We start from the raw sequence: 57,493 nt of genomic DNA on the forward strand, positions 1-57,493 counted from the left end.
TCGTCGCCGAGGACGTGGAAGGCGAAGCCCTGGCCACGCTGGTGGTCAACAATATGCGTGGCATCGTCAAGGTCGCTGCCGTCAAGGCTCCAGGCTTCGGTGATCGCCGCAAGGCCATGCTGCAGGATATCGCTATCCTGACCGGCGGCACTGTCATTTCCGAAGAAGTCGGCCTGTCCCTGGAAACCGCTACCCTGGAGCACCTGGGTAATGCCAAGCGCGTGGTCCTGAACAAGGAAAACACCACCATCATCGACGGCGCCGGTTCCCAGATCGACATCGAAGCCCGCGTTTCCCAGATCCGCGTGCAGATCGAAGAAACTTCGTCCGACTACGACAAGGAAAAACTGCAAGAGCGTCTGGCCAAGCTGGCTGGCGGTGTTGCCGTGATCAAGGTCGGTGCGGCTACTGAAGTCGAAATGAAAGAGAAAAAAGCCCGCGTCGAAGATGCTCTGCACGCTACCCGTGCGGCAGTGGAAGAGGGCGTGGTTCCTGGCGGTGGTGTAGCTCTGGTGCGCGCACTGCAAGCTATCGCCAATCTGAAGGGCGACAATGAAGACCAGGACGTTGGTATCGCGCTGCTGCGCCGTGCCGTCGAATCTCCGCTGCGTCAGATCGTGGCCAACTCCGGCGACGAACCAAGCGTAGTGGTCGACAAGGTCAAGGGTGGCCAGGGCAACTACGGCTTCAATGCTGCCACCGGTGAGTACGGCGATATGATCGAGATGGGTATCCTCGATCCCGCCAAGGTGACCCGCTCCGCGCTGCAGGCTGCGGCCTCCATCGGCGGTTTGATGGTTACCACCGAAGCCATGGTTGGCGAGATTCCGGAAGACAAGCCTGCTGGTGGCATGCCGGACATGGGTGGTATGGGTGGAATGGGCGGCATGATGTAAGCCGGTTCATTCTCCGAGATGAAAAAAGCCCCGTTCGCGGGGCTTTTTTTTCGAGCGCTTGCCAGCCGTTGGTGCATGCCTGCAGAGTAAGTCAGCTCGGTGGTCCAAAAGGCATTTCGGTCGCATTCCCCGCTCGGCCTAAATAAAAAATCAAGTAATGCAGATGCTTAAGTTCATCTGAAGGCAAGCTGTCCTGCGTAGGTGAGCACAGGAGGAAAATATGCGAATTCTTCTCGTTGAGGATAACAAAGATATCCTTGCCAATCTCGTCGACTATCTGGAGCTCAAGGGTTACACGGTGGATTGTGCGCAGGATGGTTTGAATGGGCTGCATCTGGCAGCGACCCAGCATTTTGACTTGATCGTCCTGGATGTGATGTTGCCTGGCCTGGATGGCTACAGCCTATGCCAGCGTTTGCGCGAAGAGGCGCGCAAGGACACACCGATCATCATGCTGACAGCGCGCGATGCCCTGGATGATCGCTTGCTCGGCTTCAAATCGGGGGCGGACGATTACCTGCTCAAGCCATTCGCCCTCTCGGAGCTGGCTGCCCGTATTGAGGCTATTATTCGTCGCTCTCAAGGAGGCGGCAAACGTCTGCTTTCGGTGGCCGATTTGACCTACGATCTGGAGACCCTGGAAGTTACCCGTGCCGGCCGCGCCCTGAAAATCAACCCCATCGGTCTGAAACTGCTGGCACTGCTCATGCAAAAAAGCCCACATCTGGTACGGCGCGAAGTACTCGAAGAGGCATTATGGGGTGATGATTGCCCTGACAGTGACAGTCTGCGTAGTCATGTTCATCAGTTGCGTCAGGTAGTGGATAAACCCTTTCCGAGTGTTTTATTGCATACGGTGCACGGTCTCGGATACCGGTTGGCAGAGCAGTGACAGAATATAAGTCGAGCCTGGCACAACGGATCGTCATCGCTTTCGTGGTGATGGCTGTTCTTGTGGCCGGGGCTTTCGCCGTGGGGATCGTAACTGCTGTCCATTTGGTCGAGGAACGGCTGATTTCTGCAGAATTGGAAAGCGATCTGGATCTGTTGCTGAAGGCCAGGGACCCCAAGGAGTTGCATCTGGCAACCCGTGCCAATCAGTTCTTTTATTTCTCCGGGGGAGAAGGAAGATTTGCGATTCCCGACGATCTCGCAGAGCTGGGCGAGGGTTTTCATGAGGTGCTGCGGGAGCCTTTTTTCTACCATGTCATGGTGAAGAAGGTCGGTGATCGTCGTTATGTCCTGATTCAGGATCAGAGCGATTTCGAGCGGCGTGAGCAAGTCATGTACGCCATCGTTCTGATCGGCTTTTTATTGTGCGTATTGCTGGCGACTATGCTGGGCTGGCTATTGGGCCGCAAGGTTCTGGAGCCGGTGGCGCGACTGGCGCGACAGGTGCGCCATCGTGATCAGTTGCTGGCCCTGGCACCACCCCTGGCACTCGATTATGCGCCGGACGAGGTTGGTCAACTGGCTGCTGCCTTCGACGAAACCTTGACTCAGTTGCGTCAGGCGCTACAGCGCGAGCAATTGTTCACCAGCGATGTCAGCCATGAGCTGCGAACGCCTTTGATGGTGCTGGCCAGTTCCTGCGAGTTGTTACTGGTCAATCCGATACTGGATGAGCGTGCCCGCAAGCAAGTGGAACGTATCTCCCGGGCCAGCGCCAATATGCAGAAACTGGTCGAAACCTTCCTCCAGCTGGCACGCGCCGAAAGCGGACAAACCAATGGCGTGTCGAAGGTTTCCTTGCAGGAAGTCGCCGACGAACTGGTGCTGGAATGGCGCGCGGCCATCGAAGCCAAAGGGCTGTGCCTGGAATATATTTCCAGCGACTATACGTCGGGTTTGTATAACGGGTCGTTTCTCCGCTCGATTCTCGGCAATCTCCTACGCAATGCCCTGCATTACTGTGACAGCGGCTATATCCGCCTGACCCTGCAGGCAGACGGTTTTGTCGTGGAGGATAGTGGTGCCGGCATTCCGCAGGATTTGCACGAGACGGTATTCGACTCTTTTGTGCGCGGCAATCGTGAGCGTGGCGATGGGCTGGGACTGGGCTTGTCGCTGGTGCGGCGGATTTGCCTACATGAAGGCTGGCATATCCAGCTGACGCCGGTTGTGCCGCATGGTTGCCGGTTCGCAGTCGATTTGCACGGCAAGCGTGCGGCTCGCTCCTGAGTGGCGTTGGCTGTTCCGGTTTACTCTGCATTCATTGACGGATTCTTCACACAGGCTTGACCGGTGTATCACAATCGCTGTGCTCGAATCAGCCCATTGATGGATTCAGGCCGCCGCAGCTGTTTTGTGCCGTTACGGGGCGCTCAATCTCGCGTATACGGCGATAGAATGAACGTTTTGCGAATCCCTCTTATAGCAAAGAGGGTCCCTCTACTGCGCAAGGTACGAGTAATGGGCAAGGCACCAACGACTGCTGGTCAACTCCTGCACATCAGCCCTTTCGATCAATGGTTGACGATTCCTGGAGAATGGGTCGAGCCGCCGAACGTGAAACGTGGCGGCGTGAGCGGTGTGCAGCGGCTGCACTGTAGCGATGGGCGTTTGCTGTATTCCAAGCAACAGACCAATTATTGCTATCGAAGTCTGCGTCACCCGCTGGGTGAACCGACCATTCTGCGTGAAAACCGGGCGCTGCTGGCTTTTGCCGCACTGGGTATCGGTGTTCCCCAGGTCGTTTACTGCGGCGTTCGCTTGATCGAGAAACACCGGGATGCCTTGCTGATCACTGTGGCCCTGGAGGGATTCGACAGTTTGAAAGCCTGTTACGAGCGGGGCGATCAACTGCAGTGGAGCGCGGCTCTGAAGGAGCATATCTTTCGCCAGCTTGGCCGAATGCTGTCCCGTTTGCATCGGGCGCGCTGGCAACATGGCGCCTTGTACGACAACCATGTTTTTCTGCGGGTTCGCCCTGACCAAAGCATAGAGCTGGCGCTGCTCGACCTGGAAAAAAGTCGCCGTCGCTTGTCACGTCGTCTTGCCGAGCGACATGACATGAGCAAGTTGCGGCGGCATTCCGCCTGGGGTGAAGATGAATGGCGCTGGTTGTGGCAGGGCTACCGGGAAACCGTTACTGCGGAACTGGAAACAAGAGAGCGGACAACATGCGCACCTTATTCAATATGCGAAAATTCTGCTTCGTCACACTATTCGGCTTCATCGCCATCGTCAGTGCTACCGCCGCAGAACGGCACAGTCCAGTTGTCACCGTCATTCCCGCCAGTGCATCCACCTACCGGCCACCCATCGCAAAAGCCTTATCAAAGGCAAGCGACGAAGTCGATTCACGGCGGCTGGTAACCTTGTTTCGTCTGGTGCAGAGTGTCGGCAGCCTCTGATTTGCAAGGCTGCCTATCGGTGCGCGGTCAGCCTTTGGTGGTGGCAGCGTCGGGATAGCGGCTCCGTCGTATCAGTTTGGTCATCGCTTCGGCAGACAACGGCTTGCTGTAGTAGTAACCCTGGGCTTCGTGGCAACCTTGCTGGATGAGATAACGTTCTTGCTCGATGCATTCCACGCCTTCGGCAATAACCCGCATGCCCAAGCTGGTGCCAAGCTGGATAATGGCCCGGACGATACTGGCGTTATCCTCGTCTTCCGCCAGATCGCGGACGAAGCTTGCATCGATCTTGATCTTGTCCACCGGCAGGCTTTTCAGGTAGCTAAGCGATGAATAGCCGGTGCCGAAGTCGTCGATAGCGATCAGTGCGCCACTTTCGCGCAGCTTATGAAGGATTTTCGCCGCACTGTCGATGTCTTCCATCAGGACGGTTTCGGTGACTTCCACCTCGATGCTTTCCGGCGGCAGTTCATAGCGCCGCATCAGGCTTTCGATCAGCACCGGCGTGCTGTCATGGTAGAGCTGCACGGTGGAAAGGTTGATCCCCATGCGAAAATTCCCGAATCCCCGCTCATGCCACTGATGCAACTGGCTACAGGCCTGCTCCATCACCCATTTGCCGATTTCGACGATGCTGCCGCTTTCTTCCGCCAGAGGGATGAACAGCATCGGTGAGATATATCCATGCTGCGGGTGCTGCCAGCGCAGCAAGGCTTCAGCACCGAAGATCCGTTGCCGCTGCAGGTCGATCAGCGGCTGGTAGAGCAGATGAAATTCGTGCTGCTCCAGCGCTTCACGCAAATTCTCCTGCAACTCGCGGCGCTGGCGGATCTTGCAGTCAAGGCTGGCCACGTAGAATTGGTAGCGGTTGCGTGAGCGCTGCTTGGCCAGGGTCATGGTCTGTTCGGCCTTCTGCAAGAGCTTTTCGGCATGATCGCCGTCTTCTGGGTACAGGGTAATGCCGATAGTGCCGCGTAAGCGTACGGAATGCCCGTCAAGCAGGAACGGAGCCTCCAGGTTCTGGAGAATGCGATCGGCCAGTTCGGCTGTTTCGTAGGGGTGTTGCATGTTCGTCTGGATCAAGGCGAATGCGTCGCCACTCAGTCGCGCCAGAGTGCCATGGGACGCGTCCAGGCCGCGCAGGCGCTCGGCCAAGGCTACCAGTAATTGATCACCGAGCTGGTAACCGAAACGCTCGTTGATTCCCTTGAAATCGTCCAGGCCGATACAAAGCACGGCGATGCACTGCTGTATGTGCTTGATGCCGCTCATGAGGAGTTCGAGCTGGTTCTGTAACTGCTGACGGTTCGGCAGGCCGGTCAGCATGTCGTATTGGGCCATGCGCTGTAGCGTGGTTTCGGCCTCCATGCGCAGGTTCTTGTTGTGTTCGATAGCGGCGAGCAGTCCGTTGGCAGTCTTGACCCACAGCCCCAGTTCATTCTGCTCATGGCCCTTTATCTGCGGCAGCTTATGTTCGCAGGAATGCTCCGGGTTGATACGGGCCAGGTAGTGAATCCGATTCGTCAATGGCCGGGTGAGCAGCCATTGATAGATGAGATAAAGCACGAGCGCCAGAATCAGGGCATTCGTAATATCCAGGATAAAAATTATGCTGGAGTCATCGAGGAATTCCGCACCGTACAAAGCGGTATCCAACTGAATGCTCAGGCTGCCGTAATACTCGTTCCGGGGGGGATCTCCCGCCAGCTCAATAGAGAATTCACGGGTTTGGCCAAAAAGAGCATCGGTCAGCCAACGGGGCGGCAGGTTTATCAGCGGACGTTCCCGGTGTGCCAATAGCGGCCTGTCAGGAGTGGTCAGGGTTGCTTGCTGGACCGCTTCGTGCTGAATCAGCACGCTCATGATTCGAACGCTTAGTTCCTGATCCTGGCTATCCAGGGCATGGGTGGCCAGGGTGCGAGTAGTGTGCAGGATTTGCTGCGCTTCAGTTTCGATGCGCGTCCAGGTCTGGTAGGCGTTGAAAGTGGTCTGGGTGATGCTGAGTACAAGACCGACGGCCAATGCTGTCAACAGCACAAAGCGCAACAGCTTTAGCGATAAGCGTTTTCGCAATGCTTCCTTCATTGCCGGGTAATCCTTGATCAAAGCCCTATACGCAGCTATCTATAGTAAAAAGGTAGATATTTCCTTGCTCTCGTATGGTCAAGCTTTGGTTCTGTGAAATCCCGCAAAAAAAACCAGTGATAATAAAAATGCCCACGTCATAAGACATGGGCATCGATCGATGGACGGCTCGAAAGCCGCCCGGCGAAAAGCAGGATTTCAGCCGGCGAAATTCTTCGCGGCGAAGTCCCAGTTCACCAGATTCCAGAATGCCTCGATGAATTTCGGGCGGGCATTGCGGTAGTCGATGTAGTAAGCATGCTCCCAGACATCGAGGGTGAGTAGCGGCTTGTCTTCGGTAGTCAAGGGGGTGCCGGCGTTGGAGGTGCTGGTCAGGGCAAGCTTGCCATCGGGCTTCTTGACCAGCCAGGCCCAGCCGGAACCGAAGGTGCCGATGGCGACCTTGGTGAATTCTTCCTTGAACTTGTCGAAAGAGCCAAAGGAAGCATTGATGGCATCGGCCAGCGCCCCGCTGGGCTGGCCACCGCCATTGGGCTTCAGGCTGTTCCAGAAGAAAGTGTGGTTCCAGACCTGGGCAGCGTTGTTGAACAGGCCGCCAGAGGCTGTCTTGATGATGGTTTCCAGATCCTTGCCTTCGAATTCGGTGCCTGGAACCAGGTTGTTCAGGTTGGTGACATAGGTCTGGTGATGCTTGCCATAGTGGTAATCGAGGGTCTCGGAAGAGATCTCGGGTTCAAGGGCGTTTTTTTCGTAAGGCAGCGGTGGTAGTTCGAAAGCCATGGTTATTCTCCTACTGACGAAAATCGATTCGATTGGCTTGAGCGAAGGCAATGCGCATCGTTGGAATGACTCCGATATGCGGAACGGACCGAGCAAACACTACCCGAAACCATTCGGTTTGCCTCCTAGGATTCGCGCTCGATATCTGCGCGGTTTTGGCCGTCACGGTCGGCCGGAATAGGCGGCTGGGGTTGTTCGGCCCCAGATTCGCAGCTTCTGGATCATAGCACCGGGCCTGCAGCAAAACTACGAACTGCCCTGTACGATGAGTCCAGACCTGGGTTACTCCCGGTCTTCATGCCAGAGTTACAGTTTCTGTGGACCATGCGCTGGCTGGCCCGTTCCCGGATTTGCTGCGAAGTGTTGTGCCGGTAAAAATTCGGGGCAGATCCTGCCAGGCTGCTTGGTGGTCTTCCTCCCCGGTATACTCGAAACTTTCCTCCAGCGCCGAGGGCATGCCATGCGCAACGATTCTCACGATGATCCGGAAGATGTCCCGAGCCTGACCGTCGAGCGCGACGAACCTAGCCTACCGGCTAGGTCGGACGGCATCTCTGCCCACGCTCTTCGAGAATCGGTCGAGCGCACTGAGCGCGGCTTCGGTACCGGGTTGTTATGGCTGCTGGTTCTGGCCTTGGGTGCTGGGCTCGGTTTGCTTGGCTGGTGGAGTTACACGCAGATCGATTTGCTGGAGCGCCAGTTGATTGCGACCCAGGAAAGCTTTGCACGCATCAGTGAGGATGCCGCCGGTCGCCTGCAGGATATTTCCGGCCAGTTGGTGGCCAGCGAATCCACTGTCACCACCGATAGCGAAGCGATAAAGCTGCTTTTGAAGCAGCTCGAGCGGCAAGTCGTCGACCTGGGGCGGCAGCAACAATTATCCGAAAGCCAGCAACAGGCTTTGGAAGACCGTCAGAATGGCCAGGCCAGGCGTTTCGATGAGCAGAACGGCCTGCTGGCGCAACTGGCCGGCGACCTGCAAGGGCAGCAGGAAGCCTCAGCGAAGCTGGTCGAGCGCAGTGACGTCGTCGCCGCAGAGCAGGCCAGATTCGAAGCTGCCCTGGTCGAGCAGAAGACTCAACAGGCGAGCCTCGGCAAACAGGTCGAATCACTCAAGCAGAATGACCCAAGCAAGGACATAGTCCGGCTGGAGCAGGATTTACTGATAGTACGCAGCCAGCTCGATAAACTCGACAGTCGAATCGCTCCGCGAGGCAATACGGCGGAGTTCGATGCATTCCGTAGCCAGACGAAACGAGCAATCACGGCCGTTCAGAATCAGATTGCCAATCTTCAATCGCAGATCGATAGCCGATGATTGGGTGCCCGAGGCTCGGATACTGGGTGGTCACTCCTGGCCATAGTCCGGCTATGACGCGACATCGCTCGTCAGAGCGCCGGGCATAAAAAAGCGGAGGCATATAGCCCCCGCTTTTCTACAGACAACTATACCGAATTAGCTGCTGCGGCCACCTTTATGGCTGGTCTGGCCGCCTTTACGGCCGGCTTCGGAAGCCTTTTCGCGATCGTTGGCGAAGTTGCCACCGCTGTTGTGGCCGCCTTTACGGCCCGCTTCGGAGGCTTTCTCTCGATCATTGGCGAAGTTGCCTGGGTTGTTATTTGCCATGTTTTTTCTCCTCTTTCGCTTGCGAATCTCGATGGTAGAGACGAGGGTGCTACGAACGAATTCTCATAGCCTGCGTATTTTCAGAGGACCGCTTTGTGGGCGAGTTCAGGGATATTTGCAAACAACGACGAGTGGTTTTCCCGCCTGTTCTTATTCAAGAGCCGAATCTCCGGTTGCTGCTGGTTGCAGGCTACCTGCGCCTGGAGAATGCCCGAGCTGCACGATCCTCACCTGGGCGATACTGGCCCGGTTGACAGGACCGCCTGTTCCGCCACTACCGGAATAAAGGGTATTCGACTTCAGGTAGCTCATATTGAAGTAATCGCTGAATACGAAGCGGTAGGTGCCGGCTTTCAGTTGGACGACCATTTCCGTGGATCTCCTCAAAGGATGCTCACCATTACGAGGATCGACATTCGGCATCTGCACGATGCCACGCGCTACTGCCTGGTTGCGGCCAGCCAGCACGTCGATCTGCTTCACGGCGTTGGTGACCCCGCTACTGATGTCATGCTGATGATTGTTGTAGACCAGTTCGATGGCATAGCGGCCGGGTTTGGTGATCGCGATATCGCGGACTTCCAGTGTATCGGTGGGTGCACCCCAGTCACGCAGGGTGGGTTCGGCGATGCCATCGGAGGGCGGCGTTACTGCAAGATTGCTGAGTACGCGGGCATCGGTCACGGGAATGGCCTGGACCGCTGTCTCCTCGGCGCAGAACGGTGCTGAATGATGCGAGTGGTGGCCACTACCGCTAAAGATCGCCTGTACCGCGTAGCAGGTACGGGATTCGGCAGGTGCTTTCCGGCGGTCGCTCCAACTCGTCTGAGTCAGTCGGTCGGCGACCAGTTCGCCGTCCCGGAAAATGCGATAAAACACCGTGTCACCGGAAACATCGGCATTACCACTATCTGTAAAGTTGATCCGGTACTTGCCGCTTTCTTGCACGATGGAGGTGATCTTCGGTTCGACAGGCGCAAAGACACGTGGGTCCCGATGATCGTCCGGATCGACCATTGGTACCATGGTGATGCGCGTATCGCCAGCATGCAGGGCTCCGAAATCGACTTCGATAACGTTCGCTGCGTTATTCAACTGGTCTTCCTTAATGCTGCCGGTAACGGGCGATCCGTTCAGGCGTACTTCCTTGGGCAGGTAGTAGCCGGTCCCGGATGTCGCTTCCGGCAGATTCAGTACTACATCGAGGGCATGCTCCTTGTAGTGAAGCCCGGAAAGCCGTGCGCGAGGCGAATTGCCGAACAAGTGTCGCGCTTTGGCAGTCAGGAATGGCTCGATCGTGATTCCAGACTGGTTGACCTGGTAACCGAATAGCGTTCCGATGGCCATGTTCAGATAGCCCGCAACGGACCATAGCTGGCGTCGGGAATTGATCACTGGGCCATCGTCATGGAAAGGCTTGCCGGTCAGCCACTCCAGGTTTTCCATGTTGGATAGATTCAAGGCCGCGCCCCGCACAAGGGATTGGATCGCATTGTCCGCAACCGCTGGGTTACGGACTCTGGCAGCCGCCTGTAGCTCATAAGCCGTAACAAAAGGCCATAACGCACGGTTGTGATAAACCGGTATGTCCGGTTGCTGCGGGTAATACACCGGAACCCCCAACTGGCCATGTGGATAGTTGGCCAAAACTTCCGCAGCTCGGCGCGGTGGTGCGATCCCGCTCAGGATAGCCAGGGCCGAGCCGAGCATGTCGAATTTTTCCACGGGTGCCTGATCGCCGGCGGCGCTCGTCAGGCTCGCGTACAGGCCAGCCTCCTTGATCCAGAAGTGCCGGTTGATCCGTTCCTTCAAGGCATCCCCCCACTCCGTGTAACGACGCACCAACTGTACCTCGCCATGCTCACGAGCCAGGCGTGCGGTCAGACGCAGCGCCTGGTAATGAACGACATTGGTCGACAGGGCCTTGGACTCGGCCATATGACTCAGGTTGTCGACGATCCAGCCTGCGTAGGTTTGCGTGCGCCAATCGAGATAGGATTGTTCGCCGCCATATAGGCCAAGGATTGGATCGAATGCCGCTTGGCGATCGGCTTCGACGGTACCGCGCAAGGCCGCGTAGGCGTAATCCGAGAATGTGTCGTAGGTCTCGCCGGACAGGTTGTCGAGGGTGCTTTCGGCCGCCAGTGCCCAGGTCACACGGTCCGTGCTTACCGGCCAGCTGCCGCCGGAGCCAGTATCCTGGATGATCTGCAGGGCGCTGCTGGGGAGGCCTGCAGGTGGCTGGACCCCTTCACGCATGCCGTTGGTCTTGAAGAGCAGGGAATTGGCGACGCGTGCCGGATTAAGCGAGGCCAGGCCGAGCTGGGCTGCGTAGGAGAGATCGCGCGTCCAAACATATGTCCATTTTTCGCCTGTCTGTAGGCAGTGACAGGCAATGGGGTCGCCACCGTTGTAGTTGTCGTCACGAATCTCGCTGACACTCAGCAGTTTCAAGTCGTCCAGGGCCATGGCAAACAGGCCGTCGAAGAACAGGCTGCCGCTGCGCAGCAGCGGTTGTGCGGTGTCTTCGGTGAAAACTCGTTGTTGCTGGACATCGTCGCGCAACTTCATGGTCGTGTTGAACGTATAGGTGCGCTGCTGCGCTTGCTGGTTCTCCACCGAAACGCTGACCGTTTCATCTCGACCATTGGGCTCGAGTGGATAGGGCGGGTAGGTCACCGAGTTGGGGGTTTCCTGCGCTACGCTGCGAGTGGCCTGGGAATCGGCCGCGTGGATGCTGTCAGGAAGCGATATCATGGATAAAGCCGCAATGGTGATAACGGTATCGCTCCAGGAGATCCCGAACAGGTTCCTGCGATTCGGTGGGGGAGACAGTAGCAACTGGGCAGGGGCTGGATTCGGTTTTTTCCTGACCCTGAAAATCTGGCCCGTGACGAACTTTCCTGAAAACGTGTGACGAAACATGCGAGCTTCCTATTATTGGAATTATTAATAAGCAACTTGTTCGCCTCCTTGCTGATTACGCGTTATTTCCTGTGGCTGTTTAACCCTAGACCAGCAAATGATGTTGGTATTGATAAAGATAGAAAAAGGGTCACTGCAGCGGAGATATTGACGAACCTGGGTCGTCGTTGAGCCTTGCGAGTGGCTTGGGTTGGCGTTTCTATCAGTGCTTGTTCGTCGACTCTTTGGGGGAGGGCCGCTCAAGCCTCTTCTGGTGCACAAGAATCGTCAAAAGCGGCATTCAGTGGTGATTTTCTAGCGCTTGTACTGGCCGATAAAGATCGACGGATCGATTCGTACATCATTGAGGCTGATATTCCAGTGCAGGTGCGAGCCGGTGGCGCGACCGGTGGAGCCGACCCGGCCAAGTGCATCGCCGCGCAGGATGGCGTCGCCGACCTTTACCTCGATTTTCGACAAATGACAGAACATGCTGACCAACCCTTGGCCGTGGTCGATAAATATCGTGTTGCCGTTGAAGAAATAATTACCGGTCAGCATCACACGGCCATCCGCTGGCGCCTTGACAACGGTTCCGGCCGGCACGGCAAAATCCAGACCCGAATGCGGATTGCGCTCCTGGCCATTGAAGAAGCGACGCAGGCCGAAGGGACTGGAAAGCGGGCCGTTCACCGGTTTATCGAACAGCAGATTGCTCGGCTGGCTCTCGCTGAACTGGCGATAGGCTGCAGTCTGCTCGTCCAGTTCACGCTCGATGCGCTTGAGATCCTCGGGATTGGGGTCGACCTGGCGCTGATTCTTCAGGGTGATGCGCTGCTCGCGATACTTCCTCGATGAAATCTGGAAATCCTGCGTGCGTGGCGCGCCATTACGTTCGACGGTCACCGTTTGCACACCCGGCTCTACCGTCAAGGGAATGCCGACGATGGCGATCCAGCGCTTGCCGTCTTCCTTGACCACCAGCACTGGTTTGTCTCGATACCGCACCCTGGGTGCCGGTCCTTGCATCCCCAGATCGAGTACCGCGACGCCGCCCGGTACCGGCTTGTTCAGCAGGCGAGTGATAAACCCCTCGGCTTGTGCAGGCAGGGCAAGGGCGAGCAGTAGCAACAGGATGAGGCGGTGCATGGAAACTCCGAGATGGGAAAACACGCCGGGCACTATAGCAACGCTTTCGGTCATATCAGGAGTCACGAGATGACTGTGTTTATTTCTCAATTGAAATTGATTCTCAATATGGTAGAGTGATTTCCCTAAGCGCTGCGGCAAGACTCGAGGACAACCCTCGAGTGCAGGAGAAATCCAATCGATCTGGAGCGATACACACCATGAGCGTAACCATCGTCTATGGGTCCGATGGCGGATGCACCAGAAAAATTGCGAAGCGGATCGCCAGTCAGATCGACGCCCGGCTGCTGGATATCAAGCAGGCCCGGCGTGCGGATTTGCAGCGGTGTCCGCTGCTGATCCTCGGTTGCCCAGCTCATGATGACGGCGCCCGGCAAAGCGATTGGAAACAATGCCTGGAAGTCCTGGAAGATACTGAACTCGATGGCAAGACGGTCGCCCTGTTTGGTTCCTGTGGGCGGCACAATTGTTCGGCCAACTTCCTCGATGCGCTTGGTGCGCTCTACGAAATCGTGGCAGAGAAGGGGGCCAGCGTGGTCGGTTTTACCGATACCGAAGGCTACGATTTTTCCGAACCAACTGTTGTACGTAACGGCCGCTTCGCCGACCTGGCCTCGGATGAAGATAACCAGTTCTCCGCAACCAACGCACGGATCAACGCATGGCTCAATCAACTTATCAAGTAAAGCCGCCGGCAGTCGCCTGCTTTGGCCAGTATCTCTACGAATACCGCAAGGGTGTACGCCAGTTGTTCATGCTCACCATGTCGCCGAACGAGGCGCAGGGTATGAAAAAGCGCCTGGAACGGGAATCGATCGACTGCCATATCCAGGAAATCTGCCCGACCAAGGTAAATCTGTATTTCGGTCGTACCTCCTGTGTCGAAGTGGTGCGCGCCATTGTCAACAAGCCGTTGTACGAGTTGACCTCGGAAGAGGATTTCATTCTCGGCACGTTGCTCGGCTACGACATCCAGCAGCAATGCCTGCGCTTTTTGACTCGCACTGGCCGGCAGAGCCAGGAGCGGATGGTCATTCACTGACGGGACGGCGCTCGCGATATCACCCGCACCAGGGAATGATGTGACCAAGGATGACGGTGAGAGCAGGATTGCTGCAGTAGTACTACACCGATAACCCCAGGCGAGAGAGAACTCGCCTGGTCGCGCCGGTAGGCCAGGCAGCTGGCTGCAATGAGCTGTCTGTTAGCCACCCAAGAAGCTTCATTGCTTCTGTTGAAGCTTCATTGCTTCTGTTCTGGCAGGCTTGCGAGAGGCAGCCAGATTTCCAATTTGGTATGGGCCCCGGGTCTGCGGGCGACCTTGATCGATCAAAAGCTAGCCAGTCGGTCAATACCGAACTAAGGAAACTCCGAACAAGTCTCTTTCACAAGCAAGGGAATTGCTGCAAGCCGTGTCGTCAATGGCAGCGGATTTCTTGTGATAATGAAGAATCCAACTTAACTCTCGGAATTTCCTCAATATCTATGGTTGAGCTAGCAGCTACCAGTCAGAGACAGGCTGTCCCGGAGGGCTCATGGCAGAGCTCACGTTAGGAAAAAAAATAACCAGGATTGGGCATGGAACCGTTGCGCAGGCTGTCGCTATTGGCGTGGCTGCGCTTATCGCGATTGTGTCGAGCTCTGCCCAGGCGGAGACGCTCACCGTCCCGCCCATTCCGGCACTGTCCACCCTGCCACCCTGGGCTCAAGTCCAGACTCAGCCGGTCAAGCGTGCCTTGGTTATCGGAATCCATGAATATCAATATGCTGCGAAACTCCCAACGCCCGCATTCGACGAAGAATTGGTCGTGACCGCTTTGCAGAACCTTGATCCAAATTTCGTTATAACGAGAGTGTCTCCAGAGCAAATGACTCGGGCAGGACTGCTCAAGGCCATCGAGGATTTCACCAAATCGCTGAACACCGGCGAGAGCGCTTTCGTTTTCTTCAGCGGGCACGGCTTGGAGAGTCAGGGCGTGAACTATCTGCTGGCGGCAGATGCACAGCCCGCCGAGGCAGGCCAGGAAGGAACTGCCTACATCAGCGTCCCTTACCTGATCGAGCGGATCCAGAATACCGGAGCAGCCATGACTGCCATCATCCTGGATGCCTGTCATGTCGACCCGTTCGCAAGCTACGACGCAGACAGCGACATCCTGGATGCGTCTGCTGCAGATCGTCCCGGGCAGGCCCGGCCCGACCATTCCGCCGCTGCCGGATTAAGCCGCATGACGACTCCGCAAGGCTTCCTTGTCGCATACGCTGCTGAGCCAGGCAAAGCGTCGTATAGCCTGTTTCGCGACGATTCGCCCGACCAGGGAAGTATCTTCACACGCCGTTTCGTCAGCCATCTGGCAACGCTGAACAGGCCTATTCAAACTATTCTCACGCTTACCGCAGGCGATGTCTCTTCCCTTACGGGCGGTAGACAGAAACCTTTCGTCAATGCTTCCAGCATCGGTGAAATGCGCCTGCACCGTAGCGCCAGGGTCGAGCAGGACGAGCTTGAAAGCTGGACAAGAACGGTTGCCGATTCACCAACTGACCAACAATTCTTCGGGCTGCGTGAGTTCGTCAGCCTTTATCCCGCCAGCCATTTTTCCAGCGCGGCGCGGTCGCGAATGGCGAGTCTGAAGCGCAGTAACGCTCCCTCGGTATTCGCACAAACCGACCAGGCCGAACCACTCAACGTGGGTATTCTGTTCGGAGCCTTGCAAACGCCAGGGCTGGTGAACACGCTCAGCAATGTCGCTTTTGCCGGGCACGACGTCTTTGTCCGGGAGCGGCCGTATGCCAATACCCCCAAAGTGATTGCAAGTCTGTGGCAGGGGGATGAAGTCCGGGTACTGGATGGCTCGGTTCGACCGGGATGGGCAAAGATCGTCCTGGAAAACGGCACTGTGGGGTATGTTGGCAGCGTCAACGAACAGCCGCTGCAAAAGCCTGAGACAACGTCAGTCCTTGAACTCGTTGGCGATGAAACCCTGAACGAGCTTCAGGTTCATTCCATCCGCCCATGGAATGCCATGCAGCTGGATTCAGCCACGGCACTCATCAAGGTGGGGCCGGTTGCCGACAAGGACCCGCGCAAGGCCCGCCAGACCGCCTATCTTCGGGCACTTCGCCTGCGTGCAGCACTGGTCGCTCAAGGTGTGAGCAACAAGCGCATTATCATGATCCTTGAAAAGGATAAGGATCGCAGTAGCAGTGATTCCGCAAGCGTCACGCTGCTTCACTAAAGCCGGCCATGAACATCGGATTCCACCCGCACGCTTAGCTCGCCTTCACCCAGTCGGGCCCTGAGCCGCTGGCCTGGCCTGGTCTGGTCTGCCGCGCGGATCGCCCGGCCATTTTCATCCAGCAGAATGCTGTAGCCACGGCTCAGCGTGGCCAGTGGGCTGACGACTTGCAGGGTTTGGGCAAGTGACTGCAGTTGTTGTCGCTGGCGCCTGAGATTTTCCTGCATGGCACGTGGCAAGCGGCTGCCCAGGTATTCCAGGCGCTGGCTTAACGCATTCAGGGTGCGCTCCGGATGCTGTGCCGTCAGGCGTGTATCGAGCCGGGCCAGTCGCTCCTGCCCGTTACGCAGCCGCTGCTGGATCGCACGCAACAGCCGCTGTTCCAGGTCGTCGACGCGCTGCGCCTGTTGCTGCAGTCGCTCGCCGGGATGGCGCAGGCGCTTGGTCAAGCCTTCCAGGCGCATGCCTGCACGTTGCAAGCGTTCCTGCATGCGCAGCAACAGGCGGCGCTGCAGGTTTTCCAGGCGCTGGACCAGATCGCCCGTGTGCGGCGCCAGTAGTTCGGCGGCGGCAGAAGGAGTCGGCGCGCGGACGTCGGCGACGAAATCGGCGATGGATACATCGGTTTCATGGCCGACGGCACTGACGATAGGCGTTGCACAGTTGGCCACGGCACGCGCTACAGCCTCTTCGTTGAAGCACCACAGATCCTCCAGCGAACCGCCACCCCGGGCCAGGATCAAGGCATCAAAACCCTGGGCGTCGGCCAGTTCCAGTGCTCGGACGATTTGCAGCGTCGCCTCGCGACCCTGTACGGCAGTGGGCACCAGCACCAACTCCACTTGCGGCGCGCGGCGGCCGAATACGCTGATGATGTCGCGAATCACCGCGCCGCTGGGCGAGGTGACAATGCCGATGCGGCGCGGATGCGCGGGCAGCGCCTGCTTGCGCGCGGCGGCGAACAGCCCTTCGGTGGCCAGCTTTTCCTTCAAGGCCTCGAAGGCCAGGCGCAGTGCACCGTCACCAGCTGGTTCGAGGGTTTCGAGGATCAGCTGATAATCGCCGCGTGCTTCGAATACGGAAACCCGTCCGCGTACCCGCACCGCCAGCCCGTCACGCAAGGCTTCGCGCACGCGCACGGCATTCTGGCGGAACAGCGCGCAGCGCACTTGGGCGTTCTGGTCCTTGAGGGTGAAATAGACATGCCCCGAGGCCGGGCGCGCCAGATTGGAAATCTCGCCCTCGACCCAGATGCGGGCAAACACATCCTCCAGCAGTAACCGGGCGCGGCTATTGAGCTGGGAGACGCTGAGCACCTCGCGGTCGAGATCGAGACGTTGGAAGGGATCGGTAGGCATGCCCGGCATGATAAGCCGAAATGCAGAAGGGGCGCACCGGACGGTACGCCCCGCAGTGCTCAACGCTGGATATTGCCCAGGCGCATGAAGCGGGTTTCGCCGCTGGAATCTTCGACGCCATCGTTGTCGGTGACTACGAAGAGCTGGCCGGTCTGATCCACCGCCGCGCCTTCGACCTTGTCGCGCACCCAGCCGTGAGTGGCCTTCAGGTCCGGCAGCAGGTCGCGCTCCAGGGTCTTCTGCAGAACCGGGAAAGAGCCACCTTCGGCCACCGACTGCAGGTTGGCCAGCGAGAGGCGATAGAGCTTCTTGATCTGTGCGGCCGGACCTTGCTGGTTGTCGCGCTCGATGACCAGCAACTCGCGGTCGTTGAGCGCGGTGAGTTCGGACAGGCCGACCCAGGCGCCTTGCGTCGTACTATCCAGCGGATAATGGAAAAATGCCCACTCGCCGGTGGTCGGATTGAAGACTCCGATCCGCGCATATCCTGCCGGATCGTTCTTCCATTCGCGCTGGAAGGCGACATAGACACGTTCCTGAGCGCCCTGGCCGATCACCGCAACGCCTTCGAAGCCATAGTTGCTCGCCTGGCTGGCGACTTCAGCGGGCAGTGGATATTCATGCAGCACTTCGCCCTGGGCATTGGTGCGGATCAGCAGGTTCGGCTGCTGCTTGCCGTCGCCTTCGGAGGCCAGCCAGAAATCGCCATTGACTGCCTGGGCGATGCCTTCCAGATCGTAGTCGACGGTCGTGCCGGCCTTGTGCAGTTCGATCTGCCCATCGATGATGGCGGGCGTCTGGCGGGTGTCCACCGTGAAGATGCGCGAGGCTTTGTAATAGCTATCCGGCACGGCATAGAGACGATGCGGCGCGCTGCGATCCGCCACCATGCCGCTCAGTGTCCCCCACGGAATCAAAGCCTTTTCGGTGGACTGGATTTCCGGGTAGGGCGCGTCCTTGGCGCCCAGGCGATAGATCGACAGGGTAGAGCGATAGCCTTTTTCGGCCGCATCCTCCTCGCTGCTGACCACGAACAGGTTGCGCGAAGGAATCGCCAGCAAGCCTTCCGGTCCCATGCCGGCGGGCAACAGTTGCCGCAGGCGCGGCTGCCATGGCCTGGCCACGTCATAGACGGCGACCACGTTGGCGCGCTCGCTGCCGACGAACAGGAAATTGTTGCGCCCGTACTCGGCGTAGGCGATACCTTCCGGCTCGATGCCCTTGTTCTCCGAACGGCTTTCCGGGTAGTGGCCGGCGCGGATGATGGCGTGCTCCAGGCTATTGCCCGCGTCATGCCAGACGTTGCCCAGCGGGTCGAACAGGGTGAAGCCCCGGCTACCACCTTCGACACCGTTGGCATCCTTGTAATCGCCTTCGTTGGCGGTCGCCAGCAGTGGCCCAACCCAGCCGATGGCATCCGGTTCGCGGCGGCGGTTTTCCTGCGTGTTCAGCGGCAGGATGCGACCATCTTCCTGCGTATCGACTTCCGTCAGGTTTACCATTCCGGCGCTGAAATCGGTAATGATCTTGCCCCGGCGCAGGTTCACCAGCACCACATGATTGTTCTCCTGCAGGGTCACTGCGGCGATGTCGAGGGCATTGATGCTGACGTACTCGGGTTCCGGATCTTCCGGCGCGATGGCCGACAGCCCGCTGAGCGGCACCTCCTGGACCGACCAGCGCTCCGGCTTGCCCTTGAGCGTCACCACGCTCAGATGGCCGGGTGGCAGTTGCGGGATCAGGCCGTCGTTCAGCTTCTCGTCACGCTCGTTCTCAATGGCGACGGCGGCATAATTGCCGGTCGGGCTGACCGCCACGGAATCCGGCTGGCCGTTCATGGGCAGGCTGGCCACCCGCTGCGGCTGGCCTGGATCGCGGATATCGAACACCGCCAGAACGCCGCTTGGCTGGCTGAAACTCAGAGACGTATTCACCGCCACCAGCGCGTAGTTCTCATGCACGGCCACCGAGGTGGGTTCGCCCTCCAGTGCTACGAATCCGCTCGGTTGCGGGTTGGCCGGATCACGGATATCCACCAGCCCGATGCGCTTGCCAGGGCTGTCGGTATAGATCAGCGTTTGGCCATCGCGGCTGACCGCGGTGATTTCCGCAACCGTCTGCGTGGCCGGATCTTCCGTCGTGGCCAGGTTGCGGTACACCGCAAAGGTCGCGATGCGTTCGAAGTAATTGCCGTTGCCGGCTCGGGCCGCGGTCACCACATCGGGCGCGGCGACCGCCAGTGGCAGGGCAAGGGAAAACACGGCACAGGCGAGCGGCAGCCGTTTGATGGGTTGAAACAAGGGCGTCATGAAAGCCTCCAGTCCTGCCAGGGTTCGATGAGCGAGCCCGGTAACGCTAGACGGAAGGTCTTACAAGGGTATGACGGTGCGCTTGCCTTGTTTTGCGGAACATGTCAAGAAGCTGCACAGCCACTCAAGCGGCAGAATCTCGGTGCGGTGATGAGGAACGACTGCGAGACGAGCAGCGCGTTCAGCCGTTCCAGCATCGGATTCACCTCATGCTGCACTTCAGCTCGGGACTACATACATAAGGCATGAAGGCTTGATGGCGACCCCTTTAGGTTTAGCCTGCGCGATTACACGAAGACCCGGAACCGCTTCGCGTCGTCGATAAAGGGTTTCTCGCCGAAACTGCCTTTGCTGGAGCCAAACGGCAGTTGCGCGCGCAGCGTCCAACTGGCCGGTAGATTCCATTCGGCAGCAACAGCCGCGTCGGGCAGTGGGTTGTAGTGCTGAAGGCTCGCGCCGATACCGGCATTGGCCAGTGCTGTCCATACGGCAAACTGGGCAATGCCGCTGGCCTGTTCGGACCAAATGGGGAAGTTCTTGGCATACGCAGCGAACTGTTTCTGCAAACCGTCAACGACTTCCTGGTCTTCATAAAACAAGACGGTACCTGCGCCTGCAGCGAAGCTATCGATCTTGTCTGAGGTGGTGGCAAAAGAATCGGCAGGTACGAGCTTGCGCAGTTCTTCTTTCACGAAACCCCAAAATCTGTCGCTCTGGGTCCCATACAGGATTACGGCACGCGAACTTTGGGAGTTGAATGCAGATGGCGAGAGCTTGATCGCTTCCTGGATCAACTCAGTGACATTCTGCTGCGAAAGCGGCAATTCTTTCCCCAGGGCGTACTGGCTGCGGCGGATTTTTATTGTGTCGATGAACGGATTGCTCATGCTGTTGATTCCTATGTGGAAAGCTCAGGTTTAAGCCAGGCGCTGTATCAGTGGTATGTCACGCAGTCAGCGGAACAGCTACTGCACCATGTGTTTGTGTGTGGCTATTTTTGATCCGTTTGGAAACAATCAAAATAGGAAAAAAAGAATAGTATTCTTTCCAGTTTTGAGGTTTCCCGGCTTGCGATTGGGCAGTGAGAGAGGGGGATGTCGGTGTCGGCCCTGGAGGTACGCTTGTGCTGGCGCAGGTGCTCGGTCCAGGACTTGATCTGGAACCATTCCAGCATCGACCGTCGCTACTCAGAGAATGGCGAACAGCCTTTGCCGCAAGGGGGCGAAACCGCTGGATGGCAAATCCCAGGAGCGTTCGTTCATGGTTCGTTCCCTCTTTGTCAGTCACGGGGGGCGCGATGGCGGGGGAGCCAGCCCGCGATGGCGCCGGCTCTTGGTACCGGTGGCGCTACGAACCTAGACTGCCCAGCAGGAGCAGCCCAGCGCACCGAAGAAGCCCTTCAGGTCCGAAGTCGGCACGCTCGAAGCCCAGGCCCGTGCATGGTCGTGCCCGTGCAGGCCGCAACCGCTGGCGCAACCGCAGGTGGCCGCGGCCTGCCGGCGCACGGGGGCCAGCGAATTGCGCCCCGCGCCGTCCGGCTCGCCCCAGGCGCCGTAGCCCTTGAAGGTGCGCGTCGGCGACCAGTCGGGCAGCGCCGGCGGCAGCGGGTTGTCGTCCAGCGGCGCGAACTCGCCGGCACCGTAGACGATACGGCCGCCCACTACAGTCAAATCCGAGGTGAGGAAGGAGATTTCATCCTCGGGGATGGTGAAGTAGTCCTTGTTCGGCACGATCAGATCGGCAAACTGGCTCGGCTCGATGCGTCCACGCTGGCCTTCCTCGTTGGAGAACCAGGCGACGTTCTCGGTCCACAGGCGCAGCGCCGTTTCGCGATCCAGCAGGTTGTGCGGCGGGTATAGGTTAAGGCCGCCGAGAGTCTTGCCGGTGACCATCCAGGCCAGCGACACCCAGGGGTTGTAGGAGGCCACGCGGGTGGCATCGGTACCGGCCGAGACTTTCACACCCTTTTCCAGGATGCGCTTGACCGGCGGCGTCGCCTCGGCCGCCCTGGCGCCGTAGCGCTCGACGAAGTACTCGCCCTGGTAAGCCATGCGGTGCTGCACGGCGATACCGCCGCCCAGTGCCGCGATGCGGTCGATGGACTTGTCGGAGATGGTTTCGGCGTGATCGAAGAACCAGTTGATGCCTTGCAGCGGAATGTCCTGGTTGACCTTCTCGAACACGTCCAGCGCGCGCGTGATGGTCTCGTCATAGGTCGCATGCAGGCGCCAGGGCCACTTGTTCTGCGCCAGTACGCGCACCACTTCCTCCAACTCGCCTTCCATTTGCGATGGCATGTCCGGCCGTTCGACGCGGAAATCCTCGAAGTCCGCGGCCGAGTACACCAGCATCTCGCCGGCGCCGTTGTGGCGGAAATAGTCGTTGCCCTGCTTGTACTTGACCGAGGACGTCCATTTGAGGAAGTCCTCCTTTTCCTGCTTGGGCTTCTGCGTGAACAGGTTATAGGCGATACGCACGGTGATCTGGCCGTCGTCGGCCAGTTTCTGGATCACCGCGTAGTCGTCGGGGTAGTTCTGAAAACCGCCACCGGCATCGATCACGCCGGTCACGCCCAGACGGTTGAGCTCGCGCATGAAGTGGCGCGTGGAGTTGACCTGATACTCGAATGGCAGCTTCGGTCCCTTGGCCAGGGTGGCGTAGAGAATCATTGCATTGGGCTTGGCCAGCAGCAGGCCGGTGGGGTTGCCGTTGGCGTCGCGGGTGATCTGGCCGCCCGGCGGCTCGGGCGTGTCCCTGGTGTAGCCCACGGCGCGCAGCGCGGCGCCATTGAGCAGGGCTCGGTCGTACAGATGCAGCAGGAACACCGGCGTATCGGGCGCGATGGCGTTGATCTCGGCGAGGGTCGGCAGGCGCTTCTCGACGAACTGATGTTCGGTGAAGCCACCGACCACGCGCACCCATTGCGGTGCCGGGGTGATGGCGACCTGGCGCTTGAGCATGTCCAGCGCGTCGGCCAGCGAGCGCACACCATCCCAGCGTAGTTCCAGGTTGTAGTTGAGGCCGCCGCGTACCACGTGGGTGTGATTGTCGAACAGGCCGGGTAGCACGCGCTTGCGCTGGAGATTAATAAGCTGGGTGCCGGAGCCAGCCAGGGCCAGGATCTCCGGGGCCGCGCCTACGGCCAGGAAGCGGCCATCCTTGATCGCCACGGCACTGGCGACAGGGTTGCGGCGATCCAGCGTAGTGATCTGGCCATTGTGAAAAATGATGTCGGGAGTGGAATCGGACACGGTGGATGCTCCTTTGCTGACGGCTTCGGCGGCGGTGTTGCGACCCAACAAGCTGTTCAGCGCCAGCGTAGATGCCAGCGTCGTCGCAATGCCAAGGACTGTTCGGCGGGATGTCATGGGTTTGCCCTCACATGATGGTTTCGAGTGCACCCGTCCACCCAGTTTCTGGCTCTACCACGATGTCCGGGCACCACGAATCGTCACGACGCTGTTCTCAGGTCCGTTTTGCTGCGGACGTCTGGCCTGCCGTATGCCGGCCAGCAAGCCGGCGCCCAAGGACAAGGCATGGAGTTTGATGGTTCACCTCGATTCGGAGACGGTGGTTGCGCGCCGCCTCCAGGGTCACGTCATTGACTTCGACCTTGCCTTTGGCCGGTACCAGGTAGCTATGGCGGCTGGCGTCGGCGAAGCGGTATTCCACTGTTTCTCCGACCTTGATCGCGGCGCCCAGCACCTGTGCATCGGTACGGATCGGCAGTGCCCTCCAATGCACGCGCGCCGGATCGTGGTATTCAGCGAAGGAAAAACGGTGCTTGGCGTCGAGCCAGCCGTGGTAGGCTCCGCCGAGGCTGTCGAAGGAGCGACGTTCGATCATGGCGTACTCCTTGTGAGGATCTGATTACGATGGCACCAGTCTAGGTTTCGTAATCGTCTGCGAGAATGCGAGAAACGCAATTCCATCCTTTCCGTTTTTCATGGGATCTCGGAAATACTTTTTTCGTCATCAAGCGTAAACCCTCCAGGGTGGCGCGCTTCCCGCCCGGCAAATTTCGGGTGTTCAATGATTTCCGGGTGAGGGATGTTCAGAATTTCGCCTGAAAGGTTAATTCAAGATAGCCAATATCACTGGATGGGCCAGTCTCTCGAATAAAGCGGCTGGGCAGGAACCGCGAGTGGATCGCGGCCAAGGCCGACCTGTTGCTGATCCGTTTTTGATGGGTTCTTAGTCGGGTTCCTGTGGCAAAAAGACGAAATGTCTGTCAATGATCTGTTTCGATTGTTTCCAAAATAGCCATGAAAAAACTACCAGACCTAGAAGCTTGGGCCATCTTCGCCAAAGTCGCGGAGACAGGTTCCTTTGCCCGGACCGCCGCCGAATTTTCCTTGTCGCAAGCCACTGTGTCCAAGGCCATCACACGCCTGGAAGCACGCATGAAAACCATGCTGTTCCACCGCACGTCGCGCCGCATATCGCTGACCGATAGCGGCTACGCTGCCCTGGAGCGTGCCTCGCGCATCCTCGAAGATGGCAAGGCGGTGGAGGCCGAAGTGGTGGAACAGTCCAACAGCCTGCGTGGATTGGTCCGGGTCTCGGCTCCGATGTCGTTCGGCATTGCACGTCTGGCGCCGGTCCTGCCGGATTTCATGAAGGCCCATCCCGACGTGGAACTGGACGTGCAGTTCAACGACAAGCAGGTGGACCTGGTGGCCGAGCGATTCGACCTGGCGTTGCGCATCGCCAACCTTGTCGATTCCAGCTTGCTGGCCCGCCGCTTGTGCAAAGTACGCATCCTGCTGGTCGGCTCGCCGGCCTATTTCGAGCGCCACGGCAAGCCACGTCATCCCCGTGATCTCATCAACTACAAGGCACTGCAGTACACCTACGCGCGCAACGGAACGAGCTGGCGTTTCCGGCACAAGCAGCACGGCGAATTCACCCAGGCCATGCCGGTCCACCTGCATGCCAACAATGCCGAGGCGCTGACGCCGGCCCTGTTGGCAGGGCTGGGCCTGGCGCTCCAGCCGGAGTTTCTGGTCTGGCAGGATTTGCAGTCTGGGACGCTGGAGACCGTGATGGACGATTGGGAAGTGGAGCCGATCGCACTGCACATCGTGACCCCGCCGGGCCGTAACCGGCCGGCGCGCGTTCAAGCCTTTATCGAGTACCTGGCCGGGCGCTTTGTTCATGAACCATGGGCGCATAAGGGCTGATCTTGACTGCCGGTAACTGCATCGATTCATCGTTGCCGAATGTGGCTTGAAGCGATTGATGATGGTCTTCGGCATGCCCGTCACAAAGGGTGAGCCCGACAAGAAGGATCGGAAACGCGTCAACGAGCTATGGGGTCGCTATGAAACCTATCGCTCGGGTCATGTCTCGGGCGTTCGCTATGCATTGGGTGCAGACGCCTTTACCGACTGGAATGCCCCCAGCACTACGCCCATCGCCGCCATTTCGACCAGGCCCGCGTACAAGCCCACCGCAGCGGCACCGACAGCATCCGCAAGCTGATCAGGCAAGCGGAGGATGGTCGGCGGCAATGCACCCTATGATATCTGGCGTGGCGTCGTGGCCCGTTGGCTCGCGAACATGGTCGGCGAGCCTGTTCCGGAAAATACCTGGAGCGAGACCGTCGCCTGGGCCAAGGCCAATCCCGAGCCGCTCGCCAGGCTGATCCAGCACGCCAACGGAGCCTTCCAGAACGAGCAGTGTTTTGGCTTGATCGGCTTCGATGCGCTGGACCGCACCAGCAGCGACTGGGCCAGAATGGATGGCATCGTACGCGACTTGCCCAAGGTCGTGCTCTGGTTGAAGCCTTACTCGAATCTGCATGCCAAGGCTTTTCTCCGCGAAGACCAGTCGGATCGCCGCTACGCCAGCATCTACGCCAGGCCAACTCAAGGGGGGGCATGGTCTCCCGACCTGCGAGGGGAATGTTTGATACTGACCTGAATGCTTCGGCTGCGCTATTAGGCGTTATTCAGGCCAACTATGTGATAGCGGGCACCCACTGCTTCGGCAATAACTGTTACCGTGCCGACGGTAAAGTGCGCCGCTTCATGCTGCCGATCAAATGGAATTGTTAATGCCCCTGCCTGCCCATCGACCGTGGGCCGATCCCTTTCATCTTGTACGCGGTGCAGGTATTTAACGCTGCGCTGACGTTTCCCCTATTGCTGACAGATAAACCATGCTGACGCTTAAACGCTTTTATTCGCTGGTGGCCCCGTTCTGGCTTACCACACGGGCCGCGATGTTGTGGCTGCTCCTGCTGTTGATCATGGGGCTGACTCTGTCGGTGGTGTGGATCAGCGTTCAGTACAACAGTTGGAGCAAGGAGTTCTACGATGCGCTGGCAGACTACTTTCAGCATGCCTCTGTCAGCACCATGGCGTGGCGCTACCTGGCTTATACGGCGCTGTTCGTGCTGGTTATTATCTGTGGTAACTGGCTCAAAAAACGCCTGATCATTCGTTGGCGCGATGCGATGACGTGCCAGTTCGAGCAGGACTGGCTGCGGCATCACGCCTATTACCGCCTTGACACTCAGCCGGATAACCCCGATCAACGGATTGCCGATGATGTCCGGCTGCTGGTAGAGCAAAGCCTGGAGTTGCTGCTTTCGTTGCTGAAAAACAGTGCTCGCCTGCTTTCCTTTATCGTCATTCTTTGGCAGCTCTCGGGCGTGCAGACGTTCACGCTGGCGGGCTACAACGTGACGGTGCATGGCTATCTGGTCTGGATTGCCCTTGCCTATGCGGTAGTTGCCAGTCTGGTCACGCATGTTTTGGGCCATCGCCTGCATACGCTGAACATTGAACGCCAGCGGGTGGAGGCAGATTATCGCGCCACGTTGCTGCGGGTGCGGGACAACAGTGAGCAAATCGCCTTTTATCAGGGGGCCGGTGCCGAACGGCAACGCATGCGCCAGCGCTTTCGGCCAATCGTCGACAACTGGCGACGGCTGATGGGACGAGAGTTTCGTCTGGAAAGCTTTACCACCAGCTATTTTCGCTTGAGCCTGATTATTCCGGTCTTCGCCGTACTGCCACTGTATCTGTCGCGCAGTATCACGCTGGGCGCAGTCATGCAGGCCACCGCCGCGTTCGGCTACGTGCTGGATGCTTTCGGCTGGTTCATCGATGCCTACCGTCAGTTGGTGGCCTGGTCCGCCACCATTGAACGGCTATGGGAATTTCAACACAGCCTGCGGCAACTGCCAGCTCTGAAGGTACCTCCCCGCGAAGGCGACGCCTTGCACATTACGGCGCTCACCGTGCATCACCCCGACGGCAGTCCCCTGTTTGCGCCGCTGACCGCCAACCTGAAGGCGGGTGAGTGGGCTGTCCTGTCGGCTGCAAGCGGCAGCGGAAAAACAACGCTGCTGCGTGCGCTTGCCGGGCTATGGCCTGCCGTACAGGGGCAATGGCAACTGCCGGCAGGCAAAGCGCTGTTTTTGCCGCAAAAACCCTATCTGCCGCAGGATACCTTGCGCCATGTGCTTTGCTATCCGTTGACCCAGACACCGGATACGGCCTCGCTGTGCCAAGTGCTGAAACAGGTCGGCCTGGCAGCGCTTGGCGATAGGCTGGAGGAATCGTCCAACTGGAGCCGGGAATTATCCGGCGGCGAGCAACAACGTCTGTCGCTGGCCCGTGTCTTGCTGCTGCGTCCTGCGCTTCTGTGTCTGGATGAAGCAACCAGCCAGTTGGATGATGCCGCCGCCATCCAACTGCTCGCGCAGATAAGGCAAGCATTGCCGGAGATGATTGTATTGGCCGTCAGCCATCAGCCTGCGGTCAGTGCCTGGTTTGGGCATCCGTTGCCGCTGACACCCTGCCGCCATCAGGCAGACAACGCCACCGTGACGGCGAGTCGCCCGCCCACGGACGCCATTGCCTTGCCAGAAGACAATCTCTTGTTGCCAACGCCTTAGAGCCTGTTCACGATCCGCTGCGCGTCGGCCAAACGGCGTTGAAAATGGCCTGGATCGCCAACCCGGTCGGAATGCTCATTTACTCCTTGTAAACTCGCACGCGAGCCCGGTCCGCTTCCTCAGCTATTTTCGCCTTGTCTGGCCTTAGCTCGCGAGGCTTTGAACAGGCTCTTAGTTCCCTGGTTCGGGCACCGCCGGTATCGATGGGGCGACCGCGCTGGTGCAGAGTCCGCCCTTGCGTCATGGTGTCTTATCTGATCATTTGAGAGGGGGCAGGCTCATCGGGTAGGCCATCTGGTCTCCCTGTCGCGCCGGTATGACGCTCATCCGGGCGATACACAAGCAGAGCGCTGTCCATCCCACAGCTTGTGAAGTCCGGCGGCGCGATTGTTTCCTGTATGACGAAAGAGCTTGAAACGATTCGGAGCATTCCGTGGTCGTGGATAGAGGCACACTGTCGTTCCTGCGTTTTCTGTGCGGCTCTGGGCCGCCTGTTGAAACATGAATCCGAATAACAAGGGGTATTCGCATGGCAATCAGTCTGGCCAAGAACCAAACCATTTCCCTGGAGAAAACTGCCGGTGGCGGCTTGCAGCAGGTCCGCATGGGGTTGGGTTGGGACCCCGTGAAGGCCAAGGGTTTCCTCGGGCGGCTGTTGGGCGGTAATGGCGAGGTGGATCTCGATGCTTCCTGCATTGTGCTGGATGGCGAAAAGAAGCCGCTGGAGATGGTGTGGTTCCGCCAGTTGGAGTCCGGCGACGGTTTCATCCGGCATTCCGGCGATAACCGTACCGGCGAGGGCGCTGGCGATGACGAAACGATCCAGGTGGATCTGCAGCACCTGCCTGCCGCTGCCACGTATCTGGTGTTCACCGTGAACTCCTTTACCGGGCAGAGTTTCGAATCGGTGGCCAATGCTTATTGCCGCCTCATCGACCAACCGTCCGGCAACGAGCTGGCGCGTTTCGATCTGGCGGAGAAGGGTGGGCATACCGGTGTGATCATGGCTTACCTGAGCCGCAGTGGCGGCAGCTGGGATTTCACGGCGGTCGGCACGGCCACGAATGGGCGCACTGTCGAGGATCTGATCGGCGCGGCGGCGCAGGCGGTGCGCGGATGACGACGCTGACTCCCGGGGCGAATGCGCCGGTAACTGCCGGGCAGGTGACGGTGACTGTCGCTTTCTCGCCGCTGCCGGGGGCGGAGATCGATGTGTCCGCCTTTGTGCTGGATGCGGGCGGCAAGGTGCGTGGCGATGACGATATGTGCTTCTTCGGCCAGCGCAACGTGAATGGTGGGTTGGTGCGGATGACCGAAGCGGCGGCCGGGCAGGTCGTGTTCGCGCTGGATCTGGCGCAGTTGGACAGCGTGGTCGAGAAGGTCGCCCTGACCGCCACGATCTACGAGAACCAGGCGAGCTTCGCGGCAGTCACGCAATTGGCCGTGACGCTGGATTGCGGGATCGAAGCGCCGATTGCGACAGCCGGCATGCAGGAAACGGCGTTGATCCTCGGCGAATTCTATCGTCGCCAGGGCGCGTGGAAATTCCGGTGCGTGGCGCAGGGCTTTGCCGGTGGCCTGGAGCCTTTGGCCCGGCATTTCGGTGTCGAGGTCGCGGCCAAGGCCCCGAGCCCGGTTCCGGTTCCACCGCCCGCCCCGGCGCCCGCTCCTGTGCCGGTGGCCAAGCCGATCAATCTGAACAAGATCACCCTGGACAAGAGCCGTTCGAGCATCAGCCTGGAAAAGACCGGCAGCGATTTCGGCGAGATCCGGATCAACCTGAACTGGAATCAGGGCAACGCGTCGGGTGGCGGCGGCTTGTTCGCGTCCTTCAAGAAGTCCAATGCCATCGATCTGGACGTGGGTTGCCTGTTCGAGCTGCAGAATGGCCGTAAAGGTGCGGTACAGGCGCTGGGCAAGTCGTTCGGGGCTTTCGATCAGGAGCCGTATATCCAGCTCAAGGGCGATGACCGTACCGGCGCGGTCAGCGATGGCGAATGGCTGCATATCAATGGCCGGCACTGGCAGAAGATCCGGCGGGTGCTGGTGTTTGCCTTCATCTATCGGGGGGTGCCGAACTGGAGCGCGACCGATGGCGTGGTGACGCTGTATGTTCCCGGCCAGCCGCCGATCGAGGTGCGAGTCAGCGAGGAGGGCGGTAGCAAGGGCATGTGCGCCATCGCCCTGCTGGAGAACGATAACGGCGCGGTCAAGGTGTCGCGGCGGGTCGATTTCTTCAACGGCCATCGGGAAGTGGATGAGGCTTACCGTTGGGGAATGCGCTGGACTGCCGGTTCCAAATGAGCGGGCAGCATTGCAAAACACCGGCCTTGCCCCCATTGGGGCAGGCATGCGCCTGGGGCTTCCGGGCGCGCATATTCGTTCCACCCATCACTACTGAAAAAGGAATCTGGAAATGGCTGTGAATCTGAGCAAAGGCGGTAACGTTTCCCTGTCCAAAGAAGCTCCCGGCCTCACCGAAGTGACGGTTGGCCTGGGTTGGGACGCGCGCGTCACCGACGGCGCCGATTTTGACCTCGATGCCTCCGTTTTCATCCTTGGCGAAAGCGGCAAGGTCCTGGATGACAACAGCTTTATCTTCTACAACAACAAGGTGTCCACCGACGGTAATGTCGAGCACCTGGGCGATAACCGTTCCGGCGAAGGGGCCGGTGACGACGAGCAGGTCAACGTCAAGCTGAACGCGCTGACGCCGGCGGCGAAGAAGCTGGTCTTCGCCGTGACCATCCATGAGGCCGATGCGCGCAAGCAGAGCTTCGGTCAGGTTTCCAATGCCTATATCCGCGTGCTGAACAAGGCGGATGGCAAGGAAATCGCTCGTTATGACCTGTCCGAAGATGCCTCCACCGAGACCGCGATGGTTTTCGGCGAGCTGTATCGCCACAACGACGAGTGGAAGTTCAAGGCCATCGGCCAGGGCTTCGCCGGTGGCCTGAAGCCGCTGGCCCTGGCACATGGGGTCAGCGTCGGCTGATGATTCGCCAGGCGCGCCTGAAAAGCGCCCTCTCCCCAGCCCTCTCCCATAAATGGGAGAGGGTGTGGCCGGCAGTCGTAGGGTGGATGGCGCTTTGTCCATCCACCTGCGTGGGGTTGTGCTGGACGAAAGAAAAAAGCGTCATCCACCGTATCGTCACGCAATGATATGGGCCGCCTTGGCAGCCTTGAGCCAGCCGGGGAATTCTTCCATCAACAGCTCGTATAACCGCTCTTCCGAGACATCGTCCAGGTCGTCCAGCGCGAAGAAGTTGCAGTTGTCCACCTGGCGACCGGCCATGTCGTCGAGCTTGGCGAGGATGCCGTAGTCGCGACCACCGAGGCCAACGAACTGCCAGAAGATGGGTAGCGCCGCCGCTTCGGCCATCAGTCTGGTAATGGCGCGATTTTCATGCACGCCACCGTCGCTGATGAACAGCACGTAGATGGGTGTCCGTTCGCCGGAGTCTTTATAGAAGTCGATGACCTGGCGCATCACGGCCGGTTCATTGTTGACGCGGCTGCCCACCGCCCAACGTTTCCAGCCACCCTGTTCGGTGAGGATGTAGTCCTTGTGGTTGGCCAGATCGATATCGGCCAGTTGCACGGGGCTGGAACCGAACGCCCAGCAATCCAGCGCGCCGTTGTCATCGAAATGCACGGCGAGCGGCAGCATCCGGTTCACCACTTCCTGCACCCGACCACGGCTGTACTGGGCATTCATCGAACCGGATACATCCAGCACCAGTCCGACGCGGGCCTTGACCTGACTCAGGTTGGCCTTTTCCAGGCTCACGGTGGCTTTCTTCGCCAGACTGACCAGATGGGGGGCGGCGGCGGCGATTTTCTTTTCCAGGGAAACGTTGGCCACCGGTGCGGGCGGCGCCTCCATGACCGCGCCCCCAAAGTGCTCCACCAGCGCCGCAAGGCCGGCATTGAAGCCCTGCAAGTTGGCGGCGATACGCCATTCGCCGTTTTTGCGGTACAGCTCGGCCAGCATGACAGCCTTCTCATCGGCGAAGTTCGTGCCGGAAAAGGTGCAGCGGGCAACTTCGTGGCCGTTCTCGCGGATGGCGAAGTGGCCCGTGCCAATAGCGTGCAGGCTCCCGGCTCCGTCGATGGCAGCGGTGAAGACCAGTCGGTCGATGGTTGGCGGCAAGCTGGCAAGCTCGATCCTGAATTCGCCAGCGTGCTTCAACTCGATACTGTTGCACGGTGTCGTCGGCTGATTGAAGAAGACCATGTAGCGGTCGTCGGAGAGCTTGCCCTGGGCATCCACGCCAAAGCAGGCGTAGTCGATGGTCTGGCTGGTTGAAATGTCGTTGGTGAGCGTGAATGCGGAACCTCGAACGAAGCTGGACAAGGGCGTTCGCTGGCCTTGGGTGAGTTGCATGAGTGGTCCTTGGTAATTGAATCGAATAGCGGTTTCGGCACGGCCATCGCATTGCAGGATCGCGGCCTTCCCTGTAGGTATCGTCCAGGAGCCCGGCATGGGCTCAATTGAGTTCGGTCTTTTCGCTCAGGATAAAGCTTTCGAAGACGCCGAGTTAATTCCGCTGCAGCGACTCATAGTAGCGTGCCAGATCCTCCATCTGGATGTCGTTCATACGCTGCGTGCTGTGTTGCATCAGATGGGCGTATTGCGTACCGCCGCGTTGATCGGTGCTGAACAGTTTGAGCTGCGCGGTGAGGTAGGTGGCGTACTGGCCGGCCAGATCGGGATAGAACGGATTGCGCACCGTAGCGGTCGGGCCGTGGCATTCCAGGCAGGAGGGCGTGCCTTGTTCGGGGCGTCCCTGTGCCGCCAGGGTGCGGCCGCGGGCGATGGCTTGTTCGTCCCGCGCCGCTTCGGCCGACGGCGGCAGACTGGCGTAGTGCCTGGCCAAGGCTTGCATGGTCGCCTCGTCCAGTGCGACGGCGACCGGCTGCATGATGCCGCTGTGGCGCTCGCCGCGGGCATAGGCTTGCAGGCTGGCCAGCAGGTAGGCTTCGCTCTGGCCGGCCAGTTTCGGCACCAGCGGTTCTGTGATGGCCTGATCCGGCAGGCCGGTGTTGCGGCCATTGCCGTCGCTGCCGTGACAGCGAGCGCAATCGGCCAGCACCGCCTCCTGCGGGCCGGCCATCGCCTGCAAGGGGTTGATAGCGGATTTCGCATCCGTTCCGTTGGCCAGCCAGGCATAGCTCGCCGGATCGAGCTCTGGCAGCGTGCGCAGGAATGCCACCATCGCCCAGATTTCGTCGTCGCGCTCCTGGGCTGGCCAGGCGGGCATGGCAGTGAACTTGACGCCATGCTTGACGATCCAGAACAGCTCCTCGGGCTGCCACTCCTTGATGCGCGGCGCCAGCAGGGGCGGTGGCGGGGTCATGTACTGTACCACCAGCGACTGCGCCTCTCCCGGTGCGCCGTGGCAGGCGGTGCAGGCGCTCGCGTAATGGCCGGCACCCTTGAGCACCAGGGCCGGGTCGTCCAGATCCGGCGCACTGATCCCCAGCGACTGGGTGCGCACGGCGCTGCGCATGGCGAAGTGCAGGAACCAGTCGGTGATGGGCCAGTGTCCCGAACTGGCGGCGATGGGGATGACCCCCGACCAGGCGACCAGCAGGCCACCGATGGCCAGCGCCAGGCCCAGCAGCAGCCAGCGCAAGGCGCGCAGCGGGCCGCTGGCCGGGGTGAGGAATCGCTCAACGAAGCGGGGCAGCATCCGGTTTCTCGCGCAGTAGAGTGGCCAGCAGGTAGAGGCCGCCAGCCAGATAGGTGGAACCGCCGAAGACCAGCATCAGCACACCGCCGATCTGCTGGTCCTGCAACGGAGTGAGTTCGCCACCGGCCAGTGGCGCATGCGGATACAGGGGCCGGTCGGCCAGGGCCAGCAAAACGCCGAGCAGGGTCATGTGCATCGAGGTCAGCAACAGCCCGGCAATGCCGGCGGCGCTGCGCTCGCGCATCTGCCGACGTTCACCGCCGAAGGCCGAGAACCACACCAGCAGGCCGACGGCCAGGTAGCTGGCCTGTTCGAGCAGCAGCATCGGCAGGCTGTGCCGGGCGGCGTGGTGCAGGGCCGGTGCGTGCCAGATCCACACCACCACCAGTTCGACGACCGAGGCCGGAACGGGCGCGAACAGGGCCGGCAGCCGGCGCGCCGGGTCGCAACGCCCGCCGGCCAGACCGATGGCGATCAGCGGCGCGGCAGCGGCCACCACCAGCACATGCATGCCCATATGCGCGGCGAAGGCGTGGCGGGCCAGTCGTGGCAACGGCCCGATCCAGGCCGCGGCGAGCAGCAGCAGGCCAAGGATGAGGAGCACCCGGCGTGTCACTGGCAGGTCCCGATGAAGACGACCGACAGCGCGACATAGGCCGTCGCCACGAAGCTCAATCCGCACAGCAGCAGCGTGGAAAAACCGAGGAAGCGATGACGGTCGCCGGAGCTGGCTTCGCTATGCGTCGAGGAGTCGTCGCCGAAGCTGTGCTGGCGGTAGCCGAACCAGCCGGTCAGGACGATGCCGGCCAGCGCTACCAGCGTGAGGATGCCGATGATCGACCGCAGCCCGTCCAGCGAGCCATCGCGCCCGACCACCTTGGCGCACCAGACGGCAGCGGTGCAGTAGGCGATCAGAAAATGCAGGGCCCAGATTGTCGGCCCGACGGTCAGCAACCACAGGCTGTGCCAGCGTGCCGCCGGCGCCCGGTCATCGTGTTCATGCGGTTTCGTCATGCTTATGCCACCTCAGGGAATCCGCCGATCACCGCGGCGGTGACCGCCACCGTGATCGCCAGAAAGTGCCAGTACAGCCCAACGTTCTGCATGTCGATATCGTGCTCGGCGGTCATGCGCCCGGCCAGCCGCCGCGCCAGGCAATACACCTGCATGACCAGCCCCAGGGCGAGATGCAGCGTCCCCCAGACCACCAGCACCCAGACCGTGGCCGGATAGACGTTGCTGGTCGGCTCCAGGTCACTCAGGTACGGGCCGGCCAGCAGCGCCAGGGTGCCCCCCAGGGTGAACAGGATGGCCAGGGTCAGCGCCAGGTAGAAACCGTGCGCTCGATCCTGCCGGTTGTAGCGCCTGGCCAGCAGCGTCAGGCCCCAGGCCGCGAGTACCAACGCCGCCGAAAGAACCGGCCAGAATAGCCCGGGGCCGGGTGCCGGATTGGGCGGGAAGTCTGTATGCACGGTCCAGAAAAAGAAGTAGCCAAAGACCAGACTGGCGAAGGCGGTCATGTCGGCGACCATGGTGATGAACATCGCCCACCAGCCGACCGAGGCCGAACCGGAGGCATAGAGCGGTACGCTGACGCCGAGACCAATGTCCTTGTTGGGCTTTTCCGGGATCACGGCAGTGTCGGTCCATAGCCAGATGAGAATAGTGACGAAGGCCAGGGCGGCACTGATAAGGGCCACGGTGTACCAGGCGTAGGTCGCGAAGATGAACAGGCCGCCCGTGAAGACCGCCGCCCAGAAACTCTTGAAAGTAGAATTGGGCACGCGCAGGCATTGGGCCGGTCGAGCATCGATGGTGCTGGTGATCAGCGTCTCGCGTTTGCCTTCCTCGGCATCGGGCAGGTAGCAGCGTCCCTCGTCGACATCGCGCATCAGATTGGGCTGGTCCCACAAGGGATAGCGGCTTTTGATCAAGGGAATCGAACGAACGCCCCAGGATTTGGCCGGCATCTCGCCCAACCATTCCAGCGTACCGGCGTTCCAGGGATTGCGTGGCGAATACGGCTGGTTTCTGCGGGGGCGCAGGGTATCGTAGAACAGCAAGGCCAGGCCGCTGGCGAAAATGAAGGCACCGATGCTCGACACCAGATTAAGCGTGTCGAAGCCGATTCCCGCGGCATAGGTGTAGACCCGTCGCGGCATCCCCAGCAGGCCGGTGAAATGCATGGGCAGAAAGGCGATGTTGAAACCGATGAACATTACCCAGAAAACAATGCGGCCAAGGCGCTCCGACAACTGCTTGCCGACCACCATGGGGTAGAAGTAGTAGATACCCGCCGCCACCGGAAACAGCATGCCGCCGATCAACACATAGTGCAGGTGCGCGACGATGAAATAGCTGTCGTGGGCCTGGAAATCGAAGGGAGCGATGGCCACCATCACCCCGGTCAGCCCGCCCAGGATGAAGATCGCCAGCGCGCCGGAAACGAACAGCATCGGCACCGAGGGGGCGAAGCGCCCGGCCAGGATGGTGGCGAGGAAGCAGAAAATCTGCACCCCTGTAGGAATCGCCACCGCTTCCGAAGCAGCCGAAAAGAAGGCCAGCGAGATCGCCGGCATGCCGGTGGTGAACATGTGGTGCACCCACAGGCCGAAGCTCAGAAAGCCGGTGCCGACCGCCGCCAGCACGATCCAGCCGTAGCCGACGATGGGGCGCTGGGCTGCGGTCGGGACGATCATCGCCACCAGGGCGATGGCTGGTAGGAAAATGATGTAGACCTCGGGATGGCCGAAGATCCAGAACAGATGCTGCCAAAGCAGCGGATCGCCACCGCGGGTCGAGTCGAAGAACGGCCAGTCGAAGGCTCGCTCCAGCTCGAACAGCAGATCGCCGGCGATCAGCGGCGGAAAGGCGAACAGAATCATTCCGCCCACCACCAGGATGTACCAGGCGTACAACGGCATCAGATTGATACGCATGCCCGGCGGGCGCGTCTTCAGCACCCCGACGATGAGTTCGACGGCGGCGGCGATCGAGGCAATCTCGATGAACGACAGTCCCAGCAACCAGATATCGGAGCCCAGGCCATCCTGATAAGCGGTGGTCAGCGGCGGATACATGAACCAGCCGCCCGCCGGCGCCACGCCGAAGAACAGCGACCCGCAGACGAACACGCCACCGATCAGAAAGCACCAGAAACCATAGGCGGACAGGCGCGGGAAGGGCAGGTCGCGGGCACCCAGCATCTGCGGCAGGATCAGGATCGAGAATGCCTCGAAGATCGGCACGGCGAACAGGAACATCATCACCGAGCCATGCATGGTCATGACTTGGTTGTAGGTCTGCGCCGACAGAAAATCGTTTTCTGGAACCGCCAGTTGCGTGCGCATCAGCAAGGCCAGCACGACGGCGAACAGGAAGAAGGCGAACGTCACGACGGTGTACCAGCGGCCCACCTCGGTATTGTTCACCGCCGACCAGTAGCGCCAGCCCGGCGGCGAATTCCAGATCCTGGTGAGTCTGGCTTCCTGGCCGGCGGTGATCTCGGCTCGGTTGTCTTGTACGCTATCGGTCATTCGAGTTCGCTCAGGTAGCGGGCCATCGCGGCCAACTGGTCCGCGGGAAGCATGCCGAAGGCGGGCATGCGGACATCCGGCTTGAGCTGGTCGGTATGGCCGATCCAGCGGGAAAACGTCTCGGCATTGGTGGGCAGCGTGCCAGCACCGAGGCTCAGGCGACTGCCAGCATGGGTAAGGTCCGGCCCTACCTGGCCCCTGGCCTCCGTGCCGCGGACGCTATGGCAGGCGCCACAGCCGTTGGCCAGAAACGCCTGCAAGCCTTGTTGCGCCGTCGCGTCTTGCGGTGGCTTGGCGGGCGCGGCCTGGCGTTCGAGCCATTCGGCGAAGGCTGCTTTTTCCATCACTACCACATCGAATTTCATCAGCGCATGGGCGCTGCCGCAGTATTCGGCGCAGGCGCCGAGATAGGTGCCGGGCTTGGTGGGTTCGAGGATCATCTGGGTCGTGCGGCCTGGAATCATGTCGACCTTGCCGCCCAGCGAAGGAATCCAGAAGGCATGGATCACATCCGGGCTGGACAGCTCGAAGGCGACGCGCTCGCCCACCGGCAGGCGGATTTCGTTGGCCAGCTCCACCATCGAGCCATCTTCACGCGCATACCGCACACGCCACCACCACTGCTCGCCGGAAACGGCGATCTTCAGTGTCGTGCCGGAAAAGTCCCGCAATTGCGCCATGAGGATCAGCCCGTAGACCAGCAGTGCCGCCAGCACCACGGTCGGGAAGATGATGCCGCCGCCGAGGATCAGCCAGCGGGTTCTCCGAACCGAGTGCTCCTTGTGGCGGCGAATATGGGTGGCATAGATGAAAAGCCCCATCACGACCAGCCAGATCAGAATCCCCCCGCCGGTCATCCACCAGAACAGCGCCGCGACTCGCTCGGCTTCAATGCCGGCCGGTTGCAGCGCCGATTGTGGGCCGTTGCAGCCGCTGAGCAGCGGAAACAGGAGGATGGCCGGGCGGGAACTTCGCCACATTGCACGGAGTTGGAGTAGGCGGGTCACGGGAAGGGTTGCAGTCCTCGATATAGTTAATGTCTGGACTGTTCATATGCCGAAAAAGTTGAGCCGAATTTATCCTTACTTACAAAACTTTCGAGCACTGCCTGATTAGTGCCTTACCTGACAGCAACACCCACAGTCTTGCTAACCCTGTCAAAAATTACCCATCGGATTGTTATATGCATTCAGCGCAGTGAGGAATCTGCCACGTTAACAATTAGAAATGTTAACTCGGTTGTAGATATGTATGTATATGGCATCAAATGAGATTGCATATCATTTGAATATGCAGGCTTGTCGCTTTTCGGGTGCGTATATCTGGACTGCCCTATGGGTAACGTCCAGGCCTGGTAAAGCCTTGCTATATGCCCGCTTTACAACTGGAGAGATTTATGAGCATTGGATATAAAAAGAAAATCAGCGAGAAGCCTCCATACCCAGCCTTCGCGTCAGCCATCAGCCTGGCCATGGTGTCCTGGGTTGACACGAGTCTGGCTGAAACCAGTGGCACCGACTCGAACCGGGTTCTGCTGGACAACCTGACCATCAGCGGGGAGCAGGCCCGGGGCTACAAGGTCGACCACATGTCCTCGCCCAAGCAGACCGCGCCATTGCTGGATACGCCACAAACCATCAATGTCATTCCCGAAACCCTGTACCGGGAACAGGCAGCGCGCACCCTGACCGAAGTCCTGAAGAACACCCCTGGAATCAGCTTCAATGCCGGCGAGAACGGTTTCGCTACCAGCTCCAACAACTTCCAGATGCGCGGCTTCGATACCAGCGGTAACATCTTCATCAACGGCTCGCGCGACTCCGGCAGCTACACGCGGGACGTGTTCAACGTCGAGCAGGTCGAGGTCGTCAAGGGGCCGGCCGCGGACAACGGCCGTGGCGGCGCCGGCGGCTATATCAACATGGTGACCAAGGTACCGACCCTGGACAGTTTCATCGGTGGTGTCGTCAACTACGGTTTCGATCAATACCGTTCCGAGGACCGCAAGCGCGCCACTCTGGATATCAACCAGGCACTCACCAGCCACACCGCCGCGCGCCTGAACCTGATGCTGGAAAACAGCGGGATACCCGGCCGTGAGCATACCGAGAAAAACGGCTGGGGCCTGGCGCCCTCGCTGGCTTTGGGCCTTGGTACCAAGACCCGGGCCATCTTCGCTTTCGACTACGTGGAACAGAACGACCGGCCCGACTGGGGCGTGCCCGGCGCTACGGTACGCTACATGGATCGGCATCACCCCAGCGCCGGCAGCGGTGATCGCGACGAGTTCTACGGCCTGGACTCCGACTACGACGACACCACCAGCTACTCCATCATGACCCGTTTCGAGCATGACCTGTCGGACAGCCTGAATCTCAGCAACCAGACCCGCTGGTCGCGGGTCAGTCGCGACGCCCGCTACACCATACCGACCGGTTACGTTCCGGCCACCCGCCAGGCCACCACGCAGACCCAGTTCTACGATCGGGACAACTACACCTTCAGCAACCTGACCAATCTGTCGGCGCGCTTTCTCACCGGCTCGGTGAAACACAACCTGGCCGCCGGCCTCGAATTCACCCTGGAGAAATCGGAGTCCAACGGCTATCCCACGGTGAATGGCGGCAACACGACCATCAATGAGCCTGATCGCAACCGGCCTAGCCTCGCCACGCCGCCGAAGGCCAACGACAGCAAGGTCAAGATCGACACGGTGGCGCTGTATGCCTATGACACCGCCGAATTCAACGAGCACTGGCAACTCACCGGTGGCGTGCGCCTAGAGAACTATCGGGTGAGGATCGACAGCAAGCTGGCGAACGGCACGCGCATGGATGTCGATGGCTACGACAACTCCGAATTCACCCTGGGCGGCAAACTGGGTGTTGTCTACAAGCCGGCCAAGAACGGCAGCATCTACGCCGCCTTCGGGGTTTCGCACCAGCCGCCGGGGTCCTATCTGTCCAACCCGGATATTTCCCGTCCGGATGCCAACGTATTCCCCGGTTTCGTCGAAGGCGCCGACCCGGTCGTGTCGTATAACTACGAAATCGGCACCAAATGGGATCTCTTCAAGGATCGCTTGTCCACCACGGCAGCCCTGTTCTATACGGAAAAGAAAGATGTACCGATCACCGGTCGCGACCTGGGCGAGACCCGGGATACCCAAAAGGGCGACGGCAAGCAGGTCGTCTATGGCCTCGAACTGAGTGCGACCGGCAAGGTGACCGACAACTGGAATGTCTTTGGCGGCCTCATGCTGATGCAAAGCGAGCGCCGTCACAGTGCTCGCATGGATCGGGTGCGCCGTAACGCCAACTCCGCCGATTACGGCACTCACACACGCACCGACGGCGATGACCTGGCTTTCACGCCGGAAGTCACCGCCAACCTGTGGACCACCTATCGCTTGCCTTTTGGAGTAACCATCGGCGGCGGTTTGCAGCATGTCGGCTCGTCCTACCTGGGGCGCCCGGACGACGCCAACCGCATCGTTGCCAACGGCCTGTACGGTAAGCTGCCCAGCTACACCATCTATAACCTGATGGCTTCGTACGATATCTCCCCGAATATCGGCCTACGCCTGAACATCGACAATCTGACCAACGAAGAATACCCGGCCTCCGCCAACTGGAACGGAACACGCGTGGCCTGGGGACCGCCCCGTGTCACTCAGATCAGCACCGACTTCAAGTTCTAGATCGGCCTTCGAGGCTTTCACGACAACCCGGGAGTCTTATTTCCCCGGGTTTCCGTTTCCGGTGGATTACTCTACCGAACCCTACCCATGAAGGTATTCGACAATGATGCTGGCAATTCCCGACGTCCTGTCAGCGGAGCAGGTGCGCCAATGCCGTGAAGCGCTGGAGCGGGCAACCTGGCACGATGGCCGACACACGGCCGGGCATATGGCGATTCACGTCAAGGCCAATCTACAACTGGCTCAGGACGATCCGCTGGCCACGCAACTGGGCGAATTCATCCTCGAACGTCTCAGCGCTACCCCACGCTTCCTGGCTGCGGCCCTGCCACTGAAGGTGCTGCCGCCGCGCTTCAATTGCTATACCGGAGGCGGCGCCTACGGCAACCACACCGACAATGCCATTTTCACCTTGCCGGGCACGTCCCTGCGTATTCGCAGCGACCTCTCGGCCACCCTGTTTTTCTGCGACCCGGACGCTTACGATGGCGGCGAACTGGTCATCGAGGACACCTACGGCAGCCAGCGCGTCAAACTGCCTGCCGGGCACATGGCCCTTTATCCCAGCACCAGCCTGCACCAGGTGACTCCCGTTACTCGCGGCGCCCGTCTGGCAGCCTTCTTCTGGATCCAGAGCCTGGTGCGCGAAGACCACCAGCGCGCCATGCTGCTGGAGCTGGATGATGCCATTCAGAGCCTGGCCACAGATGTGCCGGAAAACCCGGCGCTGGCCCGCCTGACCGGGGTCTACCACAACCTGTTACGGCATTGGGCCGATACCTGAGACGCGAAACCGATGACTAGCCCTCTGAGCAAATTGCAGCAAATCCCGCCGGACATCGCCGCTGTCGCCGATTACGAGCCCTTTGCCCGTCAGCGCATGAGCGAACAGGCCTGGGCCTATATGGCGGGTGGCGCCGCGGATGAATTCACCCTGCACGAAAACTGTGCCGCCTTCCAACGCTGGCGGATACGCAGCCGCGTCTTGCGGGATTTGAGCGCGGGGCATACCCGCCTGGAACTGTTCGGCCAGACTTTCGACTGCCCGATTTTCCTGGCCCCGGTGGCCTACCAGAAAATGGTCCATCCCGAAGGAGAACTGGCCAGCGTGCTGGCCGCCTCGGCGGTGCGCACCGGCATGGTGGTCAGCACCCAGGCCAGCGCGTCGCTGGAGGACATCGCCCGCCAGACCCAGGTCCCCTTGTGGTTTCAGTTGTATATCCAGCCGGATCGCGAATTCACCCGCGAACTGATCCGGCGGGCCGAGGCCGCCGGCTACCAGGCGCTGGTGGTGACGGTGGACGCGCCGGTCAACGGCGTACGCAACCGCGAGCAGCGCGCCGGCTTCGTCCTGCCGGACGGCATCGAAGCGGTCAACCTGCGCGGTATGCGGGTGCCGCCCCAGCCGGCCAGCCGGATCGGTGACAACGTATTGCTGGGCGGCCCCTTGCTGGCGGCGGCGCCCACCTGGCGGGATCTGCAATGGCTGCGCAGCCTGACCCGCCTGCCGATCCTGATCAAGGGCGTGATGCATGCCGAGGACGCCAGCCGGGCCGTGGCCGAGGGTATCAATGGAATCATCGTCTCCAACCATGGCGGCCGTACCCTGGACACCCAGCCGGCCACCATCGATGTCCTGGCGGAGATCGCCCAGGCTGTCGAAGGACGTGTACCGCTGCTGCTGGACGGCGGCATCCGCCGCGGCACGGACATCCTCAAGGCACTGGCCCTGGGCGCTGAAGCGGTCCTGGTCGGACGTCCCTACCTCTTCGGCCTGGCCACCGCCGGCGCGGTCGGCGTTGCCCACGTTATGCACCTTCTGCGCGCCGAACTGGAAGCGGCCATGGCCTTGACCGGCTGCCGCACCCTGGATGATATCGGCCCCTCGCTGGTCAGCCGCTGAGGCAGCCGGGATGTGAGTGAGGGTGAGTAACAGCCGCCAGACCATACGCTCCTTTTCGAGCAACTCGGCGAGCGCGCCTCACTGTCCTGGTAGGGAAACCCGAGGGCCGGTGTACCTTACAATCCAGATGCCCTGGTTCTTATGCGAAACGTAGGCGTAGCCGCGCCGATCGACCAGCACGTCCTCGGCTTGCAGGACCAGTTTTCCATGGGGCAGATAACCGATCCTCTCGGTTGGCTCCGGTGCCATGAAAAAGCCGACTTCACGTGGCAGGCGCGGGTTCGAGATATCGTAGGCCCTGAGTCCGGCATTGAAATGGGCGACGTAGAGAAGGTCCTGCTGCTTTTCTACATCGGGGTTGTGCTGGAGGTGGTTGATATTGTGCGGACCTCGCCAGCCGCCTTTCTCGAAGAAGTCCTTGTAAGGCGCGCCCTTCGGCGGAACGGGTTCGGGCAAGAGCCCCAGCAGCGTCGGTTTCAGCGGATTTGAAATATCCACCAGCGACGAATGGTGCAGAGGTCCCTTCTCGTACGTGACGCTTTCGGAATTCGCGTAAGCCAGCGTTTCGCCTTTGAAAGGCAGGACGCTGTGAACACCGAACTTGCTGTTGAAAGGTGGGCTGAAATCAAGCCTTCCAAGCTGCCGCGGCTTTTTGACGTTGCCGATATCCAGAATGACCAGCCCGGCCGAACCATAAGGGAGATAGGCCCTGTCGCCGACGATATAAGGAGGGCCATGCAGCGAGATGTCGGCATCCGTTGCGCACAGCCCGTGATCGTGGGGATTTTCATGGCCATGGTTCACCGGATCGGAGTCGGCGCCCAGACCCAGTGTTTCACCCCCGGCTTCATGCTGTCCTTTCACCCACCACCTGCCTGCTTCGACAGGGTTCGCCGGATCGCTGATATCCACGATGACGTAGATATTGCCTTTATACCCCGGCATTCCGGCGGCAAGGTGCATGTACCTGCCGCCGGCGTAGAAGTTGCGGTGGGTTCCGGTGCCGCCGGTTTCGAATTGCCCCAGACGCCTGGGGTTTTCCGGGTCCTGGATATCCCAGATGACCACGCCCTCCTTGAACGGCTTGCCTTCCGCTCGTGGGTCCAGAAAGTTCTTTTCGAGCGAGGTAATCAGAATGTCATTGGCCTGATCGACCTGGAGCGTGAAGGTGCTCTCATCCTCCGGCAGAAAGCGAATCGGACGAGGGTGCCAGGGATCGGTGACGTCAAGTACCGTAAGGCCAGAATGAAAAATATGGGCGGCGAAGAGGTACCAGCGCCCATTCTTTTCCTTGATCGTCATTTTGAAGGCGGGCCTGCCATCCACGTCCGTGTAGCCAACCGGTTCGAAATGTTCGGCTTGCCAGCCCGGCGGAAGAGGGCTCGATGGGGTCTCGCTAAGCCCCGGAGCAGGAATGCCGAGGAGCAGCAGCGTGACGCAGCAAAGTGAAATAAAGGGTTCTTTCATTGCCAGTGCCTCGATTCATGATGAATCCCACAAATGGCGAAGGAGGCGCTTTCTCGTGTTCACGTGCCTGCCACGAATTTCACCGTCAAGGCATGGCCGTAGTGGTGAACGATGTCTTGCAGAAAGTGGCTGTGCTGGCCGCCGCCGCCCGTATGGTTACCATAGTAGCCAACAGGAGCCAGCGGACCCTGTTTGTGCTGGATAAGTTGATTTTTTGTTTAACTTATTGATTTTAATTTGTTTTTTATGAATTGTGGCAAGCCGGCTGGCCGGCCTGCGCGGCCCGACCTGCGCGGCCCGACCAGAGTCGCTGCAGCCCTTTACGCCTCGCCGTACCAGGCGTCGAACAGCTCGCCGGTTTCGACTCGGGCGACTTCCGGGCGTTTTTCCAACCAGGCACTTACGGCCTGGCGATCTTCTTCGGTCGGGGAAGCGTAGCGTCTGGCGGTCATGATGGTGCCTTCCAGCCATTTGGCATCGATGCCGCCAATATAGTCGAGCTGGCGAGCTTCAACGGCGTCGATGAAATCTTCCAGGAAGGTCATCAGGGCTTCTTCTTCCAGGGCTTGCTTGAAATCGATCTTGAGTTCGAAGGCATGTTCCTGGAATTCGCCGAGATAGCGCTTCTTGCGCAGACGGCGTTTCATGGTGCGCAGACGTTCTTCAGTGATGGGTTTGAGCATGGGGATTCGCTTTTGGAGGGTGTAGAGAGGACACAGCCATGGCTGCGTCGTGGGGACGCATCATCCTCGTCGGTGATGATTCAGTCCACCGCGTATTTCATTGTTTAAGCTCCGCCAGGCCTTTGAGCAGGGCCGCGTGGAAGCGCTCGGGAGCCTGGATCTGCGGGGCGTGGCCGAGGTCGTCGAACTCCACCAGGGTCGCACCGGGAATGGCCTTGGCAGTGCGCTTGCCCAGCTCGGCGTAGTTGCCCAGTTGTGGACGCAGGGCTTCGGGCGCGGCGTCCTTGCCGATGGCGGTGTTGTCCTTGAGGCCGACCAGCAAAAGCGTCGGTGGCTTGAGCTGGCCGAATTCGTAGACCACCGGCTGGGTGAAGATCATGTCGTAGAGCAGCGCCGAGTTCCAGGCCACGGTTTCCTTGCCAGGGCCGTTGAACAGACCGGCGAGCATGTTCACCCAACGGTCATAGGCGGGCTGCCATTCACCGGCGTAATAGGTGCCTTGCTCGTACTTGCGAATGCTCTGGGCCGATGTTTTCAACTCGCGCTCGTACCACTGATCGATGGTCCGATAGGGCACGCCGATGGCTTTCCAATCTTCCAGGCCAATAGGGTTGACCAGCACCAGTTGTTCCACTTGCTCGGGATAGAGCAGGGTGTAGCGGGTGGCGAGCATGCCGCCGGTGGAGTGACCGAGGATGGTGGCCTGGTCCACGCCGAGGTGTTCGAGCAGCGCGTGGGTATTGCTTGCCAGTTGCTGGAAACTGTACTGGTAATGTGCGGGTTTGCTGGACTTGCAGAAGCCGATCTGGTCTGGCGCGATGACCCGGTAACCGGCCTGACCGAGTGCTTGGATGCTGGCTTCCCAGGTGCCGGCGCAGAAATTCTTGCCATGCAGCAACACCACCGTGCGGCCGTTGGGGGTTTGCGGCTGCACATCGAGATAGGCCATGTGCCGGCGTTCACGCTGAGATTCGAAGTCGAAGCGACCGACCGGATAGGGATAGTCGAAGCCTTCCAGTTCCGGGCCGTAGGTCGAAGGTTCCGCCGCCAGCAGCGGTGCGGCGACAGCCAGTAGCAGGGCAGGTAGCCAGTGTTGCAGCATGGGGAATCGCTCCTTGATGCAGTCATGTTTTTATCGTGAACAGGTTCTCAGGTGCGTTCGAGTACTTCGGGATTGGCCAGGTTCTGCGGCTGGCCGGCAAAGAAGGCTGCAACGTTGGCAAAGGCATCGCCGAAATACAGCTCGTAGCTCTGCTTTTCCACGTAACCCAGGTGCGGTGTGCAGAGCACGCGCGGATGAGTCAGTAGCGGATGGCGGGGGTCGAAGATCGGTTCTTCTTCGTACACATCCAGTGCGGCGGAGCCGGGGCGGCCGCTGTCGAGCGCCGCAAGCAGCGCGCCGGGTGCGATCAGGCCGGCACGGCTGCCGTTGACCAGCAGGGCATCCGGTTTCATCCGTTGCAGATCGCCGAGGGTGACGATGTGGCGGGTCTGGTCCGAGAAGCGCAGGTTCAGGCTGAGAATATCGGCCTCGGCGAAAAACGCCTCGCGCGATGGCGCCGCCCGATGCCCGTCCGTCGCGGCCGCTTGCCGGGATTGCGCGCTACCCCAGACCAGTACCGGCATTTCGAACGCTTTGGCGTAATGAGCCAGGCGTCGGCCGATCTTGCCGTAGCCCCAGATCCCCAGGGTCTGGCCTTGCAGGCAATGGCCCAGGTTGATCTGCCACTGGCCCCGGTGGAATGCCTCGATGGCCGGGACCAGTTGACGCCGGGCATTGATGATCAATGCCCAGATCAGTTCGGCCGGTGCCACCGGCGAGCCGCGTCCTTCGGTCACCGCAACGCCCTGGGCGGTGCAGGCGGGCAGATCCAGATGACTGGAAACCTTGCCGGTCTGGCTGATCAGCTTGAGTGTGGGCAGACGCTCCAGCAGCGCGGCATCGATGCGCGTGCGCTCGCGGGTCAGCACCAGTGCATCGGCATTGGCGAAGCGCGCGGCGAGGAGATCGAGATCCGTAGCGCTGTCGTGGTAGAGGCTGACCTGATGGCCGCTCAGGCGAGTGAAGCAGTCGAGCGACTCGATGACCTGCTGGTAGTCGTCGGGAATCACGATATGCATGGGTATTTCCTTTATCTTGTGATCGACGGACAGTTTCGTGAAGTATGAACGCGACAGTTGTGCGTTGAGCGTAAAACCCGCGGCGGCTATAATGCCGCGCTTCCTTTTTCCCGCCTGGGAGCCCCGCCATGCTGCGCATCAGCCAAGAAGCCCTGACTTTCGACGACGTTCTCCTCATCCCCGGCTATTCCGATGTATTGCCCAAGGATGTCAGCCTCAAAACCCGGCTGACTCGCGGCATCGAACTGAACATTCCGCTGCTGTCCGCCGCGATGGATACCGTTACCGAATCACGCCTGGCGATTGCCATGGCCCAGGAAGGCGGCATCGGTATCATCCACAAGAACATGACCGCCGAACAGCAGGCGTTCGAAGTGCGCAAGGTCAAGCGTCACGAAACGGCCATCGTCCACGATCCGGTAACGGTCACGCCGAATACCAAGATCATCGAACTCCTGGAGAAAGTCCGCGAGCTGGGCTTTTCCGGCTTCCCGGTGCTGGCTGACAACGAGCTGGTCGGCATCGTCACCGGCCGCGACCTGCGCGTACAGCCGAACGCCGGCGATACCGTGGCGGCGATCATGACGCCCCGGGAAAAGCTGATCACCGTCGAGGAAGGCACACCGCTGGAAGTGATCAAGGCCAGGCTCCATGAGCACCGTATCGAGAAGATGCTGGTGGTGGGCAAGGGTTTCCAGCTACGCGGCCTGGTGACTTTCCGCGATATCGAGAAGGCCAAGAGCTATCCGCTGGCCTCCAAGGACGGGCAGGGACGCCTGCGGGTCGGTGCCGCCGTGGGGACCGGTACCGATACCGAGGATCGTGTGGAAGCGTTGGTGTCGGCAGGTGTCGACGTGATTGTGGTGGACACCGCTCACGGCCATTCCAAAGGCGTGATCGACCGAGTGCGCTGGGTCAAGGAGAACTTTCCAGATGTGCAGGTGATCGGCGGCAATATCGCCACCGCCGAAGCGGCGCTGGCACTGGTGGAGGCCGGTGCGGATGCGGTCAAGGTCGGCATCGGGCCGGGATCGATCTGCACCACCCGGATCGTCGCCGGAGTCGGCGTGCCGCAGATCAGCGCCATCGCCAACGTATCCGCCGCACTGGCCGGCACCGGCGTGCCGATGATCGCTGATGGTGGCATCCGCTTCTCCGGCGATCTGTCCAAGGCCGTCGTGGCCGGGGCCAACTCGGTGATGCTGGGCTCGATGTTCGCCGGGACCGAAGAGGCGCCGGGCGAAGTCGAGCTGTTCCAGGGGCGTTCCTACAAAGCCTATCGCGGCATGGGCTCGCTGGGCGCCATGTCCCAGGCGCAAGGCTCGTCCGACCGTTACTTCCAGGACTCTTCCGCAGGTGCCGAGAAGCTAGTACCGGAAGGCATCGAAGGCCGCGTCCCCTACAAAGGCGCGCTGTCGGTGATCCTCCATCAGTTGATGGGCGGCCTGCGCGCCTCCATGGGCTACACTGGTTGCGCCACCATCGACGAGATGCGCACTAAGCCACAGTTCGTCCGCATCACCGGTGCCGGCATGGCTGAATCGCATGTGCACGATGTACAGATCACCAAGGAAGCGCCGAATTACCGGGTCGGCTAAGAGCCTGTTCACGATCTGCTGCGCGTCGGCTAAACGGCGTTGAAATCGACTTTGGAATGCTCATTTACCACTCGTAAACTCGCACGCGAGCCCGGTCCGCTTCCTCAGCCGTTTTCGCCACCGTTTAGCTCTAGCTCGCGAAATCGTGAACAGGCTCTAAGCAGCCTGCTTTATAAAAGACGCTGGAGCGGGACGCCGGAGGCCGGAAGCGATTGACTTCCGGCTTCTGCTTTCAGCTTCTGGCTTTCAGCTTCATGCTCCTTCCCAAGGAAAGCCCCATGGCTCATCACGACATCCACGCCCACCGCATCCTGATCCTGGATTTCGGCTCCCAGTACACGCAACTGATCGCCCGCCGTGTGCGCGAAATCGGCGTTTATTGCGAGTTACACCCGTTCGATATGAGCGACGAGGATATTCGCGCCTTCGCCCCGCGCGGGATCATCCTCGCGGGCGGGCCGGAATCGGTACATGCAGCCGACAGCCCGCGCGCGCCCAAGGCCGTGTTCGATCTGGGCGTGCCCCTGCTCGGTATCTGCTACGGTATGCAGACCATGGCCGAACAGCTTGGCGGCAAGGTCGAAGGCTCGCCGATCCGCGAATTCGGCTACGCCAAGGTCGATCTGGTCGGCAAGAGCCGTTTGCTCGATGGCATCGAAGATCACGTGGATGCCGATGGCGTGCTCGGCCTCGATGTCTGGATGAGCCACGGTGACAAGGTTGCCCAACTGCCGACCGGCTTTCATATCCTTGCCAGTACCGGTAGCTGCGCCATCGCCGCCATGGGTGACGAGAAGCGCCACTGGTACGGCGTGCAGTTCCACCCGGAAGTGACCCATACCAAGCAGGGCGAGCGTATTCTCGCGCGTTTTCTACGGGAGATTTGCGGCTGCGAGGCACTGTGGACGCCAACCCATATCGTCGAGGACGCCATCGCCCAGGTGCGTGCCCAGGTCGGTCGTTCCAACGTGTTGCTCGGCTTGTCCGGCGGAGTCGATTCCTCGGTGGTCGCCGCGCTGTTGCATCGGGCCATCGGCGACCAACTGACCTGTGTCTTTGTCGACAACGGCCTGCTGCGCTACCAGGAAGGCGACCAAGTGATGGCCATGTTCGCCGAAAACATGGGCGTCAAGGTCATCCGCGTCGATGCCGAGGCACAGTTTCTTACCAACCTTGAAGACGAGGCCGATCCGGAGAAGAAGCGCAAGATCATCGGTCGTACCTTCATCGATGTGTTCGACGCCGAGGCCAGCAAGCTCAAGAACATCAAATTCCTCGCCCAGGGCACCATCTACCCGGACGTGATCGAATCGGCCGGTGCCAAGACCGGCAAGGCCCACGTCATCAAGTCGCACCACAACGTCGGCGGCCTGCCGGAGGAAATGAACCTCGCCCTGATCGAGCCATTGCGCGAGCTGTTCAAGGATGAAGTGCGCAAAATCGGTCTGGAACTGGGCCTGCCCCACGATATGGTCTATCGCCATCCGTTCCCGGGGCCCGGCCTTGGCGTGCGTATCCTCGGCGAAGTGAAAAAGGAATACGCCGACCTGCTGCGCCTGGCCGACCACATCTTCATCGAAGAACTGCGCCAAGCCGACTGGTATCATAAGGTCAGCCAGGCCTTCGTGGTCTTCCAGCCGGTGAAATCCGTCGGCGTGGTCGGCGATGGCCGCCGCTACGCCTGGGTCGTCGCCTTGCGCGCGGTGGAAACCATCGACTTCATGACCGCCCGCTGGGCACACTTGCCCTACGAACTACTGGAAAAAGTCTCCAACCGCATCATCAACGAGATCGAAGGCATCTCGCGCGTCACCTACGATGTATCGAGCAAGCCGCCGGCGACGATCGAATGGGAGTGAAACCGGGTTTTCAGAGGCTATCGCCAGTACTCTAAAAATCGCCTTGAATTGCCGACTCAACGCCCGCATGGTCGACAGCACGCGCGCCATGCGCAAGAGCAGCATTGATCTCTATGCCTTGGTGGCGTGCCTGACTGGGGTGTGCTGCGACGAAATCTTGGTGGGCATTGGCCGGCAGGGGCGGCTTGCGCTGGAATTCACTCTTCGATCAGAGCTCGTCCTGAGCATCAATCGGATCATTGCAAACGCGCAGGGTTATCGGTGCGGGAGCCCCCATTTCATGCGGTTGCATCTATAGAACGCTATTACCTAAGCTGCTGGTGCGATATGCCTGCTACGGGCACATCTGACCATCACTGAACAATCTCTCGAAAGCGATCCCGCCTATTTCACTAAGGTGTTGTCAAGGGCTCGCAGATTTGTTGAGAAGTGCTGCGATGAATAGCAACGAAATGACGAAAGGACCTTCTTTATGGCCAACTCGACAGCGGAGCTCCAGGAGCTTCTCATGCAGCGGTCGTTGACCGACCCGCAGCTTCAGGCGGCGGCAGTGACGGCTGCAGACTTCCGGATTCTGCCGGACGCAACAGTGCTCAAGATCGGCGGACAGAGCGTCATCGATCGTGGCCGCGCGGCGCTCTACCCGCTGGTGGATGAGATCGTTGCCGCCCGCAAGAACCACAAGCTGCTGATTGGTACCGGCGCAGGCACCCGGGCTCGGCACCTGTACTCGATCGCGGCCAGGCTTGGTCTGCCGGCAGGCGTACTCGCGCAGCTCGGCTCCTCGGTGGCCGATCAGAACGCCGCCATGTTGGGGCAACTCCTGGCGAAGCACGGTATCCCCGTGGTCGAGGGTGCCGGTTTGTCAGCGGTGCCGCTGTCCCTCTCCCAGGTAAACGCTGTTGTCTTCAGCGGCATGCCACCCTACAAGCTGTGGATGCGCCCCGCTGCCGAAGGTGTGATCCCGCCTTACCGCACCGACGCTGGATGTTTCCTCCTTGCCGAGCAGTTCGGCTGCAAGCAGATGATCTTCGTCAAGGATGAGGACGGCCTCTACACCGCCAACCCGAAGACCTCGAAGGACGCCACCTTCATCCCGAAGATTTCGGTCGACGAAATGAAGGCGAAAGGGCTGCATGACTCGATCCTCGAGTTCCCGCTGCTCGACTTCATCCAGGCGGCTCAGCACGTCCGCCAGGTGCAGATCGTGAACGGCCTCGTCCCCGGCAATGTGACCCGCGCGCTTGCCGGCGAGCACGTCGGCACCATCATCACCGCGAACTGAGGCCCATCACCATGACTGACACCACCAACAGCATCAAGCACGTTGCCTCGCCACTCGCGCGCCAGACTCTCCAGGACGGTGATCTCACCCGTCCGGTCGCGGGCGTACGCCCGATCCGGCTGCTTCCCTGGCTGCAGATCGTCAAGATCGGCGGGCGCTCCATCATGGACCGCGGCCCCGATGCGATCCTCCCGATCGTCGAAGAGCTGCGCAAGCTGCTGCCCGAGCACCGTCTGTTGATCCTGACCGGCGCCGGCATCCGTGCCCGCCATCTCTACAGCGTCGGCCTCGACCTCGGCCTGCCGGTCGGGTCGCTGGCTCCGCTCGCCGCGAGCGAGGCGGGCCAGAACGGCCACATCCTTGCCTCGCTGCTCGCCTCGGAGGGCGTCTCCTATGTCGAGCATCCCACTATCGAAAGCCAGCTCGCCGTCCACCTTTCTGCCGCTCGCGCGGTCGTGGGGAGTGCTTTCCCGCCGTACCACCATCACGAGTTTCCGGGCTCCCGCATCCCGCCTCACCGGGCTGACACGGGCGCGTTCCTGCTCGCTGATGCGCTCGGCGCGGCGGGCCTGACGATTGTCGAGGACGTGGACGGGGTATACACCTCCGACCCCAATGGCCCCGACGGGCAGCAGGCACAGTTCCTGTCCGAGACGAGTGCCGCCGATCTCGCGAAGTTCGAAGGCACGCTGCCGTTCGACCGCGCACTCCTCGATGTCATGGCAACCGCCCGCCACATCGAGCGTGTGCAGGTGGTGAACGGGCTCGTGCCGGGTCGACTCACCGCCGCGCTGCGCGGCGAGCATGTCGGGACGATTGTCCGTACCGGCGCGGCCTGAGCGCCTGCTCCCCCAGCTCCTGACGCGCGTGCCTCAGAGTCTATTCACGCTCTGCTGCGCGTCGGCTAAACGGTGTTGAAATCGGCCTGGATCGCCAGCCCGGTCCGCTTCCTCAGCCGTTTTCGTCACTGTTTAGCTCTAGCTCGCGAAGATGAAGTTGGATCGTGAGCTGGAGCGACTGAGTGTCAATGAGAGCAAGAGTGCAGTGGCGAGTGCGTTTGGCCGCACGTTCGTCGCAGATGGCGCAACAGCCATCTGGAACTGAATAGGGTGTTGACCCTTGCCTGGTTCGATAGCCTGGGACTAGCACGACTCTCATAACCTCAATTTCTCGAACCGCCCGGTGCGGACCCGCATGCCGGGTGGTGTGGCAGGGGCGCGGCCTATGAGGGCTGCTCCCTATGCCGATGGGCTTCCACCCTGTTATCTCCTGCCAAACAAGTCTGCTGTTTGCCTTTGGATGATTGCAAGTTGCATGTGCTTTTTGCGCTCAACTTGCATAGTGCAATTAAAGAACTTTTTTATTTATCTATAACACATTGATTTAAAAGTTTAATTTTTTATTCTGGAGTTGGTGCGTGTATTGCACCCTAGTAGTCTAGGGCTGCAGCGGGTTCGATGCTGCAGATTCAAGTAAAAGAGGAGCAACACCACTATGAAAATTACCCGAACCTCCCTGACTGCCGCTGTAGTCGTTACTGCTCTAGGCCTGCCGATGGCTGGTTCCGCTCTGGCTGATACTTCTCCTGCTTTCGCGTCAGCTCCGATCATGCTGGCGGCTAACGAAAGCACCCATAACGCTGGGGAAGCCGTATCCGATACATGGATCACCACCAAGGTCAAGTCCGCCTTGCTAGCGGAAGACTCTACTCCTGGCTTGGATATCAAGGTCGAAACCAAAGACGGTGTCGTATCGCTGTCGGGTACGGTTCCAACCGAGGCGCAACGTGAAGCGGCCATTGCTGAAACCAAGAGCATCAAGGGTGTTCGCCAAGTGCTGGCTGATGGCCTCAAAACCGTCGAATAAGCCGGATTCTATTTTAGGCACGGTCCGCGGCTCAATGCGGCAGACCGTGCCTGATTTGCAAAGCAATGGTTTTTATCGATTTCCTCGCCGACTATCGACCTGCTTCAGCCTGTTTCCTTCGAAACGAAGGAAATGGTACATGCCATGCTCAGGGCCATAGATCCACTCTTCGACCCGCACTTCATACCTGAATCCATAGTTGTCCAGGGTTTCCCTGGAGCCGATTTGTAGCCGGTCGGCTGGCTCGCCACATTTTTCCAGAACTTCGTTCGTTGTGGCTTCGGAGCTGACTAGCTGGCGATTGCAACGATAAGTATCGGCTTGAGCCTGGTATGTGATTAATACCAGCACAGCACCTATTATCGGAGTCGAAATTCGATTGGGCATGTCAGCGGCCGCGGCGGGTTTCGATGTTGACCAGCCGATTACCTTCGAAGCGGAGAATGCCCAACATGCCGTTAGCTGGCCCATAAACCCATTCTTCAACCACTGTTTCATAGCGCTCGTAGCGACCCAGGGTATAACCCACCAGTTCACGGTGGGCTGGTGGGCCGCATTTCTGTTCCACCTCGAAGGCTCGATCGCCGGTACTGACGAGCTGGCTACCGCAGCGAAAGGTATCCGCCTGGACAACCAGGGTGGTGACAGAGCCAGACAAGAGCAAGCTTATTGCCAGATAGGGGCTCGTTCGGTTCATTCGCTGTTCAGGTGCAGTGCCGATGCGACGCGGCCATTATCTTCAGGTTCGACGATATTGGTGTCGATCAGGTAAATGCGCTGGTCGGCAAGTCCCCGGCTTACCAGATAATCCTTGATGGCCGCTGCTCGAGCCTGTCCCAGGCGACGCTGCAGGCCTGGATTGCTGCTCCAGGAATCAATGACTGCCTGGCGCATTTTTTCCGTGCGCACCTGCTTGTCTAGTTTTTTCCAGTCGGCAGGGGGTTGCTGTTTCAGACGAGCACGATAGATGCCTTCCAACAGCGTGGCTTTGTCTTTTTCGTTTACCTTCAATTGACTGGCCTCGGCCGGTACCTTGTCGCCGCGTCGTTGCAGGATGCGATACCAGGTATCGCGGTATTCCTGCTCCAGGCGCTGTTGAGCGAGTATCGGGCCGTCGTTTGCCGAGGCTGTTCCTTCGATTTCAAGTGTCAGGCCGGGTCGTTCCTTGAGTGCGGCTATTAGTTTATCCAGCGAGCTCCTGGCTTCGCTTTCCAGTTCTGTGGTACCGGGTGCGAAGTCAACCTGACTGAGATCCGACGATTCGCCAGAACCGAGTAATCCGCCGATCAGCTTGAAGGGGGCCTGCACTGTCTTGACCAGCAGGTTACGCAAGACTTTGCCGATGATCGGCAGGATGCTGAATTGCGGGTCGTTCAGGTTGCCTTCTACTGGAAGTTCGAGGGTGATGACTCCCTTGCTGTCTTTCAGCAGCGCTATTGCCAGGCGTATCGGAAGGTCGACGGCATTCTCGCTATCCACTTTCTCGCCCAGCTGTAGCTGATCGATGACGACCTTGTTCTCGGCGTTCAGTTGTCCTTTCTGGATTCGATAATGCAGGTCGAGATCCATGCGCCCTTTGCGGATGCGATAACCGGCAAATTTCCCTGAATAGGGGGTCAGGGTAGTCAATTCCACTTGATGAAAGCTCGTTGCAATATCCAGGCTCTGTAGCGGATCGAAGGGATTCAAGTGGCCCTTGATGGTAACCGGGGCATATTTGTTGACTTTGCCCTTGATATCGACCTTGGCGGATTGGTATCGAGCGTTGCGATTGTCGAGCGTGCCGATTTGTCCGTTCAGATTTTGGATAGCCGTGATGAAGTTAGGGCGCAGACTGAGATCGGCAAAGTCGCCGGAACCATCAACGATCTTGATCCCACCGATATGGATGCCCATCGGCTTTTCCTGCGGGGATTTTGCGGATGCCGGTACTGGAGGTGTTTTGGTTTTGCTGGCTTTCGTCACTCGCTGATTTTTATTCGAAGCGCTGTCCGGTGACGACTGAACCATCAGTTCGTTGATGTTGGTGGTCATGCCCGGATTGATGATGAAACGTGCGTAAGGACGGGTCAGGTTGATACTGGCGATGTTCAAGCTGTCCTGGTGGCGATAATCGATTCCTTCCAGTAGCAGGCTCCGCCATTTCAGGAGGTCTCGTTCCTTCTGGGTATCCAAGGTATGCAACTGGGTTACTTCAGCTCGACCGGTAACCGAGAGGGCAAGAGGCTCGGTTCCCTTCAGATCAATGTTGAGGTCGCTGCTCAGCATGCCACTCCGTAGTTCGATCTGTACGAAAGGCGTCAGGTAGGCTTGCGCGACGCGTAAGTCTATATTACGAGTGGTGACTTGTAGTTTGCCGGTGGCTGGCGTGAGCTGTAGCTGACCCTTGGCCTTGAGCTGGCCTTGCTTGCCGATGGTGCTGTCCAGTGCCAGCTGGAAGGGTGTCTTGCCCAGACTGTCGAAATTCTGGATGTCTACATTCAGCGGCCCGAGATCGAGGCTGACGGGTTCCTTATTGGTGCGGTCAGTAAGGTGAACCAGGTAGTCGCGCAGTTGTACGTTGCGCAGGATGACTTGCCATGGCGCTGTATTTGATTCACCTGAATCCTTCTTCCCGGGTTTTTTCTCTTCGCTTGCCTTGATTGCTTCAGGCTTGGCCGCCTGACCAGCAGGCTTGGGCTGGTTGGCTGGCCCGGTTTTGGCATTCGTGGCGAAAAGTTTCTGCCAGTCCAGCTCTCCATCCGCTTCCCTGGCTGCCCAGGTTTCCAGTTTGTGGCTACTCAGTTGGCCGATGACGACTTGCTGTTTGGCCAGGTCCACTGAGGATTTACTGGCTTGCAAATCAGCTAACCGGATCAGCGAGCGTCCATCATTGCTATTGATTGAAATCGAGGTCAGCTTTAAAGCGGTATCGTCGAGGTTAAGGGTAAATGCCTTGTCCATACCCATTTTATAATTCGAACTCAGGGTCAGCTTGCCTTCCTGGATCGCCAGGGGGACGGCATCGTTCACATAGGGACGGATTGCCTTGAGATCCAGTTCATCAAGTTGCAGTTGGCCATTGGAGCGAAATACCGGAGCCAACTGTAGCTGGCCCTGCCACTGTAGGCGCCCGCCGGTTTTGCTGGTGGCGACCAGTTTGGCCTGGGAGGTCTTGTCGGGTTGGGTGGAGAACTGTTGCAAGGACAGATTCAGCCCATCGTAGGCAAGATCGATAGGTTCTTTCTTGCTCTGGTCCTGGAAGCGTAGCTGGCCTTGGACTAATTGAATATCGTCGATAACGATGGGGAAAAGCCCGCTATCGGGGTCTTTCTTGTCGCTGCTTTCTGGAATGCGGAACCATTTGGTCAGATTCAGTGTGCCGTCCTTGGCCAGCCTGATTTGGGTCTGCGGTTGCTCGAGCTGAACTTTGGCCAGGTGCAGTACGCCTTGCCAGATGCTGTTCCATTCGAGATCGGCATAAAGGCGGCTCAGCGCCATTTCCTTACGCTCGCCTTCGCCGAGGCTGAAGCCATACAGCGTTAATTCCAGGGTAAAGGGATTGAGCTCGATACGCTCCAGTTTCGCCGGGACAGTGGCGTATTGCTTCAATTGTTCGTTGGCAATGTAGAGGGCGGCTTTGGGCAGGATGAGAAAGCCAAGCAGGCTGTGGATCGCCAGGGCCAGAAGGATTGCGATGAAGGTGCGCTTCAAGGGTTTTGGCATGGGAGGCCTGTCAGAACCGGTGATTGATCGCAGTATGGCATGACTGCTTTCCGTGAAATATGTAAGCCTGACGGCTTTTCCAAACAGATCGCAAAATATCCGGCCACTTTGTCAATTGGCAGGTTTTGCGTCAGCTCCATACGTCACTGGTTTTGCTGCAAGGATTTGTTGCGTATAGCCACAGTAATAAACAAGACAGCTTTGCCATTTATCGTGTTTCGACAGCCCGATTCCTGAGCAGGTTTCCAGGTAGCGCGAGCTTTTCCTCTGCCCAGGCAAGTAATGGGGCGGTTTCATCCATATAGAGAATGGCACCGGATCGCAGAGCAATCCGGTGCTGCATATTGCTCAGCCGCGGTGCCGACCGCGGAAATGATCGATCAGCCCCTGGGTCGAGGAATCCTCGGCCGGCTCTGCCTCGTAGCTGGTCAGGCGGTTGTAGACGTTCTTGCCCAGCTCCTT

General features: G+C 59.7%; 48 protein-coding genes (1 of these 48 cut by a window edge). 24 read left to right on the top strand and 24 right to left on the bottom strand.

The features are described from left to right. From groL to FHR87_RS12690, 4 genes are all read left to right on the top strand, one after another. Positions 1-896: the 3' portion of a chaperonin GroEL gene (groL, locus tag FHR87_RS12675; protein WP_183167095.1), read on the top strand. 745 nt of this gene lie to the left of the window's left edge; only the last 896 of its 1,641 coding nucleotides appear in the window; its start codon lies beyond the left edge, outside the window; its stop codon occupies positions 894-896. A 220-nt stretch (positions 897-1,116) separates the two neighbouring features. Then, the gene (locus tag FHR87_RS12680; protein WP_183167096.1) at positions 1,117-1,788 is read left to right on the top strand and encodes a response regulator transcription factor; all 672 of its coding nucleotides are present in this window, start codon (positions 1,117-1,119) and stop codon (positions 1,786-1,788) included. 50 nt (positions 1,789-1,838) lie between these two features. After that, positions 1,839-3,077, top strand: a complete 1,239-nt coding sequence (locus FHR87_RS12685; protein WP_183167143.1) for a sensor histidine kinase — start codon at positions 1,839-1,841, stop codon at positions 3,075-3,077. A gap of 231 nt (positions 3,078-3,308) precedes the next feature. Further along, positions 3,309-4,214 (top strand): lipopolysaccharide kinase InaA family protein, encoded by a 906-nt coding sequence (locus tag FHR87_RS12690; protein WP_183167097.1) that lies wholly within the window; start codon positions 3,309-3,311, stop codon positions 4,212-4,214. A 65-nt stretch (positions 4,215-4,279) separates the two neighbouring features. Here the strand turns inward: FHR87_RS12690 and FHR87_RS12695 are convergent, their stop codons facing one another. Both FHR87_RS12695 and sodB read right to left on the bottom strand, forming a co-directional pair. Then, complete coding sequence (locus FHR87_RS12695; protein WP_183167098.1) at positions 4,280-6,337, bottom strand: putative bifunctional diguanylate cyclase/phosphodiesterase; 2,058 nt, start codon at positions 6,335-6,337, stop codon at positions 4,280-4,282. 198 nt (positions 6,338-6,535) lie between these two features. Further along, the gene (gene sodB, locus FHR87_RS12700; RefSeq protein ID WP_183167099.1) at positions 6,536-7,117 is read right to left on the bottom strand and encodes a superoxide dismutase [Fe]; all 582 of its coding nucleotides are present in this window, start codon (positions 7,115-7,117) and stop codon (positions 6,536-6,538) included. A 460-nt stretch (positions 7,118-7,577) separates the two neighbouring features. On the opposite strand from sodB, the gene FHR87_RS12705 reads away from it, so the two are divergent. Beyond that, positions 7,578-8,435, top strand: coding sequence for an ATPase (locus tag FHR87_RS12705; RefSeq protein WP_183167100.1), 858 nt, complete (start codon positions 7,578-7,580; stop codon positions 8,433-8,435). Positions 8,436-8,573: 138 nt separating this feature from the next. On the opposite strand, the gene FHR87_RS12710 is transcribed toward FHR87_RS12705, so the two are convergent. Both FHR87_RS12710 and FHR87_RS12715 read right to left on the bottom strand, forming a co-directional pair. Beyond that, positions 8,574-8,744 (bottom strand): con-10 family general stress protein, encoded by a 171-nt coding sequence (locus FHR87_RS12710; RefSeq protein ID WP_183167101.1) that lies wholly within the window; start codon positions 8,742-8,744, stop codon positions 8,574-8,576. Positions 8,745-8,894: 150 nt separating this feature from the next. Next, positions 8,895-11,501, bottom strand: coding sequence for an MGH1-like glycoside hydrolase domain-containing protein (locus FHR87_RS12715; protein WP_183167102.1), 2,607 nt, complete (start codon positions 11,499-11,501; stop codon positions 8,895-8,897). Here FHR87_RS12715 and FHR87_RS12720 point away from each other — a divergent pair. Beyond that, a complete protein-coding gene (locus FHR87_RS12720) occupies positions 11,500-11,661 on the top strand; it encodes a hypothetical protein (protein ID WP_183167103.1) in 162 nt (53 codons plus the stop codon). The genes FHR87_RS12715 and FHR87_RS12720 overlap by 2 nt on opposite strands. Positions 11,662-11,963: 302 nt before the next feature. Here the strand turns inward: FHR87_RS12720 and FHR87_RS12725 are convergent, their stop codons facing one another. Next, positions 11,964-12,797, bottom strand: coding sequence for a M23 family metallopeptidase (locus FHR87_RS12725; protein WP_183167104.1), 834 nt, complete (start codon positions 12,795-12,797; stop codon positions 11,964-11,966). 200 nt (positions 12,798-12,997) lie between these two features. Between FHR87_RS12725 and FHR87_RS12730 the strand changes: the two genes are divergently transcribed. From FHR87_RS12730 to FHR87_RS12740, 3 genes are all read left to right on the top strand, one after another. Next, positions 12,998-13,483, top strand: coding sequence for a flavodoxin (locus FHR87_RS12730; protein ID WP_183167105.1), 486 nt, complete (start codon positions 12,998-13,000; stop codon positions 13,481-13,483). Beyond that, positions 13,459-13,839, top strand: a complete 381-nt coding sequence (locus FHR87_RS12735) for a DUF2023 family protein (RefSeq protein WP_183167106.1) — start codon at positions 13,459-13,461, stop codon at positions 13,837-13,839. Before FHR87_RS12730 ends, FHR87_RS12735 begins: the two co-directional genes overlap by 25 nt. Positions 13,840-14,332: 493 nt before the next feature. Next, entirely contained in the window at positions 14,333-16,036 is a 1,704-nt protein-coding gene (locus FHR87_RS12740; RefSeq protein ID WP_183167107.1) for a caspase family protein, read from the top strand. Here FHR87_RS12740 and xseA read toward each other — a convergent pair. The 5 genes from xseA to FHR87_RS12770 form a co-directional block, all read right to left on the bottom strand. Next, positions 16,033-17,394 carry an exodeoxyribonuclease VII large subunit gene (gene xseA, locus FHR87_RS12745; RefSeq protein WP_183167108.1) on the bottom strand — a complete coding sequence of 454 codons (1,362 nt, stop codon included), beginning with the start codon at positions 17,392-17,394 and terminating at the stop codon, positions 16,033-16,035. The genes FHR87_RS12740 and xseA overlap by 4 nt on opposite strands. A gap of 59 nt (positions 17,395-17,453) precedes the next feature. After that, positions 17,454-19,703, bottom strand: coding sequence for an esterase-like activity of phytase family protein (locus tag FHR87_RS12750; protein ID WP_183167109.1), 2,250 nt, complete (start codon positions 19,701-19,703; stop codon positions 17,454-17,456). Positions 19,704-19,990: 287 nt separating this feature from the next. Then, complete coding sequence (locus tag FHR87_RS12755) at positions 19,991-20,590, bottom strand: nitroreductase family protein (protein ID WP_183167110.1); 600 nt, start codon at positions 20,588-20,590, stop codon at positions 19,991-19,993. Positions 20,591-21,058: 468 nt separating this feature from the next. Next, entirely contained in the window at positions 21,059-23,071 is a 2,013-nt protein-coding gene (locus FHR87_RS12765; RefSeq protein ID WP_183167112.1) for an amidohydrolase, read from the bottom strand. 97 nt (positions 23,072-23,168) lie between these two features. Next, complete coding sequence (locus FHR87_RS12770; protein ID WP_183167113.1) at positions 23,169-23,549, bottom strand: pirin family protein; 381 nt, start codon at positions 23,547-23,549, stop codon at positions 23,169-23,171. Positions 23,550-23,968: 419 nt separating this feature from the next. On the opposite strand from FHR87_RS12770, the gene FHR87_RS12775 reads away from it, so the two are divergent. The 7 genes from FHR87_RS12775 to FHR87_RS12805 all read left to right on the top strand — a co-directional run bounded on the left by FHR87_RS12775 (position 23,969) and on the right by FHR87_RS12805 (position 30,607). Continuing rightward, positions 23,969-24,886, top strand: coding sequence for a LysR family transcriptional regulator (locus FHR87_RS12775; protein WP_183167114.1), 918 nt, complete (start codon positions 23,969-23,971; stop codon positions 24,884-24,886). A 73-nt stretch (positions 24,887-24,959) separates the two neighbouring features. After that, on the top strand, positions 24,960-25,187 hold the full coding sequence (locus FHR87_RS12780; protein ID WP_183167115.1) for a hypothetical protein: 228 nt from the start codon (positions 24,960-24,962) through the stop codon (positions 25,185-25,187). A 57-nt stretch (positions 25,188-25,244) separates the two neighbouring features. Beyond that, entirely contained in the window at positions 25,245-25,628 is a 384-nt protein-coding gene (locus FHR87_RS12785; RefSeq protein ID WP_246336025.1) for a hypothetical protein, read from the top strand. 238 nt (positions 25,629-25,866) lie between these two features. Then, positions 25,867-27,612, top strand: coding sequence for an ABC transporter ATP-binding protein/permease (locus FHR87_RS12790; RefSeq protein WP_183167116.1), 1,746 nt, complete (start codon positions 25,867-25,869; stop codon positions 27,610-27,612). Positions 27,613-28,141: 529 nt separating this feature from the next. Then, positions 28,142-28,732: a TerD family protein gene (locus tag FHR87_RS12795; protein ID WP_183167117.1), complete on the top strand. Its 591-nt coding sequence runs from the start codon at positions 28,142-28,144 to the stop codon at positions 28,730-28,732. Next, entirely contained in the window at positions 28,729-29,916 is a 1,188-nt protein-coding gene (locus FHR87_RS12800; protein ID WP_183167118.1) for a TerD family protein, read from the top strand. The genes FHR87_RS12795 and FHR87_RS12800 overlap by 4 nt, the downstream gene beginning before the upstream one ends. Positions 29,917-30,028: 112 nt before the next feature. Further along, entirely contained in the window at positions 30,029-30,607 is a 579-nt protein-coding gene (locus tag FHR87_RS12805; protein WP_183167119.1) for a TerD family protein, read from the top strand. A 156-nt stretch (positions 30,608-30,763) separates the two neighbouring features. On the opposite strand, the gene FHR87_RS12810 is transcribed toward FHR87_RS12805, so the two are convergent. The 6 genes from FHR87_RS12810 to coxB form a co-directional block, all read right to left on the bottom strand. Continuing rightward, complete coding sequence (locus FHR87_RS12810; protein ID WP_183167120.1) at positions 30,764-31,999, bottom strand: vWA domain-containing protein; 1,236 nt, start codon at positions 31,997-31,999, stop codon at positions 30,764-30,766. A 154-nt stretch (positions 32,000-32,153) separates the two neighbouring features. Next, on the bottom strand, positions 32,154-33,308 hold the full coding sequence (locus tag FHR87_RS12815) for a c-type cytochrome (protein WP_221189834.1): 1,155 nt from the start codon (positions 33,306-33,308) through the stop codon (positions 32,154-32,156). Further along, positions 33,289-33,924 carry a cytochrome c oxidase assembly protein gene (locus tag FHR87_RS12820; RefSeq protein ID WP_338021250.1) on the bottom strand — a complete coding sequence of 212 codons (636 nt, stop codon included), beginning with the start codon at positions 33,922-33,924 and terminating at the stop codon, positions 33,289-33,291. The genes FHR87_RS12815 and FHR87_RS12820 overlap by 20 nt, the downstream gene beginning before the upstream one ends. Then, positions 33,921-34,322 carry a hypothetical protein gene (locus tag FHR87_RS12825; RefSeq protein ID WP_183167121.1) on the bottom strand — a complete coding sequence of 134 codons (402 nt, stop codon included), beginning with the start codon at positions 34,320-34,322 and terminating at the stop codon, positions 33,921-33,923. The genes FHR87_RS12820 and FHR87_RS12825 overlap by 4 nt, the downstream gene beginning before the upstream one ends. Positions 34,323-34,324: 2 nt before the next feature. Beyond that, the gene (gene ctaD / locus FHR87_RS12830) at positions 34,325-36,844 is read right to left on the bottom strand and encodes a cytochrome c oxidase subunit I (protein WP_183167122.1); all 2,520 of its coding nucleotides are present in this window, start codon (positions 36,842-36,844) and stop codon (positions 34,325-34,327) included. Continuing rightward, positions 36,841-37,824, bottom strand: coding sequence for a cytochrome c oxidase subunit II (gene coxB / locus FHR87_RS12835; protein WP_183167123.1), 984 nt, complete (start codon positions 37,822-37,824; stop codon positions 36,841-36,843). Before coxB ends, ctaD begins: the two co-directional genes overlap by 4 nt. Before the next feature lie 416 nt (positions 37,825-38,240). Here coxB and FHR87_RS12840 point away from each other — a divergent pair, with 416 nt between their 5' ends. The 3 genes from FHR87_RS12840 (at position 38,241) to FHR87_RS12850 (ending at position 42,447) form a co-directional block, all read left to right on the top strand. Further along, entirely contained in the window at positions 38,241-40,544 is a 2,304-nt protein-coding gene (locus FHR87_RS12840; RefSeq protein WP_183167124.1) for a TonB-dependent receptor, read from the top strand. A 103-nt stretch (positions 40,545-40,647) separates the two neighbouring features. Further along, a complete protein-coding gene (locus FHR87_RS12845) occupies positions 40,648-41,328 on the top strand; it encodes a Fe2+-dependent dioxygenase (protein ID WP_183167125.1) in 681 nt (226 codons plus the stop codon). Positions 41,329-41,340: 12 nt separating this feature from the next. Continuing rightward, on the top strand, positions 41,341-42,447 hold the full coding sequence (locus FHR87_RS12850; RefSeq protein ID WP_183167126.1) for an alpha-hydroxy acid oxidase: 1,107 nt from the start codon (positions 41,341-41,343) through the stop codon (positions 42,445-42,447). A 78-nt stretch (positions 42,448-42,525) separates the two neighbouring features. Here FHR87_RS12850 and FHR87_RS12855 read toward each other — a convergent pair whose 3' ends face one another. The 4 genes from FHR87_RS12855 to FHR87_RS12870 form a co-directional block, all read right to left on the bottom strand. Continuing rightward, entirely contained in the window at positions 42,526-43,914 is a 1,389-nt protein-coding gene (locus FHR87_RS12855; RefSeq protein WP_183167127.1) for an LVIVD repeat-containing protein, read from the bottom strand. Positions 43,915-44,234: 320 nt separating this feature from the next. After that, positions 44,235-44,597, bottom strand: coding sequence for a YggL 50S ribosome-binding family protein (locus tag FHR87_RS12860; RefSeq protein ID WP_183167128.1), 363 nt, complete (start codon positions 44,595-44,597; stop codon positions 44,235-44,237). 97 nt (positions 44,598-44,694) lie between these two features. Then, on the bottom strand, positions 44,695-45,699 hold the full coding sequence (locus FHR87_RS12865; protein WP_183167129.1) for an alpha/beta fold hydrolase: 1,005 nt from the start codon (positions 45,697-45,699) through the stop codon (positions 44,695-44,697). A gap of 47 nt (positions 45,700-45,746) precedes the next feature. Then, positions 45,747-46,718: a D-2-hydroxyacid dehydrogenase family protein gene (locus FHR87_RS12870; protein ID WP_183167130.1), complete on the bottom strand. Its 972-nt coding sequence runs from the start codon at positions 46,716-46,718 to the stop codon at positions 45,747-45,749. A 128-nt stretch (positions 46,719-46,846) separates the two neighbouring features. Between FHR87_RS12870 and guaB the strand changes: the two genes are divergently transcribed. The 5 genes from guaB to FHR87_RS12895 all read left to right on the top strand — a co-directional run bounded on the left by guaB (position 46,847) and on the right by FHR87_RS12895 (position 53,326). Beyond that, positions 46,847-48,316, top strand: a complete 1,470-nt coding sequence (gene guaB / locus FHR87_RS12875; protein ID WP_183167131.1) for an IMP dehydrogenase — start codon at positions 46,847-46,849, stop codon at positions 48,314-48,316. A 278-nt stretch (positions 48,317-48,594) separates the two neighbouring features. Next, a complete protein-coding gene (gene guaA, locus FHR87_RS12880; RefSeq protein WP_183167132.1) occupies positions 48,595-50,175 on the top strand; it encodes a glutamine-hydrolyzing GMP synthase in 1,581 nt (526 codons plus the stop codon). A 508-nt stretch (positions 50,176-50,683) separates the two neighbouring features. Further along, complete coding sequence (locus FHR87_RS12885; protein WP_246336026.1) at positions 50,684-51,460, top strand: amino acid kinase family protein; 777 nt, start codon at positions 50,684-50,686, stop codon at positions 51,458-51,460. A gap of 11 nt (positions 51,461-51,471) precedes the next feature. Continuing rightward, complete coding sequence (locus FHR87_RS12890) at positions 51,472-52,299, top strand: amino acid kinase family protein (RefSeq protein WP_183167134.1); 828 nt, start codon at positions 51,472-51,474, stop codon at positions 52,297-52,299. Positions 52,300-52,954: 655 nt separating this feature from the next. Further along, positions 52,955-53,326 carry a BON domain-containing protein gene (locus FHR87_RS12895; protein ID WP_183167135.1) on the top strand — a complete coding sequence of 124 codons (372 nt, stop codon included), beginning with the start codon at positions 52,955-52,957 and terminating at the stop codon, positions 53,324-53,326. 72 nt (positions 53,327-53,398) lie between these two features. On the opposite strand, the gene FHR87_RS12900 is transcribed toward FHR87_RS12895, so the two are convergent. From FHR87_RS12900 to FHR87_RS19250, 4 genes are all read right to left on the bottom strand, one after another. Continuing rightward, positions 53,399-53,713 (bottom strand): DUF2845 domain-containing protein, encoded by a 315-nt coding sequence (locus tag FHR87_RS12900; RefSeq protein WP_183167136.1) that lies wholly within the window; start codon positions 53,711-53,713, stop codon positions 53,399-53,401. A 1-nt stretch (position 53,714) separates the two neighbouring features. After that, a complete protein-coding gene (locus tag FHR87_RS12905) occupies positions 53,715-54,023 on the bottom strand; it encodes a DUF2845 domain-containing protein (RefSeq protein WP_183167137.1) in 309 nt (102 codons plus the stop codon). Then, positions 54,020-57,031, bottom strand: coding sequence for a DUF748 domain-containing protein (locus tag FHR87_RS12910; protein ID WP_183167138.1), 3,012 nt, complete (start codon positions 57,029-57,031; stop codon positions 54,020-54,022). Before FHR87_RS12910 ends, FHR87_RS12905 begins: the two co-directional genes overlap by 4 nt. Before the next feature lie 348 nt (positions 57,032-57,379). Continuing rightward, a partial coding sequence (locus tag FHR87_RS19250; protein ID WP_246336022.1) for a hypothetical protein occupies positions 57,380-57,493 on the bottom strand: 114 nt, incomplete at its 5' end.

Source organism: Azomonas macrocytogenes (assembly GCF_014191985.1).
Taxonomy (GTDB): domain Bacteria; phylum Pseudomonadota; class Gammaproteobacteria; order Pseudomonadales; family Pseudomonadaceae; genus Azomonas; species Azomonas macrocytogenes.

Coding starts and splice junctions, on each gene's coding strand:
- FHR87_RS12870 (WP_183167130.1), bottom strand. CDS start 46,718: ATGCATATCGTGATTCCCGACGACTACCAGCAGGTCATCGAGTCGCTC.
- ctaD (WP_183167122.1), bottom strand. CDS start 36,844: ATGACCGATAGCGTACAAGACAACCGAGCCGAGATCACCGCCGGCCAG.
- FHR87_RS12790 (WP_183167116.1), top strand. CDS start 25,867: ATGCTGACGCTTAAACGCTTTTATTCGCTGGTGGCCCCGTTCTGGCTT.
- guaB (WP_183167131.1), top strand. CDS start 46,847: ATGCTGCGCATCAGCCAAGAAGCCCTGACTTTCGACGACGTTCTCCTC.
- FHR87_RS12705 (WP_183167100.1), top strand. CDS start 7,578: ATGCGCAACGATTCTCACGATGATCCGGAAGATGTCCCGAGCCTGACC.
- FHR87_RS12885 (WP_246336026.1), top strand. CDS start 50,684: ATGCAGCGGTCGTTGACCGACCCGCAGCTTCAGGCGGCGGCAGTGACG.
- FHR87_RS12855 (WP_183167127.1), bottom strand. CDS start 43,914: ATGAAAGAACCCTTTATTTCACTTTGCTGCGTCACGCTGCTGCTCCTC.
- FHR87_RS12735 (WP_183167106.1), top strand. CDS start 13,459: ATGGCTCAATCAACTTATCAAGTAAAGCCGCCGGCAGTCGCCTGCTTT.
- sodB (WP_183167099.1), bottom strand. CDS start 7,117: ATGGCTTTCGAACTACCACCGCTGCCTTACGAAAAAAACGCCCTTGAA.
- coxB (WP_183167123.1), bottom strand. CDS start 37,824: ATGTGGCGAAGTTCCCGCCCGGCCATCCTCCTGTTTCCGCTGCTCAGC.
- FHR87_RS12850 (WP_183167126.1), top strand. CDS start 41,341: ATGACTAGCCCTCTGAGCAAATTGCAGCAAATCCCGCCGGACATCGCC.
- FHR87_RS12730 (WP_183167105.1), top strand. CDS start 12,998: ATGAGCGTAACCATCGTCTATGGGTCCGATGGCGGATGCACCAGAAAA.
- FHR87_RS12775 (WP_183167114.1), top strand. CDS start 23,969: ATGAAAAAACTACCAGACCTAGAAGCTTGGGCCATCTTCGCCAAAGTC.
- FHR87_RS12890 (WP_183167134.1), top strand. CDS start 51,472: ATGACTGACACCACCAACAGCATCAAGCACGTTGCCTCGCCACTCGCG.
- FHR87_RS12905 (WP_183167137.1), bottom strand. CDS start 54,023: ATGAACCGAACGAGCCCCTATCTGGCAATAAGCTTGCTCTTGTCTGGC.
- FHR87_RS12765 (WP_183167112.1), bottom strand. CDS start 23,071: ATGACATCCCGCCGAACAGTCCTTGGCATTGCGACGACGCTGGCATCT.
- xseA (WP_183167108.1), bottom strand. CDS start 17,394: ATGCCTACCGATCCCTTCCAACGTCTCGATCTCGACCGCGAGGTGCTC.
- FHR87_RS12750 (WP_183167109.1), bottom strand. CDS start 19,703: ATGACGCCCTTGTTTCAACCCATCAAACGGCTGCCGCTCGCCTGTGCC.
- FHR87_RS12690 (WP_183167097.1), top strand. CDS start 3,309: ATGGGCAAGGCACCAACGACTGCTGGTCAACTCCTGCACATCAGCCCT.
- FHR87_RS12840 (WP_183167124.1), top strand. CDS start 38,241: ATGAGCATTGGATATAAAAAGAAAATCAGCGAGAAGCCTCCATACCCA.
- FHR87_RS12715 (WP_183167102.1), bottom strand. CDS start 11,501: ATGATATCGCTTCCTGACAGCATCCACGCGGCCGATTCCCAGGCCACT.
- FHR87_RS12740 (WP_183167107.1), top strand. CDS start 14,333: ATGGCAGAGCTCACGTTAGGAAAAAAAATAACCAGGATTGGGCATGGA.
- FHR87_RS12800 (WP_183167118.1), top strand. CDS start 28,729: ATGACGACGCTGACTCCCGGGGCGAATGCGCCGGTAACTGCCGGGCAG.
- FHR87_RS12825 (WP_183167121.1), bottom strand. CDS start 34,322: ATGACGAAACCGCATGAACACGATGACCGGGCGCCGGCGGCACGCTGG.
- FHR87_RS12725 (WP_183167104.1), bottom strand. CDS start 12,797: ATGCACCGCCTCATCCTGTTGCTACTGCTCGCCCTTGCCCTGCCTGCA.
- FHR87_RS12720 (WP_183167103.1), top strand. CDS start 11,500: ATGGATAAAGCCGCAATGGTGATAACGGTATCGCTCCAGGAGATCCCG.
- FHR87_RS12865 (WP_183167129.1), bottom strand. CDS start 45,699: ATGCTGCAACACTGGCTACCTGCCCTGCTACTGGCTGTCGCCGCACCG.
- FHR87_RS12710 (WP_183167101.1), bottom strand. CDS start 8,744: ATGGCAAATAACAACCCAGGCAACTTCGCCAATGATCGAGAGAAAGCC.
- FHR87_RS12680 (WP_183167096.1), top strand. CDS start 1,117: ATGCGAATTCTTCTCGTTGAGGATAACAAAGATATCCTTGCCAATCTC.
- FHR87_RS12805 (WP_183167119.1), top strand. CDS start 30,029: ATGGCTGTGAATCTGAGCAAAGGCGGTAACGTTTCCCTGTCCAAAGAA.
- FHR87_RS12755 (WP_183167110.1), bottom strand. CDS start 20,590: ATGAGCAATCCGTTCATCGACACAATAAAAATCCGCCGCAGCCAGTAC.
- FHR87_RS12900 (WP_183167136.1), bottom strand. CDS start 53,713: ATGCCCAATCGAATTTCGACTCCGATAATAGGTGCTGTGCTGGTATTA.
- FHR87_RS12770 (WP_183167113.1), bottom strand. CDS start 23,549: ATGATCGAACGTCGCTCCTTCGACAGCCTCGGCGGAGCCTACCACGGC.
- FHR87_RS12810 (WP_183167120.1), bottom strand. CDS start 31,999: ATGCAACTCACCCAAGGCCAGCGAACGCCCTTGTCCAGCTTCGTTCGA.
- FHR87_RS12695 (WP_183167098.1), bottom strand. CDS start 6,337: ATGAAGGAAGCATTGCGAAAACGCTTATCGCTAAAGCTGTTGCGCTTT.
- FHR87_RS12910 (WP_183167138.1), bottom strand. CDS start 57,031: ATGCCAAAACCCTTGAAGCGCACCTTCATCGCAATCCTTCTGGCCCTG.
- FHR87_RS12845 (WP_183167125.1), top strand. CDS start 40,648: ATGATGCTGGCAATTCCCGACGTCCTGTCAGCGGAGCAGGTGCGCCAA.
- FHR87_RS12780 (WP_183167115.1), top strand. CDS start 24,960: ATGCCCGTCACAAAGGGTGAGCCCGACAAGAAGGATCGGAAACGCGTC.
- FHR87_RS12795 (WP_183167117.1), top strand. CDS start 28,142: ATGGCAATCAGTCTGGCCAAGAACCAAACCATTTCCCTGGAGAAAACT.
- guaA (WP_183167132.1), top strand. CDS start 48,595: ATGGCTCATCACGACATCCACGCCCACCGCATCCTGATCCTGGATTTC.
- FHR87_RS12685 (WP_183167143.1), top strand. CDS start 1,839: ATGGCTGTTCTTGTGGCCGGGGCTTTCGCCGTGGGGATCGTAACTGCT.
- FHR87_RS12860 (WP_183167128.1), bottom strand. CDS start 44,597: ATGCTCAAACCCATCACTGAAGAACGTCTGCGCACCATGAAACGCCGT.
- FHR87_RS12815 (WP_221189834.1), bottom strand. CDS start 33,308: ATGCTGCCCCGCTTCGTTGAGCGATTCCTCACCCCGGCCAGCGGCCCG.
- FHR87_RS12895 (WP_183167135.1), top strand. CDS start 52,955: ATGAAAATTACCCGAACCTCCCTGACTGCCGCTGTAGTCGTTACTGCT.